The organism is Mucilaginibacter sp. SMC90 (assembly GCF_022811725.1).
Lineage (GTDB): Bacteria > Bacteroidota > Bacteroidia > Sphingobacteriales > Sphingobacteriaceae > Mucilaginibacter.
On sequence record NZ_CP094527.1, the window covers coordinates 1672473 to 1729814 of the forward strand.

The 57342-nt window shown below is 45.9% G+C and carries 62 protein-coding genes (2 of these 62 running past the window's edge); 48 read left to right on the plus strand and 14 right to left on the minus strand.

The features are described from left to right. The 11 genes from MTO98_RS07270 to MTO98_RS07320 all read left to right on the plus strand — a co-directional run. Nucleotides 1-751, plus strand: partial view of an SDR family oxidoreductase gene (locus MTO98_RS07270; RefSeq protein WP_243485941.1) — the 3' portion only. 44 nt of this gene lie to the left of the window's left edge; only the last 751 of its 795 coding nucleotides appear in the window; the start codon falls outside the window, past its left edge; its stop codon occupies nt 749-751. A gap of 17 nt (nt 752-768) precedes the next feature. Next, complete coding sequence (locus tag MTO98_RS07275; protein WP_243485942.1) at nt 769-1092, plus strand: nuclear transport factor 2 family protein; 324 nt, start codon at nt 769-771, stop codon at nt 1090-1092. Between the two features lie 235 nt (nt 1093-1327). After that, a complete protein-coding gene (locus MTO98_RS07280) occupies nt 1328-1471 on the plus strand; it encodes a hypothetical protein (RefSeq protein ID WP_243485943.1) in 144 nt (47 codons plus the stop codon). A gap of 41 nt (nt 1472-1512) precedes the next feature. Further along, complete coding sequence (locus tag MTO98_RS07285) at nt 1513-1947, plus strand: DUF2147 domain-containing protein (RefSeq protein ID WP_243485944.1); 435 nt, start codon at nt 1513-1515, stop codon at nt 1945-1947. Between the two features lie 21 nt (nt 1948-1968). Next, the gene (locus MTO98_RS07290) at nt 1969-2169 is read left to right on the plus strand and encodes a hypothetical protein (RefSeq protein ID WP_243485945.1); all 201 of its coding nucleotides are present in this window, start codon (nt 1969-1971) and stop codon (nt 2167-2169) included. After that, a complete protein-coding gene (locus MTO98_RS07295; protein ID WP_243485946.1) occupies nt 2166-2525 on the plus strand; it encodes a hypothetical protein in 360 nt (119 codons plus the stop codon). Before MTO98_RS07290 ends, MTO98_RS07295 begins: the two co-directional genes overlap by 4 nt. A gap of 12 nt (nt 2526-2537) precedes the next feature. Beyond that, nucleotides 2538-3446 (plus strand): AraC family transcriptional regulator, encoded by a 909-nt coding sequence (locus MTO98_RS07300; RefSeq protein WP_243485947.1) that lies wholly within the window; start codon nt 2538-2540, stop codon nt 3444-3446. 165 nt (nt 3447-3611) lie between these two features. Further along, on the plus strand, nt 3612-4595 hold the full coding sequence (locus tag MTO98_RS07305; protein ID WP_243485948.1) for an SDR family oxidoreductase: 984 nt from the start codon (nt 3612-3614) through the stop codon (nt 4593-4595). A gap of 84 nt (nt 4596-4679) precedes the next feature. Continuing rightward, nucleotides 4680-5042 (plus strand): hypothetical protein, encoded by a 363-nt coding sequence (locus tag MTO98_RS07310; protein WP_243485949.1) that lies wholly within the window; start codon nt 4680-4682, stop codon nt 5040-5042. Between the two features lie 113 nt (nt 5043-5155). Further along, nucleotides 5156-5521 carry a DUF1330 domain-containing protein gene (locus tag MTO98_RS07315; RefSeq protein ID WP_243485950.1) on the plus strand — a complete coding sequence of 122 codons (366 nt, stop codon included), beginning with the start codon at nt 5156-5158 and terminating at the stop codon, nt 5519-5521. A gap of 16 nt (nt 5522-5537) precedes the next feature. Beyond that, the gene (locus MTO98_RS07320; protein ID WP_243485951.1) at nt 5538-6113 is read left to right on the plus strand and encodes a Crp/Fnr family transcriptional regulator; all 576 of its coding nucleotides are present in this window, start codon (nt 5538-5540) and stop codon (nt 6111-6113) included. Nucleotides 6114-6137: 24 nt separating this feature from the next. Here the strand turns inward: MTO98_RS07320 and MTO98_RS07325 are convergent, their stop codons facing one another. Together MTO98_RS07325 and MTO98_RS07330 are read right to left on the minus strand one after the other, a co-directional pair. Then, nucleotides 6138-7052 carry an AraC family transcriptional regulator gene (locus MTO98_RS07325; protein WP_243485952.1) on the minus strand — a complete coding sequence of 305 codons (915 nt, stop codon included), beginning with the start codon at nt 7050-7052 and terminating at the stop codon, nt 6138-6140. 47 nt (nt 7053-7099) lie between these two features. After that, nucleotides 7100-7840 carry an SDR family oxidoreductase gene (locus MTO98_RS07330; RefSeq protein ID WP_243485953.1) on the minus strand — a complete coding sequence of 247 codons (741 nt, stop codon included), beginning with the start codon at nt 7838-7840 and terminating at the stop codon, nt 7100-7102. 847 nt (nt 7841-8687) lie between these two features. Here MTO98_RS07330 and MTO98_RS07335 point away from each other — a divergent pair. From MTO98_RS07335 to MTO98_RS07380, 10 genes are all read left to right on the plus strand, one after another. Further along, nucleotides 8688-9026 (plus strand): hypothetical protein, encoded by a 339-nt coding sequence (locus MTO98_RS07335; protein ID WP_243485954.1) that lies wholly within the window; start codon nt 8688-8690, stop codon nt 9024-9026. 461 nt (nt 9027-9487) lie between these two features. Then, nucleotides 9488-10120, plus strand: coding sequence for a hypothetical protein (locus MTO98_RS07340; protein WP_243485955.1), 633 nt, complete (start codon nt 9488-9490; stop codon nt 10118-10120). Nucleotides 10121-10139: 19 nt separating this feature from the next. Beyond that, nucleotides 10140-10709, plus strand: coding sequence for a hypothetical protein (locus MTO98_RS07345; protein WP_243485956.1), 570 nt, complete (start codon nt 10140-10142; stop codon nt 10707-10709). 12 nt (nt 10710-10721) lie between these two features. Next, nucleotides 10722-10940, plus strand: a complete 219-nt coding sequence (locus MTO98_RS07350; protein ID WP_243485957.1) for a PRTRC system protein C — start codon at nt 10722-10724, stop codon at nt 10938-10940. Nucleotides 10941-10942: 2 nt separating this feature from the next. Continuing rightward, entirely contained in the window at nt 10943-11119 is a 177-nt protein-coding gene (locus MTO98_RS07355) for a hypothetical protein (RefSeq protein ID WP_243485958.1), read from the plus strand. A gap of 32 nt (nt 11120-11151) precedes the next feature. Continuing rightward, a complete protein-coding gene (locus MTO98_RS07360) occupies nt 11152-12093 on the plus strand; it encodes a hypothetical protein (RefSeq protein ID WP_243485959.1) in 942 nt (313 codons plus the stop codon). Continuing rightward, nucleotides 12071-12811: a prokaryotic E2 ligase family D protein gene (locus tag MTO98_RS07365; RefSeq protein WP_243485960.1), complete on the plus strand. Its 741-nt coding sequence runs from the start codon at nt 12071-12073 to the stop codon at nt 12809-12811. Before MTO98_RS07360 ends, MTO98_RS07365 begins: the two co-directional genes overlap by 23 nt. Further along, a complete protein-coding gene (locus MTO98_RS07370; RefSeq protein WP_243485961.1) occupies nt 12808-13629 on the plus strand; it encodes a PRTRC system ThiF family protein in 822 nt (273 codons plus the stop codon). The genes MTO98_RS07365 and MTO98_RS07370 overlap by 4 nt, the downstream gene beginning before the upstream one ends. A 10-nt stretch (nt 13630-13639) precedes the next feature. Beyond that, nucleotides 13640-13855, plus strand: a complete 216-nt coding sequence (locus MTO98_RS07375) for a hypothetical protein (protein ID WP_243485962.1) — start codon at nt 13640-13642, stop codon at nt 13853-13855. Continuing rightward, the gene (locus MTO98_RS07380) at nt 13852-14304 is read left to right on the plus strand and encodes a macro domain-containing protein (RefSeq protein WP_243485963.1); all 453 of its coding nucleotides are present in this window, start codon (nt 13852-13854) and stop codon (nt 14302-14304) included. Before MTO98_RS07375 ends, MTO98_RS07380 begins: the two co-directional genes overlap by 4 nt. Before the next feature lie 614 nt (nt 14305-14918). Here MTO98_RS07380 and MTO98_RS07385 read toward each other — a convergent pair. Further along, nucleotides 14919-15161: a hypothetical protein gene (locus tag MTO98_RS07385; RefSeq protein ID WP_243485964.1), complete on the minus strand. Its 243-nt coding sequence runs from the start codon at nt 15159-15161 to the stop codon at nt 14919-14921. A gap of 123 nt (nt 15162-15284) precedes the next feature. Here MTO98_RS07385 and MTO98_RS07390 point away from each other — a divergent pair, with 123 nt between their 5' ends. From MTO98_RS07390 to MTO98_RS07415, 6 genes are all read left to right on the plus strand, one after another. Beyond that, nucleotides 15285-15797 (plus strand): hypothetical protein, encoded by a 513-nt coding sequence (locus MTO98_RS07390; protein ID WP_243485965.1) that lies wholly within the window; start codon nt 15285-15287, stop codon nt 15795-15797. After that, a complete protein-coding gene (locus MTO98_RS07395; RefSeq protein WP_243485966.1) occupies nt 15794-16477 on the plus strand; it encodes a hypothetical protein in 684 nt (227 codons plus the stop codon). The genes MTO98_RS07390 and MTO98_RS07395 overlap by 4 nt, the downstream gene beginning before the upstream one ends. Before the next feature lie 711 nt (nt 16478-17188). Next, complete coding sequence (locus MTO98_RS07400) at nt 17189-18304, plus strand: FecR family protein (RefSeq protein ID WP_243485967.1); 1116 nt, start codon at nt 17189-17191, stop codon at nt 18302-18304. A 165-nt stretch (nt 18305-18469) separates the two neighbouring features. Next, nucleotides 18470-22033 carry a SusC/RagA family TonB-linked outer membrane protein gene (locus MTO98_RS07405; protein WP_243485968.1) on the plus strand — a complete coding sequence of 1188 codons (3564 nt, stop codon included), beginning with the start codon at nt 18470-18472 and terminating at the stop codon, nt 22031-22033. Nucleotides 22034-22035: 2 nt separating this feature from the next. Continuing rightward, nucleotides 22036-23436: a RagB/SusD family nutrient uptake outer membrane protein gene (locus MTO98_RS07410; RefSeq protein WP_243485969.1), complete on the plus strand. Its 1401-nt coding sequence runs from the start codon at nt 22036-22038 to the stop codon at nt 23434-23436. Nucleotides 23437-23452: 16 nt separating this feature from the next. Further along, nucleotides 23453-24859, plus strand: a complete 1407-nt coding sequence (locus MTO98_RS07415) for a TlpA disulfide reductase family protein (RefSeq protein ID WP_243485970.1) — start codon at nt 23453-23455, stop codon at nt 24857-24859. A 43-nt stretch (nt 24860-24902) separates the two neighbouring features. On the opposite strand, the gene MTO98_RS07420 is transcribed toward MTO98_RS07415, so the two are convergent. The 3 genes from MTO98_RS07420 to MTO98_RS07430 all read right to left on the minus strand — a co-directional run bounded on the left by MTO98_RS07420 (nt 24903) and on the right by MTO98_RS07430 (nt 28372). Beyond that, nucleotides 24903-25178: a hypothetical protein gene (locus tag MTO98_RS07420; RefSeq protein ID WP_243485971.1), complete on the minus strand. Its 276-nt coding sequence runs from the start codon at nt 25176-25178 to the stop codon at nt 24903-24905. A 77-nt stretch (nt 25179-25255) separates the two neighbouring features. Beyond that, nucleotides 25256-25702: a MauE/DoxX family redox-associated membrane protein gene (locus MTO98_RS07425; RefSeq protein ID WP_243485972.1), complete on the minus strand. Its 447-nt coding sequence runs from the start codon at nt 25700-25702 to the stop codon at nt 25256-25258. Nucleotides 25703-25705: 3 nt separating this feature from the next. Next, the gene (locus MTO98_RS07430) at nt 25706-28372 is read right to left on the minus strand and encodes a lanthionine synthetase LanC family protein (RefSeq protein ID WP_243485973.1); all 2667 of its coding nucleotides are present in this window, start codon (nt 28370-28372) and stop codon (nt 25706-25708) included. 918 nt (nt 28373-29290) lie between these two features. On the opposite strand from MTO98_RS07430, the gene MTO98_RS07435 reads away from it, so the two are divergent. The 6 genes from MTO98_RS07435 (at nt 29291) to MTO98_RS07460 (ending at nt 38072) form a co-directional block, all read left to right on the plus strand. Beyond that, nucleotides 29291-30313 (plus strand): sensor histidine kinase, encoded by a 1023-nt coding sequence (locus MTO98_RS07435; protein WP_243485974.1) that lies wholly within the window; start codon nt 29291-29293, stop codon nt 30311-30313. Then, a complete protein-coding gene (locus MTO98_RS07440; protein ID WP_243485975.1) occupies nt 30310-31071 on the plus strand; it encodes a LytTR family DNA-binding domain-containing protein in 762 nt (253 codons plus the stop codon). Before MTO98_RS07435 ends, MTO98_RS07440 begins: the two co-directional genes overlap by 4 nt. A 210-nt stretch (nt 31072-31281) precedes the next feature. Next, the gene (locus MTO98_RS07445; RefSeq protein ID WP_243485976.1) at nt 31282-32610 is read left to right on the plus strand and encodes a TolC family protein; all 1329 of its coding nucleotides are present in this window, start codon (nt 31282-31284) and stop codon (nt 32608-32610) included. A 5-nt stretch (nt 32611-32615) separates the two neighbouring features. Beyond that, nucleotides 32616-33674, plus strand: coding sequence for an efflux RND transporter periplasmic adaptor subunit (locus MTO98_RS07450; protein ID WP_243485977.1), 1059 nt, complete (start codon nt 32616-32618; stop codon nt 33672-33674). Nucleotides 33675-33816: 142 nt separating this feature from the next. Next, nucleotides 33817-36942 carry an efflux RND transporter permease subunit gene (locus MTO98_RS07455; protein ID WP_243485978.1) on the plus strand — a complete coding sequence of 1042 codons (3126 nt, stop codon included), beginning with the start codon at nt 33817-33819 and terminating at the stop codon, nt 36940-36942. Between the two features lie 107 nt (nt 36943-37049). Then, a complete protein-coding gene (locus MTO98_RS07460) occupies nt 37050-38072 on the plus strand; it encodes a hypothetical protein (RefSeq protein WP_243485979.1) in 1023 nt (340 codons plus the stop codon). Nucleotides 38073-38247: 175 nt separating this feature from the next. Here the strand turns inward: MTO98_RS07460 and MTO98_RS07465 are convergent, their stop codons facing one another. After that, nucleotides 38248-38460, minus strand: a complete 213-nt coding sequence (locus tag MTO98_RS07465; RefSeq protein ID WP_243485980.1) for a restriction endonuclease — start codon at nt 38458-38460, stop codon at nt 38248-38250. 140 nt (nt 38461-38600) lie between these two features. On the opposite strand from MTO98_RS07465, the gene MTO98_RS34415 reads away from it, so the two are divergent. Then, complete coding sequence (locus tag MTO98_RS34415; RefSeq protein ID WP_371825410.1) at nt 38601-38720, plus strand: SDR family NAD(P)-dependent oxidoreductase; 120 nt, start codon at nt 38601-38603, stop codon at nt 38718-38720. Nucleotides 38721-38995: 275 nt separating this feature from the next. On the opposite strand, the gene MTO98_RS07475 is transcribed toward MTO98_RS34415, so the two are convergent. From MTO98_RS07475 to MTO98_RS07490, 4 genes are read right to left on the minus strand one after another with little or no spacing between them, the layout of a single operon-like run. Next, on the minus strand, nt 38996-40399 hold the full coding sequence (locus MTO98_RS07475) for a S41 family peptidase (RefSeq protein ID WP_243485981.1): 1404 nt from the start codon (nt 40397-40399) through the stop codon (nt 38996-38998). Next, entirely contained in the window at nt 40396-41730 is a 1335-nt protein-coding gene (locus MTO98_RS07480) for an HlyD family secretion protein (protein WP_243485982.1), read from the minus strand. The genes MTO98_RS07475 and MTO98_RS07480 overlap by 4 nt, the downstream gene beginning before the upstream one ends. Next, nucleotides 41727-43979, minus strand: coding sequence for a peptidase domain-containing ABC transporter (locus MTO98_RS07485; RefSeq protein WP_243485983.1), 2253 nt, complete (start codon nt 43977-43979; stop codon nt 41727-41729). The genes MTO98_RS07480 and MTO98_RS07485 overlap by 4 nt, the downstream gene beginning before the upstream one ends. 11 nt (nt 43980-43990) lie before the next feature. Beyond that, nucleotides 43991-44218, minus strand: a complete 228-nt coding sequence (locus MTO98_RS07490) for a hypothetical protein (protein WP_243485984.1) — start codon at nt 44216-44218, stop codon at nt 43991-43993. Between the two features lie 289 nt (nt 44219-44507). On the opposite strand from MTO98_RS07490, the gene istA reads away from it, so the two are divergent. The 10 genes from istA to MTO98_RS07540 all read left to right on the plus strand — a co-directional run bounded on the left by istA (nt 44508) and on the right by MTO98_RS07540 (nt 53669). Then, nucleotides 44508-46037 carry an IS21 family transposase gene (istA, locus tag MTO98_RS07495; RefSeq protein WP_243481480.1) on the plus strand — a complete coding sequence of 510 codons (1530 nt, stop codon included), beginning with the start codon at nt 44508-44510 and terminating at the stop codon, nt 46035-46037. 20 nt (nt 46038-46057) lie between these two features. Further along, the gene (istB, locus tag MTO98_RS07500) at nt 46058-46819 is read left to right on the plus strand and encodes an IS21-like element helper ATPase IstB (RefSeq protein ID WP_119407387.1); all 762 of its coding nucleotides are present in this window, start codon (nt 46058-46060) and stop codon (nt 46817-46819) included. Between the two features lie 10 nt (nt 46820-46829). Further along, a complete protein-coding gene (locus MTO98_RS07505; protein WP_243485985.1) occupies nt 46830-48572 on the plus strand; it encodes a type IV secretory system conjugative DNA transfer family protein in 1743 nt (580 codons plus the stop codon). Beyond that, nucleotides 48569-48979: a hypothetical protein gene (locus MTO98_RS07510; RefSeq protein ID WP_243485986.1), complete on the plus strand. Its 411-nt coding sequence runs from the start codon at nt 48569-48571 to the stop codon at nt 48977-48979. The genes MTO98_RS07505 and MTO98_RS07510 overlap by 4 nt, the downstream gene beginning before the upstream one ends. 47 nt (nt 48980-49026) lie before the next feature. Next, nucleotides 49027-49437 carry a hypothetical protein gene (locus MTO98_RS07515; RefSeq protein WP_243485987.1) on the plus strand — a complete coding sequence of 137 codons (411 nt, stop codon included), beginning with the start codon at nt 49027-49029 and terminating at the stop codon, nt 49435-49437. Beyond that, on the plus strand, nt 49368-51023 hold the full coding sequence (locus tag MTO98_RS07520; protein WP_243485988.1) for a zincin-like metallopeptidase domain-containing protein: 1656 nt from the start codon (nt 49368-49370) through the stop codon (nt 51021-51023). Before MTO98_RS07515 ends, MTO98_RS07520 begins: the two co-directional genes overlap by 70 nt. Before the next feature lie 37 nt (nt 51024-51060). Then, nucleotides 51061-51801, plus strand: a complete 741-nt coding sequence (locus MTO98_RS07525) for a DUF4099 domain-containing protein (RefSeq protein WP_243485989.1) — start codon at nt 51061-51063, stop codon at nt 51799-51801. After that, nucleotides 51801-52388, plus strand: coding sequence for a hypothetical protein (locus MTO98_RS07530; RefSeq protein ID WP_243485990.1), 588 nt, complete (start codon nt 51801-51803; stop codon nt 52386-52388). Before MTO98_RS07525 ends, MTO98_RS07530 begins: the two co-directional genes overlap by 1 nt. Before the next feature lie 117 nt (nt 52389-52505). Continuing rightward, complete coding sequence (locus MTO98_RS07535; protein ID WP_243485991.1) at nt 52506-52739, plus strand: hypothetical protein; 234 nt, start codon at nt 52506-52508, stop codon at nt 52737-52739. 153 nt (nt 52740-52892) lie between these two features. Further along, nucleotides 52893-53669, plus strand: a complete 777-nt coding sequence (locus MTO98_RS07540) for a hypothetical protein (protein ID WP_243485992.1) — start codon at nt 52893-52895, stop codon at nt 53667-53669. A 188-nt stretch (nt 53670-53857) separates the two neighbouring features. Here MTO98_RS07540 and MTO98_RS07545 read toward each other — a convergent pair whose 3' ends face one another. The 3 genes from MTO98_RS07545 to MTO98_RS07555 are packed head-to-tail and all read right to left on the minus strand — an operon-like array spanning nt 53858 to nt 55131. Beyond that, a complete protein-coding gene (locus tag MTO98_RS07545; RefSeq protein ID WP_243485993.1) occupies nt 53858-54082 on the minus strand; it encodes a hypothetical protein in 225 nt (74 codons plus the stop codon). A gap of 9 nt (nt 54083-54091) precedes the next feature. Continuing rightward, a complete protein-coding gene (locus tag MTO98_RS07550; protein ID WP_243485994.1) occupies nt 54092-54847 on the minus strand; it encodes a hypothetical protein in 756 nt (251 codons plus the stop codon). Between the two features lie 14 nt (nt 54848-54861). Next, nucleotides 54862-55131: a hypothetical protein gene (locus tag MTO98_RS07555; RefSeq protein ID WP_243485995.1), complete on the minus strand. Its 270-nt coding sequence runs from the start codon at nt 55129-55131 to the stop codon at nt 54862-54864. A gap of 90 nt (nt 55132-55221) precedes the next feature. Between MTO98_RS07555 and MTO98_RS07560 the strand changes: the two genes are divergently transcribed. The 4 genes in view from MTO98_RS07560 to MTO98_RS07575 are tightly spaced (at most 18 nt apart) and all read left to right on the plus strand, a layout consistent with a single transcriptional unit that may run on beyond the window. After that, nucleotides 55222-55473 (plus strand): hypothetical protein, encoded by a 252-nt coding sequence (locus tag MTO98_RS07560; protein WP_243485996.1) that lies wholly within the window; start codon nt 55222-55224, stop codon nt 55471-55473. Between the two features lie 18 nt (nt 55474-55491). Next, entirely contained in the window at nt 55492-55926 is a 435-nt protein-coding gene (locus MTO98_RS07565; protein WP_243485997.1) for a LexA family transcriptional regulator, read from the plus strand. After that, on the plus strand, nt 55910-57163 hold the full coding sequence (locus MTO98_RS07570; protein ID WP_243485998.1) for a Y-family DNA polymerase: 1254 nt from the start codon (nt 55910-55912) through the stop codon (nt 57161-57163). Before MTO98_RS07565 ends, MTO98_RS07570 begins: the two co-directional genes overlap by 17 nt. After that, on the plus strand, nt 57160-57342 hold the beginning of the coding sequence (locus MTO98_RS07575) for a hypothetical protein (protein ID WP_243485999.1). 246 nt of this gene lie beyond the right edge of the window; only the first 183 of its 429 coding nucleotides appear in the window; its start codon is at nt 57160-57162; the stop codon falls past the right edge of the window. Before MTO98_RS07570 ends, MTO98_RS07575 begins: the two co-directional genes overlap by 4 nt.

Consider the following 57342-nt stretch of genomic DNA (forward strand, 5'->3'; position numbering starts at 1 on the left):
CGCGCTGGTGACCGGCGGTACCAAAGGTGCCGGCAAGGCTATTGCCGAACGGTTAAAAAACGCGGGGGCGACCGTTATCATCACCGCCAGGAACCAACCGGAACAAGCCGATCCCGGCCTGCACTTTGTCGCCGCCGACCTGAGCCAGCAAGACGGAATAGCTAACCTAATCAGTACGATTCAGCTAGACTTCGGCGGCTTGGACATCCTCGTTAATAACCTTGGCGCTTCAGAAACGCCCGGCGGCGGTTTTGCCGCACTGACTAACGAAGACTGGGAAAAAACCATCCGCACAAACCTGTTAGCTCCGGTCAGTCTGGACAGAGGTATTTTACCTCAAATGCTGGAACGCGGCAGCGGTGTAATCATTCACATTGCATCCATTCAGGGAAAACTCCCATTGCATGACGCTACCTTACCCTATGCGGCGGCGAAAGCCGGCCTGATCAACTACAGCAAAGGTCTATCGAATGAAGTTGCAGCCCAAGGCGTTCGTGTATTGACTGTATCACCCGGTTGGATCAAAACCGAAAATGTCAAATATTTTCTGGAAAGGATCGCAAAGAGTTCAAACAGCTCTATAGAGGAGGCTCAGCAAAGCGTTATCGATGCCTTAGGCGGCATCCCTATGGGCCGACCAGCCGAACCCGAAGAAGTAGGCGAACTGGTAGGCTTCCTGGTTTCCCCGAGGGCAGCCTACCTCACCGGAACAGAATTTATCATTGACGGCGGCACTATCCGAACCATTTAATTGTAAACAATAACATTATGAATATACCTCAAGTAATCGCAAACTTAATAACAGCTCAGAATGAGCAGAATGCCGTGGCCTACGCTGAATGTTTTGCTGGGACCGCCATCGTTCATGACGAAGGAAAGGTCCATCGTGGTAAGGTGGAAATACAGCAGTGGATCAAAGACGCGAACGAAGCTTATAATTCAGTGATGAAACCATTGAACTATGAAGAAAACGGAGCCGAAAGTTTGCTGACCGCAGAAGTAAACGGAACCTTTCCAGGCAGCCCGGCGCTACTAAAGTTTCATTTTATCATAGAAGAACAACAAATAACTTCGCTGAAAATAACCAGTTGATTTTATGTAATTAAAGATTCGTATAAAGAAGTCAACATTGTTTTATTAAAAAGGGATAACCACAAACGGGTCGTCCCTTTTTTATTGATTTTTTGTTGTCGGGATCCTATAAACCTAAATATTCAAAGGTATCTAAGCTTTATCAGAGGTAGAAAATGTAACCATTCCGGATGTTTTCCTCACAGATGAGATCAGTGTAAAAAAGGCGGTCGAAACCATCATCGGCAAAGAAGGAATGATCGATGTGCTATCTCTCAGTGACACCCGTAACAGCCTGCTAAATATGCCTTTTCACTACACCCTGGCGACTTTTGGATACATTCTGGAACCGGCAGCAGCCGAACTTTGCTTCAACAAAGACAAAGGAAAATGGATCTAAAGAACAGCACCATACTCAATCATAACAAATAACGATCAGACATGAAAAAAACAATTTTAGCTGCGGCTATGCTGCTCATTTCCGTAGTGGCATTTGCTCAGAAATTATCTCCGGACCAGATCATCGGCACCTGGCAATGTGAAGATTATAAGATAGAGATCTTTAGGACCGGCAGCAGCTACTCGGCCAAACTATTATGGTCAAAAGAGATGTTCGAGGCAGACGGCAGGACATCCAAAAAAGATATCAAAAACCCCGATGAGAAATTACGAAGCAGGCCAGTACAAGGTATCACGCACATTACCGAACTTATTTATAAGGATGGCGAATACCGTGACGGTAAATTATACAGTGTACAGGATGGTAATTCGTATAGCCTGAAAGGCAAACTTAATAGCGTTAACGATCTGGAAACACGCGGCTACAAAGGAGTTCCGATGTTGGGTAAAACATTCAAATGGAAACGCATTCAATAAAAGTGCTTTAAAACTACGTATATGAAAGATACACATAATGACAGCTTGTCGATGTTTTGGTTTGTGGTTTCTAATACTATGCCGCCTGTAGGCTTTTTCCTGTACTTTAAACACAGGAAGCAAAGTCCTAACAAGGCAAAAAGGGCCCTGACAAGTGCCATGATCGGTATACCGCTGGCATCAATAATGGGTTACATCATCAATACATATATCCTGAAATGATCATGATAAAAAATAGCATTTCATTACTCTTGCTGATCGTATCTGTATCCATCAGCTTTAAACACGCGTGGGATACGGCGCATTATCGGACCAACCCGGCATCGCTGACCATGATGACCAGCCTGGGTATAAATAAGTCGGCCGTTCCGGTCTTAGTATTTCTAACGGTGGTGATCGGTATACTTTTGCTGATCCCCAAAACATTCTTTCTGGGGAACATGCTGAATGCCATGTCTATCGTCATGATCATGGGATTGGCGTTACGTGCGGGGAATTACCGGATCGCCCTGATCGAGATCCCGTTCTTAGCGATGCCGCTGATCATGATCTGGCTAAAATATCCCTTTAAAAATTAACTAAATTGCAACATGTCCAAGGCTGCACCTTATAGAATAAGTTCGATAACAGAGATCCACCGTTTAATGGGGCTGCCCAAGCCTCACCATCCGCTGATCAGCATTGTTGACCTGAAAGGGTTTAAAAATGACCATGACATCGATGCCGTTATATTCGACTTGTATGTAATATCCATGAAACGGGGCTGCGACAATCTTTTTTACGGGCAGCAGAAATATGACTTTGATGAAGGCTTGATGGGGTTCATGTCCCCGGGCCAAGTATTGCGCGGTGAGGATAATGGTGTACCGCCGGCTCTGGAAGGCTGGATGCTGTTCATTCACCCAGACTTTCTCTGGAACACGTCGCTTGCAGCCAAGATCAAAAAATACGAATACTTCGGTTACGCGACCAATGAAGCGTTGTTCCTTTCTGACAAAGAAGAAACGGTCATTAACGACATCATCAAGAACATCAGAAATGAGTATCATTCCAACATCGATAAATTCAGTCAGGATATTATTATTTCGAATTTGGAAACATTGCTGAACTATGCTGAGCGTTTTTATCAGCGCCAGTTCATTACCCGGAAGATCACGAACAGTAAGATACTGGACCGGTTGGAGGAATTATTGACCGTTTACATCAATGATGAAGCTTTGCTTTCAAAGGGATTGCCTTCGGTACAATACCTTGCTGATGCATTAAATATCTCATCCAAATACCTGAGCAGTCTGCTGAAACAACTTACTGGTCAGACCACACAACAGATCATTCACGAAAAGCTGATCGAGAAAGCTAAAGAGAAGCTTTCCACTACTGACCTATCAGTAAGCGAGATAGCATACAGTTTAGGCTTTGAACATTCCCAGTCATTCAGTAAATTATTCAAAAGTAAGACCAAACTGTCGCCATTGGAGTTCAGGGCTTCCTTTAATTAGAAACCTTCGTGCTTTATCAGAAAGCTGCTAATCCGAAATCCTGTGCTTCGGCAGATATTAGGTGTTTTGCTTGTTTTGACTTTAAAGCCATTTAAATTTATTGATATCAGTTACAGGCAGATCCGGAAAAACTATAACAGCCTTTCTACTACAACATTGTGACTTTTGGATACATCTGCTTACCAGCGGCGCCTGAACTTTGCAAGTATAAAAACAAGTAAAATGCAAAACAGAAACAAAAATTGGACAATATCTCAGATTCCAAAAAGCAATAGTGGCTTAGCAGTTATTACCGGTAGCACAGAAGGTGTAGGATATGAAGATGCACTGGCTTTATCATCATCGGGGTGGAATGTGATCATGATGGGGCGTAACGCTCAAAAAGGAGCAGAGTCAATTGCTAAGATCCACCGCATCAACCCGAAGGCAAAATTGAGTTTTGAAAAAATAGATCTTGCAGACCTGTCCTCGATCAAAGCCTTTGCTTCAAGAATGATTTCAAAGGGGCAAGCTATCGATCTTCTGATCAATAATGCCGGTGTAATGACACCACCAAAACGAATGGAAACTGCCGATGGCTTTGAGTTGCAGTTCGGCACTAACCATATCGGTCACTTTGCATTAACCGCACAATTGCTGCCATTACTACGCAAATCACCAGGTGCACGTGTGGTGACCGCTTCGAGTGTGGCCAACCGTGAAGGAAGGATCAATTTTGACGACCTTCAATCAAGCTCTGCTTATATTCCGATGAAAGCATACGGTCAGTCAAAACTTGCGAACCTGATGTTCGCGTTAGAGCTCCAGCGGCAAAGTGAAAAACACGGTTGGGGAATAACGAGTATCGCTTCTCATCCGGGTGTATCCCGGACCAATTTACTGATCACGGGTGCGGGACGATGGAGCGTCGCAGGAATTTCGAGGACGCTGCTTCCGTTTTTATTTCAGCCACCTGCACAGGGAGCCTTGCCGACATTATATGCTGCCACTTCGCCGGAGGCTAAAGGAGGAATGTATTACGGACCAAACAAAATGATGGAGACCAGGGGATTTCCAGCAATCGCGAAAATACCTGCACAAGCAGAAGATGTAAATGCTTCTTTAAAACTATGGAAATTATCGGAAGAGCTGGCTAATGTAGAATTTTAATATTTAAAATTTAAGCTGCTCTCTGAAGTATAGTGCTTTTTCAGATCCTCAATTTTTGATATCAGAATTAAAAAACAATGCAAAATGAAATTAAGTAGCGCTTTATTGATCGTTATGGCTATGCTTGCATCCTGCAGCGCCAGGAAAACGGTGTGTATCACTAACAAGACAGGCCACACAATCACTCTCCTGATGGATAGCTCCTACAGCAGCACATATCAAATTGCATTTGCTGACTCTTTGAATGGTTTAAGGATAGAAAAGAAAAAAGTATTTGATTATGGCTTTGGCAAGTGGACGAAGAATGATAAAACTAACCTTGAGGAAGTGCTAAGGCATACCAGGATCATTAAAGACGGCAGCAAAACAGCTATTAGCCTGCCCGGCAAAACTGAAGTGTCGCACATCAGTTTTAACGTAGAAGAACTTTGGGTGAACATTAAATAACATTGAAAACATACGCGATTAAACGATTTGACAAAAAAACAATCGGGTGGTATTTGTTTAAACTCTTCAACTACCTGAACTTTTTTCCAGCATAGGCCAGCGATCTTTGTGGAATGGAACAGGAAACTAAAATAGCGATACCGGATATTGAGCCGGGCCTAGGGCCCGTGCTTATGCTGAACATGATCAGGTTCAGGGACAAAAAGATCTACTTTGAACAGTACATACCGGCCTTTAACCAGGTAGTGCAGCAGCTGGGTATTGAGGGTGTAAGCGTAAAACTCGTGAGCGAGGTGGTTGCAAATATTGTTGCTGAAGAGAACGAGCAATGGGACGAGATCGTAGTGGTGGAATATCCCACTGCCGAAGCGTTCATCACCATCGCGCAAAGCGATATTTATCACCAGATCGCAAACCCACTTCGCGAAGCCGGAACTGCCGAACTGAAACTGATCATGACCCGCAAAATTGACTTTTAACAGTTATCATTGTATAATGTCAGAACTGATCTTGTCCAACTTTGCTTTGCATATCGCACTTGCACCTGAAGAACAGGCGCAGGTGCTTGCCTTGTTACAGGAAAAGACCGTTGCTAAACGCAGTGTACTGGTGCAGGCAGGCGATATCGACCGGCATATCTATTTTGTCAATGAAGGCTGTCTGCGCATGTTCCACACGGATAAGGATGGTCAGGAACATAATCTTTGTTTTTACCCGGAGAATTGGTGGGCCTGCGATATCGTAAGTTTTTTCAAGGCGAAGGCTGCCACCAATACCATCCAGGCGCTGGAAGATTCTCAGCTATATTATTTCACCTTACCTGATCTGGAACGGCTGTTTGACCGGGTACCAAAATTTGAGCGTTTCTTCCGGATACTTACCCAGAACGGATTTGATATGTTCCAAAGACGTGTAACTTCCAACCTGTCAAAAACGGCAGAGCTGCGGTATCGTGAATTCCGCAGACATTACCCCGGTCTGGAACAGCGGATATCCCAAAAGCATATTGCCAGCTACCTGGGTATAACTCCCGCTTTTCTGAGCATGATGCGCAAGGAAAAAGATCTTTGATCTACACCCGGCAAAGAAATATGATCAATTCAGGTTCAACTGATCACGCCGAAACTGTACAGGTGAAACACTGGTGCGCTGCTTGAACAATTTATTGAACGATTGCGGATGCTCAAAACCTAAATGGTAAGCGATCTCTGCCGTGGTCAGGGTCGTCTGGTTCAGTAGTACTTTCGCTTTCTCGATCAGTGCCAGATGAATATGCTGCTGTGTGGTTTTACCGGTGAGTGTTTTAAGCATATCTGAAAGGTAGCGCTGTGATACATTCAAATGGGTTGCGATGTCCTGCGGCGAAGGCAAACCGTTTATAACCATATCAGCACCCTCAAAACGCTCATTCAGCCAAATGTTCATCCGGCTGATCAGGTCATGGTGCATGTGCTTACGGGTCAGGAACTGCCGGTTATAAAAACGGTTACTATGGTTGAGTAATAGCTCCAATTGCGATACCAGCACATTCTCGCTGAACTGGTCGATATGATTATCCAGTTCTATCGCTATGGCCTGGAAAAGTATCTGTATGGTCTGTTTTTCTTTCTCGGACAGGAACAACGCCTCGGATACGGCGTAATCAAAGAAGCCATATTGATGAACGTGTTGTGCCAGCGGATGACCGGCCAATAACGCGGGATGGAAATAGAGGACATAGCCCTGATAGTCCGCGGGATCAGGACTCATTTGAACCACTTGCCCCGGCGTTAAAAAAGCCAGACCTCCTTCTTTAAAGTCATAGGTACCCGGCCCGTATTTAACGCTGCCGTTAAAATTCTTTTTAAAGGAAATCTTGTAAAAGTCCAGCATGAACCAACTGCCGGCATCACGCAGGTCTATCTTTACCTCGTCGTAATTGACGAGCGTCATCATCGGATGCGCAGGTGGATCCAATTTCAGCCTGCGCATCAGATCAGTGATATTATGGAACTTTAACGGCTTGTCCATTGCAATTTTAACTATGCGTATTTCTTTGATTGGTATAAATATAGTGTTTAAGCCTGAACGGACGGGCGGATCACCATATCACCGACATCTACATTATCCGGTTGCTCGATCGCGTAAGCAATGGCTCTGGCAATAGCATCAGCTGGGATGGCCATTTGATCGGCATTCTGCTGAATGGTGTTCCTTATTGCCTCGTTCCTGATGTTGCTTGCAAATTCTGTCGCCACATAGCCCGGTGAGATACCAGTCACCCGCCAGCGGCCCTGCGATTCCTGGCGTAATGCTTCGCCGATGGTACGCACTGCGTTCTTAGTGCCAGCATAAACGCCCATAGTTGGAACGATTGAAATACCTGCTGTAGAGATCACATTGATGAAGTGTCCGGAACCTTGCTCCTTGAAAACAGGCAGCGCTGCGGCGATCCCATACAAGGTGCCTTTCAGATTGACATCGATCATTTGTTCCCAGCCTTCCACATCCAGTTCTTCCATCTTGTATAACTGGCTGATACCGGCATTATTGATCAAGACATCAAGCTTGCCAAATCGCTCGACGGCTAATGCTGTCAATTTAGCGACATCTTCCCGGCGGGTCACATCGATTTCCAAATATGCAGCCTCGCCGCCATTCTGCTCAATAGTTTTAACGACCGTTCTCAGACGTTCCGCTCTCCGAGCACCCAGAACCACCTTCGCGCCTTGAGCGGCTAACAATTCTGCTGCCGCTTTACCAATACCGCTGCTGGCACCGGTTATTACGATCACTTTATCTTTAATTCCACTTTTCATAGTTTTTCATTTGAAGCAAAGTTCAACGAACGGGCTGGTAGTTTTGTAGCCGAAAGTGCCGGATGTGTAGTCGATTTGGCAAAATAATAATAGCTTACCAGGTTTAAAAGTTATTACCGGTTATCAGGTTCTTATAAAGTAAATTCATTATAGCTGTCGCCATAACTGCGGGTAACTGATCAGTGCTGTGATCCAAATCATGCATTCTATACTAGCTGGGAAGATCATAACTTGCACATGCTGTAAAGTCGATGCTATGGGTGTAGCCACACTGTTAAAATAAGTATTGGACAACATGGGGTAACGAAGTTGATAATGTAATTTTATCGGCACTTAAACGCATAGATTGTTGATAATCAATGATGAAATGATTTTTGGATGTGAATAGCCTGCTTTTTGTTTATGGATTGCTTTCAGGCACTTCGCCTCTCCCTGTAATTTTTGGTAGTGGGTTGAAGGTTTAAATCATGACCAGGCCCTCCGGGTGCTGCGGCCGGTACTAAAACCGGCAGGCAGTCCTGATTTAAACCTTCCTGAGTTGCCTTAAGGTTCTTCGCGATTTGTTTTTTTTGGAAATTCCCCGCCCTCTTCCTCTATTCAATGGCATTTTTTGTTTAATGAGCTTCATTTAGCCTTTGCTGAGGCAAATCTACACCTCTTCGGCGGTCAAGGCCAGGCTCTGTGCCGCTAAAAAAATCTCCACACCTCCGCTGCGCTCCGGGTCGTATTTTTTTGCGGCAGCCTTGGCCCGCCAGCCCTACCCGCAAGTGTATTGCCTCTATCAAAGGCCAAATGAGGTTCCGCCGAATGACCTTTCAAAACAGGGTATTCCATAAATCAAATGCGTATGTCATCTAACAAAAAACACGCTCCGCAACATTCGACAGCAAAACTCCGGGTGGTCGTCGATGCATCCAAACCGAAGGGCGAAAACCAAAGGGTTATTTCATTGGAAAAAGCAAGAAACATTGCCCTTGACTGGCATTCCGGAGTTTGGAGCTGGTTGTACACCTTCGGTTCCAGTGGTATCCTTTTGCCAGAGGCTGTCGGTCGTACGATCAAAGAAATCGACGATAACCTGGAAACTCCGGACCTGCCTCAAAGGCAAATCAAACGGCTGCGACAACTTCAAAGGTATGTCGCCCATCCGTCATCCGCTTTGCAGGTGGGTAATCAGTCTCATTAAACCCGATGAATTATTAAATAAACCGAATCGATATGCTATTTACAGGATGTATAACCGCAGATGCGGCAGTCAGGGAGGTAGGAGGAAAACGAAAAGTTACCGGCTTGTTACCATCAATGAACGTTTTAAGGACAGTGAAGGCGCTTAAAAGATCATTACCACTTTCGCGGGGTGCTCTTATTGGGTGGGCCAAGATCTCACTGCCTGTCTTGCTAAAGGCTCGGTCGTCGGAATATTCGGGCGGGTAGAGGCCAAGGCCGGCTTGACAGTGAAAACAAACCCAAACCCTACTTCACCTGCACGGTGAAAGATGTGCACCTTTTCGGCACTTCGCAAAAAGCAGAAGCGAAGAAGGAGGGAAAAGCTTAAACAGAAAAATTCACAAAGGCAAAAACAAAAGCTGCCGGGACAGGAAATGAAGGGAGCGTTGATAAGAATTTACCATTTTAAAATTAAGAACCATGGGAGAATATGTAAAATACAATGGACATACGATCAAAATCGGAACATGCGAAGATATGTATTATACCGATTACGGCAGGTATATAGAAGCCCTCCGGGAGGGCCAGTTGATGCTGATAGAAGGTAATGCCGATCCGCAGGTTTACGCAATGCCGGGGACAGGCCTGCGCTTTCGATTTCCGTTCCCTGATGAGGATATCAAAACGCTGGGCAAGTTAGGTAAGAACGATTATGAACGAGGGCTATTAATAACCATCGAACGGGGCCTCAACTTCGCGACAGAAGACTTTCCACCGGTTTTGGGTAAATACATAGTCGAATCCCATACGCAGCCGGGATTAATGAGGCAACTTAGGATGCTTAACCCTAATAATGTCTTGAAACTGGTTGATATTGAGATCGTTCAGCAAAAACCGGTGTTGATGGATGGCAATTTCTATCTCCTGTTGATCTACCGTTGCCCCTATAGTGACGAACGATGGCGCATAGAGGACAAGGAAACCGCAGAACACATTGCCAGTCAGATCAGGCAACGTTACCTTTTAACCGCTGAAAACGAGGACAGCAAAGACTTTTGGCAGAAACTCATCGACCGCATCCTGATAGGCTATGAGCCGGGAGCGGATTATTGAAACATCAAATCAACGAAAAATGAAAACTGATTTTTTTAGCCATATCGACGCCATATCCTGCCCCGGCAGATGGCAAATCGTTATCCAAAACGATGACAAGGGGCAATTTACGGTATCCACGCACTTCACGGTCGGCGCATCCGGTGACAATGCCGGGAAACATATCATTCCCTTTGTTTCGACCGGAACTGCTGCCGACTTCGACGAGGGATACTTTGCGGAGATCGAAAAACCGGTTCGGGAAACTTACGGCCTGCTCAGCAACATGAAGGAATACCTGAAAGCCCTGTCAAAAACCAAAGAGCAAAGCCGGATGGTGCAAGATGCCAAATCAAAAAACAAGGTTAAGCCGGACGGAGCGAAAGATGGCGTAGAACTTCCCAATCCCGCAGCAACCGAAGAAAAACGCAAAGCTTATACAGCGGCTTTGCGCAGGGTCATCGAACTCGACAGCCTTTGTAAATATGAAGAAGCATTGGCCGAATTGCCTGCCGTTGATGAATACCCGGACAAAGAAACGGAGATCAATAAGCGCAAGGCTGAACTTGAACGCAAACAGCAGCAAAAAGCCAATCTATTATTTCCATAAAAAATACGAATCATGTTAACGACAAATATTTTACCAAGGATATTCATTCACAAGGAAAATGGTCAGGAAATACCCCTGACCGATCCGAACCCGGCGTTCAGCCCCGAAGGAGTAATGGACTTTTATGCCGGAACTTACCCCATCCTGACTAACGCGAGGTTGACAGGACCGGAAATCAAACAGGACAAAATTCAGTACCGCTTTGAAAGCACATTAGGAACAAAAGGCTAACCATGGAAGAAAACAGGATCAAACGCAAAATCAGTATTAACAAAAAGGGCAAACAATGGAAACTTTACCAGTCATTCGAAAATTTTATCAGCAAACTCGACAGGGTTCCAGATGCCGCAGCGGTTCAGGCCAACACGCCGGGATGTGCACCGCAGGCGCTGTCGGACATGGCTTTTTGAAACATATCTTTGCACCATTTACCGGTTATAATTTGAAGAACTTTCGGGAAGCTGAGGCGGAATTTTTCAGGTCGGTTCATAATATCTGCGAAATGTACGGTATCCCTAATCCTGATGTTACCGGATTACCTTTCCCCGAAAACTTGCATAAAGCCCATGCCGTAATTTCTAAGGCTTTGGAGTTATTAAATGCTCCCCCCTGCTACATCATGCAGGACGACCGGCACGTAGCAACTTTGGCAACCGCAAAACGTTATGACACCGGCCATGCCCTTTATTATATCCCTGTCCATGCTTTAGCAAGGATAGGGGATTGCCCCGGCCTTAAACCGCTTTATGAATTATTGGTGTTTATCTGTCATTACCTGTACCGGGTATCCGGCGCGGAATTTTACCGGGATAAGTATTCTTACATAGGCTCCGTATATGACACCCTGGAAGATTGGATGCTGAACGATAATGACGGGGAATGTTATGATGAACTTATTGCTGAAATCGCCGGGATGAAAACATTCGGGGACAGTTTACTGCAGAAGCTGAAACTGCCGTTCAGCAAAAGGGCATTTGATGAGTCTGCTGATCGGTTCCGGGAAAGTGAATGTTATGCTGCACCTGCGTATGAACTGGCCATGGAATTTGAAAAATTAATGGCTGATTATCCCAAACGTTCCATTTACAGCAGTATACCCAAAGAATTTTACGAATGGCAGGAAGAGGGAGCGATTGAAATAGGGCATTATCTCGGCTTTTACTGGAGCGGATCGGAAAGCCTGAACGATCAGTTTTTTGACTACGTCAACAACGAATTGCAGGAGTGCAGCGAACAGGTTGAACCCATAGCACTCCAATGGTTTGACAGCCCTCAAAAGGAGCAGCAATTCGACTTTGATTATGAAGGCCGCCTGTTCCCCCTACTCATTGAATTCAATAACTTTTTATACCAATACGATTATGTTAACGAACATCACCAATAATATCAGCGATACCTTTGTGCCGGTTAAAGCATTGCTTATCTACCTTCGCAGTAAATCAGGCGAAACGTACACCAACGGCAACGAAGAGATTTACGTCGAAAGCTACGACATCGGCAGGAACGGGAAACCTATCAATGCGCATCCTTTGTCCGCAAAGGAAAGTGGGAAATTTGGCGAAATCCTGCGCTCCCAGGAAGCGGGACAGAACAGTTTTTTGAAATGCAGGGGGATCTTGCCGGTAAACCTGCTTTACCTCAACACGGCAAAACACGGCTTTGCAGTATGGCATACACCGCCCGTGGAAAGGCAGCTGTTTTTTAAGGATGACCTCGGAATACCCTCTGGTGCTGCCAAAGTACCCGCAATGCTCTGGAAAGGCAGCCGGGACACGCTCAGCGTTTTTGCGTTGAAGGGCAACAGAAAGCCCTCGCTGAATAGCCCGCTGTTCCATGCGCCTTACTTCAACATGTATGCGGATGGCAAAGTTTGTATGGGGACCGTTAAACTTGCAATCGACGCTGATACCTGCCTGGACGATTTCATCGCCCTTTGGGAAAGCTATTTCTTTAACAGCTACTTCAGCCATACGATCGAAGGGGGCAGCAACTGCGGGAAGAACATCGTTCAGCTTTGGCAGGAACAGGTCAGCAACAAAAGCCCTTTCCCCGAAGCGCAATTAATCAAATCCGGTAAAATTTTAGCAGACATCATCGCATGAAAAAGAAGGTCAATACCTTGAAAACAGTAGCTCACTTTGTCGATAATGAATTGCTGCAACCTGCCAACCCGGTTTCAGTCAACCTGATCGGGGCAGGGGGAACCGGGAGCCACGTATTGAGTGCCTTGATGAGGCTGAACTTTATGCTGAACCAATTAGGCCATCCCGGCCTCAACGTCCGGTTGTTTGATGATGATATCATCGAGCAGAAAAACAGGCTGCGAATGCTGTTCACCGATGCGGAGGTGGGGCTTCACAAAGCGGTCGTGCTGATCAACCGCATTAATCGTGCATTCGGCCTGAACTGGAAAGCAATCCCGGAAAAATATAACTTTGAAACCCTGAAAGCAATGCCAGCAATGTCCATGGCGACCATCACCGTGACCACGGTTGATGCTGTAGATGCCAGATTTGACGTTGCAGGGATACTTACCCTAACCCGGAAATCTTCGGCCTATCAAAGGGATTGCCCGAAATACTGGCTTGATTTCGGGAACAGCCGGGATTCGGGACAGGTCATTCTTTCAACTGTAGGAGAAATCAAACAGCCTAAATCAAAAAAGTTTGATACCCGCGCTACGCTCAGGATGATAACAGATGAGTTTCCCGACCTGCTGAAAGCAGGGGAGGCCAAAGACAGGGGACATAATTGTTCAACCGCATCGGCACTGGAGGAACAGGATTTGTACATCAACGCCTCACTCGCCTATCAGGGAACCGAAATCCTGAAAAAAATGTTCCGTGACGGCATCCTCTTCAACAGAGGGTTCTTTCATAACCTCAAAGACTACCGGACACAGCCACTCCGGATAAACTAAAATTTTTGTCATGAAAATTACAGACTTAAACGGGATAGAGATCGAGGTCACCGACCTTAGCCTCGCCATTATGCAGGCTGATGATTACCGACATTATCAGTTGAGCGGGTCAGCGAACACGGATTATAACCATCCGCAACAGGTGTATTGGGAAGATATTTACCTGAAATTAATAATAATAGCGGAGCAATCTGAACGGGGAGCAGATGAACAAAGCAAAATATGATCAATTATACAAGGGGAGACCTTTTGGCCGACAATGCCGAAGTTTTGGTCAACACAGTGAATTGCGTCGGCGTTATGGGCAAGGGGCTCGCCCTTGCCTTCCGACAGGCCTTCCCGGTCAATTACAAATTGTACCGGGCTGCCTGCGCTGCGGGAGAGGTACGACCGGGAAAACTTTTTATCGTCAGCGATTTCAATCTCTTTTATGGCCCGAAACTCATTATTAACTTTCCGACGAAGACGGATTGGCGTAAGCCATCCCGGTATGATTATGTGGAATCCGGGCTGGAAACACTTGTCGGTCACCTGAATGCAAACCCGGTTGCTACACTTGCTTTGCCTGCACTTGGCTGCGGGAACGGTGGTTTGGATTGGGGGCGGGTAAAAGGAATGATTGAACATCATCTAAAAGATTTACCGGTTGCTATGTCGGTATATGAGCCGGTTTAAAAAAATCGCGCCGGGGCAGCCCCGTTGTCCTTCCTCCAACAAGGCTGCCCCGGCAAGAGCGGATGCCTGATTTGCTGCCGCTCCCTACGTTGCTCTCCGTTCGCTTTGCAACACAGGCGGCCGTTGTTTACTTCGTTTTTTGCTGAAATTGTTTCTTTGTTTTTAAGCGGTTACGCTGTTTGTAATGTATTTTGTTATTGCTTTGGTTAGTTTCTGTGACCAATTTTCGGATTCGTCAAAGTGAAAAGGAGGCTTAAAGCAAAAAAATAGCCACGCCCTATTCAAAGCGTGGCCTTAATGTTAGTTATTTAATACCCCTATTAAAATAACTTTGAGGTAAATATATATTTTTTATCGATAATGTTTCAATTATAATTGAAAAAATACAAAAGCCCATCGGGGGACGGGCTAAGGTAGACATAGGGCCTATAGGGGTATTAAATATGCTTGTGGAGTATATACAAATATAGATTATTAAACCGTTATCGAATGGATAAAATTAATGAATTAATTGTAAAATATCTATTTGGTTTTTAATTATTTCCTAAAAATCACGAAATCTGAGCAGGGAATGTCAACTCAAATATTTATTCCTGGAATTCCTGTGATATAGATTAGAATATTTGCTCTTTTAAAGCCTCTTTGCAGATCAAACGATTCCGAGGGCCAGCATGACCGCCCCAACCAGGCTTGCTCTCATTTCCATAGCATTGACTGTTGTTCATCCACCTGTCGGCCGATTTCAGGAAGGTATAAAGCGTTCCGTACATACTGATCTTAACTTCATTTTCCTTTTGTGATTCTAGCATGAAATAATAGGTGCGGTTTTCGAAATGTGCTGCTAATCGTTCTGACATGATGCGAAATTATAAAATATTGATTGGATTGCCACGTTTAGAGTTCGCCTGCAGGCTGACTAACTGACTCCTGTTCTTTGTTCGCGATTTGCAAACAAAGAACAGTTTCATTATATTTGCCATATGAGAACTCATAATGGTATGCGCCCGCTGGATATTGAGGTGTTGCTGAAAGTCATCGCCATGGGTGACCTGCCCTGGCAATACCGCGACCTTTCAAATCTGCTCTATATCAGCATCTCGGAAATCTCTGAATCGCTTAACCGTAGCGTTGTCGCAGGATTGATTGATGCCGGGAAACGCAAAGTAAAGCGGTTGGCGTTAATGGAGTTTATCCAATATGGGATGCATTATGTTTTTCCGCAGGTTCCCGGTGCCATTGTAAACGGTATTGCAACCGCGCATGCTCATCCCTTTTATAAGCAACATTTTTCGAGTGAATTACCATATGTTTGGCCTTCACCAGACGGTAATGTTCGCGGGCAAGCCATTGAACCATTGCATAAAGGTGTAGTAAAGGCCATACAGCATGATGAACAATTATATAAACTATTAGCAAGCATAGATATACTACGGGTTGGAAAAGTAAGAGAAATCAGATTGGCATTGGAAGAACTTAAAAAAGCTATATTATGAGCCATCACGATAACCTGGTACGGATTAAAGTAGTTTATGACGCCTTGGAGGAAATCGCAACCCAAGTAGCATTTGTTGGTGGTGCAACTGTTTCACTATACGCTGACCGCGCAACGCAAGAAGTGCGCCCTACTGACGATATTGACATTCTTATCGAACTGGCGAGTTATAACGGCTATTCCGGGGTGGAAGAAAAGTTGAGAGGAAAAGGATTTGTTAATGATTGGGAATCCGGTGTAATCTGCCGCTATAAAGTAAAAGGTATCGTGGTCGATGTAATGCCCACTTCGGATAATGTCCTTGGTTTCGCGAACCGATGGTATCCGGACGGCTTTGCTAACGCGACTATTTATGAATTTGACGGATATGCCATCAGAATATTTAGCGCGGCTTATTTTCTGGCTACTAAATTGGAAGCCTTTAAAGACCGTGGTAACGATGACGGCCGCATGAGTACCGATTTTGAAGACATTGTTTATTTATTAAACAACCGATCTGCTATTTGGGATGAACTGCGACAGTTAACCGGTCCGATAAAAGATTATATCGTTCAAACTTTTAAGGAACTATTGGATAACAAATACATCGACGAATGGGTCAGTGCCCATTTAGACTATGCAGAACAGGAGCGGCAATATTTTATAATCGGCGCTATGGAGGAGATCATAACAAAAAAATAGCAATCTCATCTATTTCTCCAATACTATTTGCCAGCGTCATAAGCCAATCTGGTTTAACTCGCATCTTTTAATAAACCCTTTGGCGGGAACCTGGGTAGTTTGCCCGGTTCTGTGCAATGCCGCGCGCCTGCTGGTTTTATTTAAATGTTATATTTGTCATCGGTTACAAATTCATCCGCTAATGTCAGCAACGCCGAATAACGGATCTAGGATGGGCAGGATATATAATCCATATCCAACTATGCGAAAAGTTGCCTCGGCCGCCAGGCGGGGCGAGCTTTGCTGATGGCAACTTCACCGCCTTTTCCGCAAAAATCCTAAAGCACGATAAGATCACCTCATTTATAAAGTTTCGTGAAGCCTTCAATCCTTCTATGCTTAGCCCCCATGATTTTTCGCATATTCAAAGTTGACCAATATTCATTTGTCACATAATTTCTAATAAAAATGACAAAAATGATTGTTTGTTTGCCGCAAATTTTGATCAAATATAACTTTATTGTTTCTTGTAATACATGTAATTATTGGGTTTATAGTTGTTTGGGCTGTATTGTTGTATGTGTGATTTTTAAAGCATGCACGTGTTTTAATGGTAATTAATGCTGTAAGTCAACGGGTAAATTATGAACCCCTAAAAAATGAAAATAAATCTTCCTGTTCAGGGCTTCTCAACTGTCTTGTCTTTAAAACCGGATAATTCCGGGTAAGGACATGGAAAAAGAAGAAATCAAAAGGCGCTCTGAGCAATACCTGAAAGGTAAGGCCACTGAAAAAGAGAAGGCGATGCTGGAAGCCTGGTACCTGGAGCTGGGGGAAGGCGGGGGCAAAATACCGGAGGAAAGGATCCGCGCGATCCAGGAGGAAATATTCCGAAAGTTACCGGGAAATGGCGGCAACAAATTTCCGACGGGCATCCTGCTTGCTGCCGCGGAAATCGCCATCATTATGGTTTCGCTGATCCTCGAGGTGGTTTTTCATAAACCTGACCTGGTGGTTCAGCATGTAACGCATGATATCCCGCCGGGAGGAAACCGGGCCGTGCTGACCCTCTCGAACGGACAGAAGATCGATCTTACCCATACCGCAAACGGCCGCGTAGCCGTCCAGCAGGGGACGCGTGTGCTGAAAAGCCGGGCCGGGCAGCTCGTTTATGATGATGGTGCCGTGCCGGAAGCGAAAGGGCCGGCGGGTGAGAACACCATTACTACCCCTGTAGGCGGTATATGGCAACTTAGCCTGCCGGATGGAACCCGGGTCTGGCTGAATAATTCGTCTTCACTGACCTACCCATCGCATTTTCGGGGACAATCCGACAGGATAGTTACCCTGGCCGGTGAGGCTTATTTCGAAGTGGCCAAGGATAAGCGCCACCCTTTTATTGTTAAGAGCGGGGGACAGGAAGTAAAAGTATTGGGGACTCATTTTGATATCAACGCCTTTCCTGATGAGGACGTTGTCAGGACGACGTTGCTGGAAGGCCTGGTCACCGTAAGTGCCGCGGATAAAAGGCTAACACAAAAACTCTTTCCGGGTAATCAATCAATATTGCGTGGTGGAGGCCTTAAACTTACCAGCGTCAACATTGAACAGGTCGTGGCATGGAAGAACGGATATTTCAGGTTTGACAATACCCCTATTGAACAGGTGATGCGGGAGCTCGCGCGCTGGTATGACATCGACGTTCGTTTCGATGGCTCCATACCCACCGAGAAATTAAACGGTAGGATCTCCCGCTCCAAAAATATCAGCAAAGTGCTGAATGCCCTCGAGGCTACGAAAACCGTGCATTTCAAAGTAGAAGGAAGGAGGGTGACCGTAATGAAGTAATTCCTAATAAATAAGAATCAGTTAGTTAAAAGCCAGGGAACCGGTCCCACCCGGTAACCTGGCTTAAGCTGGGCTCCTTAAAAAGTTTTAACTATTAACGAACAGCGGTGCTGCCGGGCCATCTCGAAAATGAACGGCCGCAACGCTCTCCAACTCCAACAACGAATGTACAGTTTTTATAAAGAAAAACTGGTACGGTCAAACCGCCGTACCTCCCTGGTCCTGAAAGCCTTCCGGCTTGCGGCCATTTTAATGGTGATCCTGAACATGCAGGTCAGTGCAAGGCCGCTGTTGCAGAGAGTCACTCTGTCAGAAAAGAACAGTACGCTGCTTTCTGTAATCGAAAAGATAAGCAAACAGACCGGCTATGACTTCGTGCTGCCGGAAGGTGTGATCAGCTATGCCAGGCCGGTTACCATCACTGTTCAGCAGGAAGAACTGAGCCTGGTCCTCAAAAAAATATTTGATGAACAGCCGCTTGCTTATGAACTGCAGGAAAAAATGGTTATCGTCAGCAGGAAGAACCCTGCTCCCCCTGTGAAGCCTGTCACAGCACCGAAGGCGCCGGTCAATGTTACCGGGGAGGTTGCTGATACCTCCGGCAAACCGCTCAACTCGGCAACGATCCGCATCGCTGGTCGGGAGGATTATTATTACACCGATGAAGCCGGAAGGTTCTCGGTTACCGCAGAGGCCGGGGACCAGGTGACCATCTCCTTCATCGGGTTCAATCCCTATTCCTTCACCGTTGTCACCGGAATTCCATATCAAAAAATCATACTCCACCCCGCGACAGCAGCGATTACAGAGGTCAGTGTAGTATCGACAGGCTACCAGAATATTCCAAAAGAGCGGGCGACAGGCTCGTTCGCACAGCTGAATAATGAGCTGCTCAACCGCCGTACCGGCAGCGATATCGTCAGCAGGCTGGAAGGCGTTGTCCCGGGTTTATTGTTTAACCGGAACACGACCGCATCGTCAAGGGGCATCAGTGATATCAGCATCAGGGGGACCAATACCCTTTTTTCCAACAGCCAGCCTTTGATCGTACTGGACGGGTTCCCTTTTGACGGCGATATGAGTAATATCAATCCAAACGATATCGAAAACATCACGATACTGAAAGATGCGGCAGCCGCAAGTATCTGGGGCGTAAAATCCGGGAACGGCGTGATCGTGCTGACCACCAAAAAAGGAAAGCGCAATGAAAAACTCGCGGTCGAGTTTAATGCTAACGTTACAGCCACTGCGAAACCTGACCTCTATTACAGTCCTTCCTTCCTGAACTCATCCGACTACATCGATATCGAGCAGCGCTTATTTAAAACCGGATTTTATGACGGTCAGATCGGCGACCCGCTCCAGGTCACTTCACCTGTCGTTAATATCCTGGCTTCTCAAAGGGACGGAAGTTTATCGGCTTCAGAGGCTGAAGCGCAGATCGATGCCCTGAGGAAACAGGATACCCGCAGTCAGCTGGAAAAATATTTCTACAGGCGCGGTTTTTTACAGCAATACAGCCTGAACTTTCGCGGGGGCAGCGATAAAAGCGATTATTATTTTTCTGCAGGCGAGGATCATAACACCGCAACGCTTACGGGCAATAATAACAACCGGATTACGCTGAACGCGAACTATAATTTCTACCCGGTAAAGAACCTGCAGCTTTCTGCAACAGTCAATTATATCCAGACGAATTCAGCCAGCAACAGTACTGCCTCCAATACTACCGCGGGGGGCCGGTATGTTAATTTTACCTTTCCTTATGAATCTTTTGCCGACGGAAACGACAATCCCTTACCTATTGTTCGCGGTTTAAACTATGAGTTTGCCAAAGATGCGCAGCAGCAAGGCTACCTCGACTGGCTTTACCGTCCGCTGGACGAGCTCAGGAACGCGGATAATACTGGTTCATCCACAGAGAACCGCATTAACGTGGGCGCGCAATACCGCTTGATCCCCGGCCTGGATATTTCTGTCAAATACCAGTTCGAAAAACAGACCAGCAATGCGGATAATTATTATAGTCCGGCAACTTTTTATACGCGCGACCTGATCAACGGGTATGCGCAACCGAACGGGGATGGTACGTTTACGTATCCCGTACCCAAAGGAGGCATTCTCCAGCAATCGGATGGCATTTTGACTTCTCATCGCGTGCGGGGGCAGATCAGTTTTGATCGTGAGGTAGCCAGCGGGCACCGTGTGAGCGCCATTGTCGGCAGCGAGGTAAGCTCTGCGATCACGGAAAGTAGCAGCGGGACAGTATACGGTTATGACAAAGATACACGGACGAGCTTTGCGCAGATCGATTACGCCAGCTACTTCAACAGGAACCCGGAAAGCGGTGCTTTGCAGATCCCGACGACCCTCGGCTTTGAAAAGTTTACCGATCATTATGTATCCTATTTCGGCAATGCCGCTTATACCTACCTTGATCGTTATACTTTTTCTATCAGCGGGAGGATCGACCGCTCGAACCTGTTTGGCGTAGCGACGAACCACAAATCAGTACCATTATATTCAACCGGCCTTGCATGGGATATCAGCAAGGAGGATTTTTATCACCTTCCCTGGTTACCCTACCTGAAAATACGGGCGACTTATGGGTATAATGCCAACGTCAATAAAAGCGCTTCCGCGATCACGACCCTGGAACAGCAAAGCAACGCTTATTATTCGGGTGTTCCCTATAATATCATCAACAGCCCCGGTAACCCGGAGCTTCGCTGGGAAAAAGTACGGATCGCCAATTTCGGGATCGACTACAGCCTGAAAAATAACGTGCTTTCGGGTAGTTTTGAGTACTATACCAAGCACGGCATCGACCTTTTCGGTAGTTCGCCGCTGTCGCCATCGGCAGGTTTTACCACATTTTTTGGAAATACCGCCAATACGTCCGGGCACGGTTTTGATCTTGTGGTCAACTCGCGAAATATTTACCATGAGGATTTTAAGTGGATAAGTAACCTCCTGATCAGCTATGTGATCGATAAAGTGACGGTTTATGACGATCCCGCATCGACGCTGACCTACCTTGCTTCAGGCAGCGGGAATGGGGGAACGATCACACCTTTTGTCGGTCAGCCGATTTATGGCATCTACAGTTTCAAATCAGGCCCGCTGACCCATGATACCGGTGACCCGCAGGGGTATCTTGACGGGCAGTTGAGTACGGATTACAAAAGCATACTTTCCAGGACCGGTATAGCGGACCTTTATTATAACGGGCCATCGAGGCCGACCACCTTCGGCTCCTTCCGGAACACTTTTACTTATAGAAACTGGACTTTTTCCGCCAATATAATTTTTAAGCTTAACTATTATTTCCGCAGGTCGTCCACTGGCTTATCTTATGACCAGATCACCTACGGTATTGTAAACAAGGATTATGAAAATCGCTGGCAGAACCCGGGAGATGAAGCGCATACTACCGTTCCGTCCATATTAATGCCACCGGCGAATACGGACCGCTCGACCTTTTACCAATATTCGCAGGCCCTCGTTGACAAGGGCGACCATATCCGGCTGCAGGACATCCGCCTTACTTATGCCTTCAAACCGTTCAGCGGCAATAATCCCGTTTTCAAAAGGCTGGAGGTGTTTAGCTACCTGAACAATGTGGGTATTCTTTGGCGCGCCAATAAGGACCACCTTGATCCTGACCTGGCTTCCGGCACCTATCCGCTTCCGCGAACTTTATCCATTGGCATTAACTCCAGATTTTAACCATGAGAAAAAAAATCACCGGCCCCTTGTTCGGGTGCATCGTATGCATCATGGGCCTGACACTCAACAGTTGTAAGAAACAGGACGATTTCTTAAACACCAAACCCAATCAGGCACTCAAAACGCCGGCTACCCTGGCGGACCTCAAAGGTCTGTTACAGAACGAGGATATTTTTAACAGCCAGCCCGACCCCGGGCTCGGTGAGATCGCTTCGGACGATTTCCTGATCCAGGACGCTATATTCCCAACTTTGTCGGCAACTGACCGTAATTCCTTTATCTGGGCAAAAGACGTGTTTGATGCCACAACCACCCAGTCCTCAGACTGGAATTCACCCTATCAGATGGTGTATTACGCAAATGTGGTGCTCGATGCCCTGCCGGGTATCACGACATCGGTGAGTGAAAAAGCATCCTACGATCAGGTCAGGGCCAGCGCTTTATTTTACCGGGCATGGGCTTTTTACGGCCTTTTGCAAACTTTCGCGCCACCTTATGACAAAGCTCAGGCTGGCAGTCAAACGGGCATACCACTGCGGCTGAGCTCCGATCTCAATACCCATCCGGGAAGATCGAGTATCGCGGACTGTTACACAAAAGTGATAGCTGACCTGAAAGAGTCCCTTCCTGCTTTACCCATTACCCCGGTTTATAAGACGGCTCCCTCACAGCCGGCCGTAAACGCCCTGCTCGCCCGGATCTATCTTGGCATGGGCGATTATAATGCCGCGCTGACTTACGCGAACGCCTGCCTGTCGCAGTTTTCTACGCTGACCGATTATAACACGCTGAATAAACCGACGACAACGGCCATTGATAATAACTACCTTACCGAGGATATTTACCATTCCAATATGGTAGGGCACATTGTTTACAGTGTTCGCAGGGACAGCTATATCGGCCCGGACCTGTATAACAGTTATGCTGTAAATGATCTTCGCAAAACCAAATTTTTTACCATACTCGATGGACTACCACAATACCCGCGCTTTGTAGGTTCTTATGATTTTAAAGGCCTGAAATATGATGGGCTTGCTGTGGATGAAATATACCTTATTAAAGCCGAATGCCAGGCGAGGGCCGGGGATGGAGCAGGGGCAATGGCTTCGTTAAATACGCTCCTTACAACGAGGTGGAAAACAGGGACTTTTGTTCCATATACTGCGTCCGGGGCTGATGACGCGCTGAAACAAGTGCTGAAGGAGCGGCAAAAGGAATTATTGCTGCGCGGGCTTCGCTGGACTGACCTGCGCCGTCTGAACCAGGAAAGCCGGTTCGCCGTCACGCTGCAGCGGACGGTCAGTGGCGCAAATTATTCGCTGCCACCAAATGATCCGAAATATGCGTTTCCAATTCCGGATATCGAAATCCAATTGGGCGGCCTGACCCAAAACCCAAGATGAATAGCTAATTAAGAATATGATGAAAAAAATATTTTGTTTAATGTTGTGCGCACTTACCTGCGTTCAACTACATGCAGCAGAACGCCTCGTTAAGATCCGTGGCAAAGCGGAATTTTTGAATAGTGGCGACTCGGTTAGTGTTACTATTTATCCTTATGCCGAAAGGTTAAATGAAATCAAAACTACCTTTACCGTCCTTGCCCGAAATCAGGCATTTAGTCTGGAAATTCCCGACTCAGATAAACCCCGGTTCATAGAGGTTCGGTTTTACAAGGCCTGGCAATTTAATTTAAATTCGCTCCTGGTTTTTCCGGGGGATGACCTGAACTTCCTGATTCTTAAGGGTAAAACTGTATTCAGCGGCTTGTCATCAGCAAGGTTTGAAGTACAGCTCCATATGCAAAACTTGTCGACGGCATACCTGCAGCAATTCCCGGTAGTTTATTCACCGGACGCACTACCTGCTTCTTTCAACCGGATCGATTCCTGTGCGGCCATCTGCCTTGATTACCTGGAAAGCAGGAAAGAGAAGGTCGGCAATGCTGCTTATGCCCTGCTAAAAAATAATATCGAAGCGAAGTCCACTTTGTCTAAATTAGGTTATATGACTTTCGCACGCCTGAATAAATCTTCAGACATTCAGGAGCACTATATATCCGCATTAAAGAATTATGGCAGGCCTTTCAATAATTACCCCTCGCTTGTTCCTATGGATGAACTGGGTGAACCTACCACCAGTTTTTCAGCAGAACTTATCTATCAACGATACCTGGTCGATTCCTGCATACTCGCCCGCAAAAAGTTCAACCTGCATGACTGTTATTTGTATGAATCCCGGAATTTCAAAGGCAAAATAAGGGAACAACTGGTTACTGAGCTTTTTATCATGAATAGGAACAGCCGGCGTATTTCCGTGACAGATATTGATGATTCACTTTTATATATAAACGACCCGGAGTTCCGGGCGGTGCTCGGGAAAATAAGGGCTATGAATACAATTGGCGCAAAAGCGCCGGATTTTGTGTTGATGGACGAAAATAATAAGCCGGTAAAATTAAGCGACTTCCGGGGTAAACTGGTCATCCTGGATTTCTGGTTTACGGGATGCGGTGCCTGTGAGGGGCTGGCACCCAGACTTTACGCGCTTGAGAAAAAATATGAGAACCAGCCCGTCGTGTTTATATCGATTTCGCTTGACCGTTTACGGGAGAAATGGCTGGCAACATTAAAAACTAACAAATATACTTCGCCGCTGGCTGTAAAACTCTATACGGAGGGCAGGGGCGATCAGCACCAGGTCATCAAAGAATATGATGTTCATGGTTGTCCGACCATCATCATGATCGATAAGGAGGGGAGGCTTTGTCCGAGGCCTGAATTGGATGAACGCGCCTTGTCAGGTATAATAGAACGGTATCTTTAAGATAAAAGGCCATCTGCCGGGTGCCGGCAGGTGGCCTTGTTTGTTAAAGTGTAATATACACTTGGTTTGTAGGCGTGTGACCCGCAGGGATCTGGTTGTCGGTCGGTGCCACATTGGTGGAGATCACACAAACACGATCTGTCGCGGTTAAACATTGAGCAGTGCTCGGGTTGGGTACTGTCTTGGTCCAGTGGAAACCGTTGCCCGCAGTTTGCCTGGCATAATAAGTTGTAGCCAGTGGTTTAGGGCTGAAAGCAAATGCACTGCCTACGCCCGAAAGGGCTGCGATGGCCATAAGGCCCATTCTGATCTTTTTCATGGTTTGTTATTTTTAGAAATGTTCGCGGGTTTTACCACAGGACCCGCATTAACCTGATTTCGCGCGCGAGAAATATCTTAGGCCCCGTAAGGTTTTTGTTTTATTGTTAATTTTCTTTTAGTGCGGTAATATCGGATTGAGATAACCGCAAAGACGATAAACAGCAGGTTAAGAATGAAATGCTGTCCCCAGCCTAATGATTTGAGCATTCCGCCGCAAGCGCAGGGCGCTCTTGGGAAAAGGTGCAGCAAAGCCGCACCGACATATAGCGTGAAGGCAGTCATCATGATAAGGAAAGCGTAAATGCCCGTCAGTCTACTTTTATCCGGGATCATCAAGGCTGCTACTGCGATCTCCAATAATGGTAATGCATAAGTCATTGGTATTGTTAGCCATGCCGGTAAATGCTGAAACAACATGGAAATCTCGAAATTCTTAAAATCCAGCAGCTTACTAAGGCCGGTATAAAGGAACAGCAGGACCAGTAAACCGGTGATCAATTCGTAAATCAGTTCTTTTTTCATGGGTTATGGGATAAGGTGTGCAGGGAAATGAATTTGATCAGGGTATTCAAAACGGTGCAAGAAGTGTAATATGCCGGCATTGCCCGTCCAAAAATCAGGAGTAGGATTTAACTGAGTTCCATCAAGCCAGTAACAAACATTGTCGTCCCGGAAACAACTATTGAGCAAAGTGTCGCGAATTATAGATGCGCGAAACTGCCATTCCTCGTTCCCGAATACCCGTTTAGCCTCCAGGTATATTTCTCCTAATCCGCTCAATCCATTGCCGAAAGCGCAATAATTACTCGTAATATGCAAGGGGTGATAGGCTAATACTTCTTCCGCGATTTCCCTGTAAATGGAATGGCCCAATACTTCATAAGCCTTAATAAATGTTAAAGCTACGCCGGAGAATCCATGCTCCAGCCAGGGATCGACGGTTTGATTCTCGGCACTAACCGGCCAGGTCATTTTGCCTTTGTCAGACCGGCGCTGCTTGATGAGCCACTTTAACGATGCTTCTGTTCTCACACGTAAATTGTCAGATTTAAACCTCGCGTAGTAATTCAACAGGAAATAGATAATGCCTGCTACGCCATGGGAGAACCCAATCACTTTAAATGTTTTTTTGCCGGAGGACTCAGAAGTAATTGTCCAGGATCCGTCTATATTTTGTATTTCCGTTAGGTGCCTGACCAAATCGGTTAATTGTTGCAGGTCGGGCCCTGGACATTGCTGATCGGTAAGGTATAACAACTTCAGACCGCGACCGGCGATCCCTCCGGATATGCCGGGTAGCGTTACGGTGTCATTATTTTCAGGGGCTGGAATTACCTTGCCCATAAGATCGAGGAGCAGTTCTGTGCCGGGTTTTATTTGCGAGAGTGCTGTCGCGAGGATTTGCAGTTCAAGGTCCGGTAGCTCAATAGTGATGATTTGAGCCAGCCATGATTGGATATGCGAGATAAACTTAGCGTTGAAAGTGGCTGATGCGCGATGATGGTATATTGCGAGCACCGCCAACTCTGCAAACCCAGGCGTTTTTATCAGGGTAAAACCATTATGGTCAGGCTTGCCGTTTAGATCGGTATTAACGACCAGCGCCTTTTCCGAAATCTTGGTTCTGTTGCCAAAAATAACATTGGAAAGCGATTGGAAGGCATCGTTAACAATGATTACTGAACTTTTATGTGCTAAAGGTGGCGTTGAAACGGGTATTGGATCTGTTGTTGTCAGTAACACGGTATCGCAAAGGTCCAGGACGTCCCTGATTTCGGCTAAAGTTGGCCGATGTGTTGGATCTTCTACCAGGCAGCCAATGATAACGTGTACCAATGCCGGGGAGTCAATGAAATAGTAAAGCGTAGTTTTAAGTTGTGTTAGATCTTTTGCGTTCAGTTTGTTTGGAAGGACGCTTGTCAGTACGGAAATCAGCAATGCGCCAACGCTGAAAATATCGTCTTTTAAACTGGGGGCATGCCCGTTTTCCTGCGCCGGTGACATGAAGCCAGGCGTACCTAAAGTGAACGGCGGGTTCGGGCTTTGTGTCCGGAGATTATAACACAATTCGATATCTATAGCAAAGACCTGTCCCGTCTCGGAGACAATGAAGTTGGCAGGTGTTACATCCCGGTGCGCAAAGCCTTCGTCATGAAATTGACCAAGGATATTGATTACTTGTAATAAGTAACTGAGCATTTCTCTTTTTCTTTCAGCAGGCATAGCGCGCCAGGTGTTGCCCTCGCTTAATTGAACTGCTTTTTCGGTCAGGGAAATGGATTCTTTGTAATCCATGACGAAGAACGCATCGCCATATAATTCGAAATAGGCTATGGCCTTTGGAAGGATATTTTTGGACTCAAATTGTTTGTGGATCCCAAACTGCCAGGACAGGCGGTCTTTTGCGTCCCTCCCGGAATTATCAAAACTCTGGTACTTTCTGCCCTGTTTGACCACACACCATTGCATATCAAAAATCCTGTTTATTTTCAGGGCTTTGAAAACATTACCCTTCGGATCTTTTTTAAAAGTTTCTACGGGTATATATTGCTTGTTCAGTAAACGTGGTTGTTTAAATGATACTAACGGCCTTATGCCCTGGAATGGCCATGCTATATTATTTGTGTCGATTATCTGCTTTAACTCATCGGCGATCGCGGATCCATAAAATGTCGAGCCTATAGTAGTTCTGTCATCGTTTTGCGTAAATAAAGCGCCGTAGCTTATCCCGATAGTGTCAGTCAGGTGATAGGCACAGGGCATCGATGGTCCTATGATTGATTTGGTCATGGTGCATAAATGCCGAACTATTAATATCGTTTGCTCTAACGTTGTTGCATAGATGGTGATGACTTTGCCGGTAAGTGAGAAACCGCTTCGCCCGTCGAGGATAGTGCTGTGATGGTCCGCGTTAGCAGGTATTGCGAACGAAACTGCAATGGGTTTTAAAAATGCAAGCAATGGTCGGATCAGCTGGTCGAATTGCTGGCGCACAACCGTAATATGGATCAGCCAGGTCTCAATTTCGTTGAATGCCCCAGCAATCAAATAGGGATCAGCATAGGCGACGCTAAAATCCTGTTCTCTCAGATAATATGAATAATAGAAATTCGCGTTTGAAGTACGGTGGTTACCTTCAACGTTCGATTGCCGGATTGTGCAATTTTGTTGGCTTATCTGAGTTTGTTTCATTTTCGCTATCGTTAAAGACTGATTTCTTTATAAGCAAAGGAACAGGGTTTAATAATGCAAAAACAGTGGGAAAAGGGTGGGAGTGCTAAGCGCGCATAATGGTGGATATTCTTATAAAATAATTGACTTTTAAAGAGTCGACGAACTTTTCGACAGGCGATATATTAATTATGTCGGAAAAACCCCCAATCACCAACCACCCATAAAATGAGTTCGAAAATTTACAGGTTTAAAAAAAAGAATCTTGAGCTTTTGAAAACTATATGGTTTTAAATTATTACCAGGTTGAATAGGTATATTTCAAATATCCTTATTGATGGCTCAATTTGCGAATCCCGATAGCCAGCGACATTGGCCTTTTATTTTTAGGCTTGCTTTTTACTGTCAACTACTATTAAGTATACTTGATTAATCAATAGTAACTAAGCATGGGGGATAAGATTGAATTACTTATTTGAGGCAGGCATAAATGGTTTACCATTATACTTTTGTTTGGCGGAATTATATAGATGCCCTTAATATCGAGCGGCAAAAGAGTTTTTATCACAAAATCTACCTCAGTATACTCGTGAGGCAATAATAATGTCGGGGTTTCAAGCTGATTTTAACCATCCAAAGCCTGAAAATTGACTAACATAGCCAATGATAATACATAAACCAGGAATGATGTATTATCAGATACTTCGTGTGGTATATTTAGGCGAATAAATTACCTCAACTCCCTTTATATCTTCAGCATTATTTGTCTCGAGATAAGTAAAATATTCCCAAATCATTAACAACTATCTTTCCTGACACAGTAAATATTAGATAAGCCAGTCAAACTGCATTTAAAAAATTGTCCATTTCATCCACATAATTGTCCCGCTCATTTGGCTAATTGCTTATCAAGCGCAATTTTAGGATACATTTGTGTATATGTTCAAAAATTACTATCTCAAATGGTACCTGATTGTTACCGGTGTGCTCAGTAGTGCAACAACGCTTAGTCTGCTGTTACGCCATGATAGTTTTAAGGGCGTAAGATGGTGGGAGTATCCCGAATATGCGTTTCAGCTGGCCGTAATATTGTTTGTATGCTGGTCGGTGCATGGTTTCTTTTTGCTTCACAAGATCAGGGGGTTAAACAGCTACTCAAAACATATTGTCAGTAATGCTACCGCAACAGTATTTACATTTTCAATGAGTTTTATACTTTACCACGTGTTACCCAAAAGCACATTAAGGGACAGCGCTGTGCCTTTCGATACCTTGTCCGACTTTGTAGTCCATTTCCTTGGCGCCTTTTTGGCAAGTCTGGTATCCTACGTTGTGTTTTACAGTGTACATACCAACTTGGCTTTGCAGAACTCGAAACTTGAAAATGAGATTTTAGAGCAGGAGCATTTACGCGCTCAGCTGATATCACTGCAACAGCAAATCAGCCCGCATTTTTTGTTCAACTCGTTAAGTACCCTTAAAACACTAACAAGTGAACAACCTACAAAAAATTATATTGTACAGTTAGCCTCGGTGTATCGTTATGTGTTGAACTTCAACCAGCATTATCTTACGCCTTTAAAAGATGAGCTTACTTTTATCCGGTCGTACCTGTTCATCATGACAACCCGTTTTGAAGAATCACTTCAGGTAAGCATTAATGTGCCGGAAGAGCATCTTGGCTATATGATCCCGCCGCTTTCTGTACAGCTGCTGATAGAAAATGCCATTAAGCACAACATGATCTCGGCCGAGCATCCTTTGCATATCAGCATCAAAACTGATAATACGCCGGCACTTATCGTATCCAACAACCTGCAACTTAAAAAAATAGCAGAAGAAAGCACCAAAACAGGGCTGAATAATATTACTGAGCGTTACAAACTGCTTGTTCATAAGCCAATTCATATTATAAACGACGGAACAAACTTTAAAGTAATTTTGCCGCTTTTAAATACATGAGAGTAGTAATTATTGAAGACGAGAGCAAAACAGCCAAGGAACTACAGCGTATGCTGGAGCACCTGGATAATTCCATACAGATTGAAGCAATCCTTACATCGGTTTCGGCGGGTATCAAATGGTTGCGTTCAAACCCTGCTCCAGAGCTTATTTTTTCGGATATCCAGTTAGGTGATGGTTTGAGTTTTGAAATTTTCCGTGAGATAAAAACAGAAACCCCGGTTATTTTCTGCACGGCTTTTGATCAATACGCCATCAAATCCTTCGAATCAAACAGTATCGATTATCTTTTAAAACCGATAGAAGAAGATGCCCTCACCAAAAGCCTTGAAAAATACTCGCGCTTAAAAGAACATCTGGTTGCCAGCACCGCCTATCCGCGTAACCTGAACAATGTGCTCACCCAGATGGACCCCAATTATAAACAAAGCATATTGGTACACTATCGCGATAAGATCATTCCCGTAAAAGTGATCGATATCCAATTTATATACGCATCTGGCGGCGCGGTTTACATCTATTTCCCCAATGATAAAAATTATCCGGTACAGTACACCATCGAACAACTGGAAACGATGCTGAACCCGCAGCAGTTTTACAGGGCAAACAGGCAATTCATTATCAATAGGGATGCGATCAGTAATATTGAGCATTATTTTAACCGCAAGCTGTACGTTGCAACTACCTGTTCTACTCCTGAAAAAATTGTAATAGGAAAACTTAAGGCGCAACCGTTTTTGAAATGGATTGAGCAATAAAACAGCAGGTTTATTGCAATATTGTTATAAAACTGCACTCTGGCTTTTCATAGTCATATATAAATCTTCAAACGCTGTCCACTTCATTGACAGATTTGTCCATTTCATTCGCGGTTAAGGCTATTGCGTTATTAAGGCCTATAGTTTTGCATCATTAATTATTTAGTAATCAATACCCAGGGGTATTGAAACTACAGTTTGATGCAGATTATGAAAAAAAATACATTATTGGCTTTGATCTGCCTCCTGCCGCTCCGGTTGCTGGCCCAACAACAATGGAGTTTGAAGGATTGCATTGATTACGGTCTGAAAAATAACCGCAGCAACGCGGTTTACGAAAACGAAAAACGCGCGGCCGACGCAAAGGCCAAAGAAGCGCTGGCCGATTACCTCCCCAAGGTAAGTTTAACCGGAACTTTTGATGATAACTTAAAAGTGCAGCAATCCATCATTCCTGCTGGGATTTTCGGGCCGGACCCTGTTAAGGTGGCTTTTACGCAGAAGTACAACACCAACGGTGTCGCACAGCTAGATCAAACCATTTATGATCAGGCTTTACTAACCGGTCTTCAGGCTAATAAATACAATAAGCAACAAGCCGACCTCAACGTAAAGAAAAACGAAGAAACCATCATTTACGATATCAGCAACGCTTATTACCAGATTTATGTTTACCGCGAACAATTGAGGTTGATGAAAGAAAACCTCGAAACCTATCGTAAACAAATGGAAATCTCGCAGCTCCAGGTTAAAAAAGGCGTCACCCTTCAAAAAGACCTCGATAAGGTAACCGTTAATTATAATAACACCATATCGCAAATCCGCGTTGCCGAAAGCAACCTCGCCCTTTCGCAAAATCAGCTGAAATATAATATGGGCTATCCCATCAATACAAACTTGCCGGTTGACAGCACATCGAACGAAAAGATCAGTGCACCGGTCGTGCCCGTTAACGATGGCTTTGCTGTAGGTAACCGTACAGATTATCAACTTTCGCAGGTGAACACGCACTTGTTGGAGATAGATGAAAAACGGATCAAAGCCGGCGCGCTTCCGCGTTTAACCGGGTATGCAAAGTATGGTTCGGTAGGTTTTGGTAATACTTTAGGCCCTGCATTCAGCGATCAGAACGATTACTCGGCCATTGGGTTAAAGTTAACCATACCATTATTTGATTTTTTTAAGCGAAACGCGCAGTACAGCCAGGCTAAATATAAACGGTTAAACGCTGTGGAGAATTTAAAGCTTGATGAAGGCAAATACCAGATGGAGTACGAAAATGCCAATACCAAACTGATAAAAGCGCAGGCTAACCTTGATAACGATAAGCGCAATATCGAACTGGCGCAATCGGTTTTCAGAACTACCGACCTGCAATTTAAAAAAGGTGTAACCGACCTTACAGACTGGCTAAATGCGCAGTACTCTATCAAAGATTCGCAAAATAATTACCTCAACTCTTTATACAGCTTTTACCAGGCCAGGCTTGATCTGGAAAAAGCAGCAGGTACCCTCAAAACTTTTTACAGCACACTTTAAAACATATGAAACGTAAATATATCATCGGCCTCATCATTGTGGTTTTATTGGCACTGATAGTTTTTAAGCTCGCATCCAATAAAAAAACACTCGACAAAAAGAACCAGCCTTCGCCGGATCCGGTAGTGCAGATCCCGGTAAAAGTTGCTGTAGCTAAAGAACAGCTTCAGGCGCTCAACCTCATCAAAACCGGAACGCTGGCACCTTTTAAAGAAGCAAAAGTGCTTTCAACAACTGGCGGCACCGTACAGCAGTTGCGGTTTGAATTGGGCGATCATGTAAATGAAGGCCAGATACTTGCGCTAATGGATACGCGTTTGGCCCAACTCGACCTGCAAAAAGCACAAACTAACGCCGCGAAACTTCACCGCGATTTAGATACCTATACAGAGCTGCTGCAAGGACAAGCCGCAACACAAGAAAAGGTTAACGAGATTGAGCAAAACTATCTTGATGCTGTTAACCAGGTAAACCAGGTTAAAAAACAAATTAGCGATGCGGCTATCAAGGCCCCTACCAGCGGCACCGTTGCTGAAAAACTGGTTGAACAGGGTGTTTATGCAAGCGCGGGTACGCAGATAGCAACCATAGTAAACCTGTCGCAGGCCAAAGTGCAGATCAACCTGACCGAGGCCGAGGTTTACCAGGTAAAACAAGGCCAGTCGGTAAAGATCACAACTGATATAAATCCCGATGATGTGTTTAATGGCAAGATCAGCTTTATCAGTCCCCAAGCCGATGAAACCCATAATTATAAAGTAGAGGTAATGGCCGGTAACAAAGAAGGCAATCCGCTACGATCCGGAACTTTTGTTTACGCTGATTTTTCCCGTAAAACAACTCAAAATATCCTGCTTATCCCCCGCGATGCACTTACCCAGGGCATTAAGGATGCCTCGGTTTATGTGGTGGAAAACAATGTAGTCCATCAAAAACAGGTAAAAACCGGGATCGAACTTAACGGCATGATCCAGATCATGAGCGGGCTTAAAACCGGAGAAGTTGTTGTTACGTCGGGGCAGATCAATTTAAAAGATGGGGCACAAGTGTCTATCTCCAAATAAAAAACAATAATAATGCAAAAAATCAACCTACAGGTTTTATGGCGGGCTTTGATTTGCCTCGTTGTACTGTTGCTGGTTATCGTGCAAACCTGCCTTAAATTGAAGATTACGCAATCAGTTCAACTAACTAAAACGCAGACAGATGTCAATTACAGAGATTGCCGTTAAGCGGCCCTTACTCATCATAGTGATCTTTACGGTGCTCTTTATTTTCGGTGCCCGGTCATACTCCAGTTTAAATTATAACTTGTTGCCCAAAATAGAAGTGCCTACGGTATCGGTAAGTACAGTGTACCCCGGTGCGGCCGCCGCTGAGGTCGAAACTTCGGTTACCAAAAAGTTGGAAGACGCCTTTTCGTCGGTAGAAGGTTTGGATAAGATCAATTCAACATCGCAGGAAGGTATTTCAAGTGTTGTTGTACAGTTAAAAACCGGTACGGATGTTGACCAGGCAGAACGTGATATTCAGCGCAAGGCAGATCAGATCCAGAATGATTTGCCGGATAATATCAATAAACCAATCGTTAACAAGATCAACCTGGAGGACGCCCCGGTTGTAAAAGCCGGTGTGACGTCCAAGCAATCGCCAAAAGAACTTTATGATTTTGTTGACAAGCAATTACTGCCCCTGCTGCAAAACGTTGCGGGCGTAGGCCAGGTGAATATTATTGGCGGCGATGAACGCCAGATCCAGGTAAATATCGATCAGGATAAAATGAAAGCTTATGGTCTTAGTATCGCCTCGGTAACCAATGCGATAGCCAAAGCTAATCAGTCGTTCCCTGCGGGAAGTATAGAAACGCGAAATGAGCAGCAATCCATCCGCTTTGATGCCAACGTTACATCTACAGAGCAGATCAGTAACCTCATCATTCAGCAACGGCCTAAAGCTGGGAGTATTTATTTAAAAGATATTGGTGAGGTAGTAGATGCCACAGCTAAAACCACGGCCATCAACCACATCAACGGTATCCCATCCATCGGTGTGCAAATCGTTAAGCAAACCGATGCCAATGCGGTTGACGTGAGTAAGCATGTTAAAGAAAAATTTACAGAGATAGAAGCCCAATACAAAGCATCCGGGTTGAAGTTTACCGTATCGTCTGACCAGAGTGTGTACACCCTGAAATCGGCCGATGGGGTTATGGAAGATCTTGGCCTGGCCGTACTGATCGTAGGTGTAGTGATGCTGGCTTTTCTGCATAGTTTCCGCAGCTCCATGTTCGTGCTGGTGGCTTTGCCTTCTTCCATCATCCCTACGTTTATCGCTATGTATTTCCTGGGATTTTCGCTCAACCTCATGACGTTGATGGCGATGTCGCTGGTGGTAGGTATTTTGGTGGATGACTCTATCGTAGTGCTCGAAAATATTTACCGGCACCTGGAAATGGGCCGCGATAAAGAAACCGCCGCGCTGGAAGGCCGGAGCGAAATTGGCTTTACTGCATTGGCTATCACGCTGGTTGATGTGGTTGTGTTCCTGCCTATCTCGTTTGCCGGGGGTATCATTGGCTCGCTGTTGCAAGAGTTTTCGTTAGTGGTAGTGTTTTCTACACTGATGAGTTTATTTGTATCCTTCACGGTAACGCCAATGCTTGCTGCCAAATTCGGCAAAATAGAAACCTTGAGTAAAAGTACTTTATGGGGTAAACTGAATCTTGGCTTTGAGCACTTTATTGATGTTTTAAAAGAAGATTATGGAAAATTGCTGGCCATAGTGCTTCACAAAAAACGCTGGCTGCTCTCGGGCGTTATTGTGCTCATTATCGGCGCTATAGCGTTAGTACCGGCTGGTTTTGTAGGCGCAGCGTTTATTCCGAGCGCAGATCAGGGCGAGTTGCTCATAAACCTGGAGCTTGCGCCATCGGCATCTATTTATCAAACCAATATGGTAACGCAACAGGTTGAAAAATTGATAATGAAACAGCCCGAAGTTGTCAGGGTGTTTTCGAGTGTTGGATTTGTATCCGGCAGTGTTGCCGGGACAACCAATAACAGTAATCTTGCAGAGATTACTATAAGCATGGTTGACAAAAAAGACCGCGATATCACTGCGGAAGAGTTTGGCGGTAAACTGCAGAAAATGCTGAGTGCGAAAATACCGGGCGTGAAAGTTACAGCTGCACCTACCTCAATTACCGGCGGCCCTAACCAGGCTCCTATCCAGATAGCGGTTAAAGGAGTTGATCTGAAAGCGGTACGTAATGTGGCCGAAGCCTATAAAAAGATAGTGGCCAAAGTACCGGGAACCCGCTTTGTTGAACTTTCTGTAAAAGATCAGAAACCACAGGTTGAAGTAAATCTTAACCGCGAAAAAATGACCTTGTTAGGTATTGATGCCAGCCAGGTTGGCGCGGCGCTTCAAAATGCCTTCAGCGGCAATGATGACAGCAAGTTTAAGCAGGACGGTAATGAATACGATATCCTGATAAGCCTGGATAGCTATGACCGCTCGGATATTGACAACGTGAGGAACCTTTCATTCACCAATACCGACGGGCAGACATTTGTGCTAAGCCAGTTTGCCGAAGTAAAAGAAGGACTTGGCGAAAGCGTTTTACAACGAATTGACAGGCTGGGATCTATCACGGTGAATTCATACGTTGTTGGTCGCCCGTCGGGTTCGGTTACCGCCGATATTAAAAAGAAGTTACCAGGAGTAAAGCTGCCGGAGGGTGTTTCGGTTGAGTTTTTAGGCGATGCTAAAAACCAGGCCGATGCGTTTGGAAGTTTATTCTTCGCCCTCGGCGTGGCCATTGTTTTGGTTTACCTGATCATGGTTGCACTTTATGAAAACGCAATCTATCCATTTGTGGTACTTTTTTCCATCCCGGTTGCCCTGGTTGGTGCTTTGCTGGCCCTGGCTTTAACCATGCAAACGTTAAACATATTTTCCCTTATTGGCGTGATCATGCTGCTTGGGTTAGTAGCAAAAAACGCTATCCTGATAGTTGACTTTACTAATCATCTCAAGGCACAGGGGCACGCTGTTAAAGATGCTTTGGTTGAAGCCGGAAAAGAAAGGTTAAGGCCTATCCTTATGACCACCCTTGCCATGATATTAGGTATGTTGCCTATTGCAATAGCCAGCGGTGCCGGTGCCGAGATCAAAAATGGTATGGCCTGGGTAATCATAGGCGGTTTAACAAGCTCCATGATCCTTACCCTTTTTGTTGTGCCGTCCATGTACCTCATCATCGAAAACCTGCTCCTGAAATTCAAGAGCAAGAAAACAAGTAAGGAAACACCGCTTTTAGAAGCCCAATAATTAACATCTACATATGGCTCATTGTTGCCGGGGCAAGTGGCGTAAAAGTGCTGCCTGCTCCGGAATAATGGCTTTGCTTTGTCCCATTTTTTAAATTCCGAACCCCTATGAAAATCAAATTTTATCTTGGCACTATTGTGCTGAGCACTTTGTTCACTGCTTCGCACGCGCAAAATACTAATCCGCTAACCCGGCAACGTATGATCGACTCGCTGAAAATGTCGGCCCTGTCTGATTATGCAACCCGCTATCCTATTTTAAGGCAAGGATCTATAGCTACCGATATTTTGGGCGCGCGCACCATAAAAGGCGAGCTTAATGGTCATGATCTTTACGAAGGCAAAACAAACATCAGTCGCATCAGAGCGGCCTTTAAAATACCGTTGGCAGAGTGGGGGAAAAACACCATAACAGGTGTAGTAAGCTACCAGCAAATCCATTTTGATACCAAAGATATCACCAGTTACAATCCGGCGTTTTCTAATGCAAACCAAAGCCTGACCAAATCAACCGTTGGTTTTACGGCTACATTCAGCCGGTCTGATAGTATTTTTAATCACCCGGTGACTTATTCGGCAAGTGTTTCCGGACTTACGGATGAGCTTAGCTCGATAAAAAGGGTGAATTACAGCGGTACCTTGAATGTTCCGCTTAGTCGCACAGCCAATTCATCATGGTCGGTTGGTGTCGCGGTTATTATCGATCCGTCGTCAGTAGCACCGGTTGTACCTTTTGTAAGCTACTGGCATAAATTTAAGGATGCCGATCTTGATCTGTTTGTTGATATCCCTTATCGGTTGGCTGTAAGAAAACAGCTATCTAAAAAAAGCTGGGTATTTGCAGGCAGCGAACTGGGTGGTAGTCTTTTCTTCTTCGATCTGAAACAGCCTTCGTTGCCGCAGAATAATATTTACACATCCTTAGATATCAAAACCGGCGCGACCTTTGAATACATGCTGACCAAAAAACTTGTATTCGGTGTTAGCGGGGGCATTTTCACAACCGCCCAGGCGCGCATGTTCGATCACAATGCCAAACCGAATGACTATTTTTTCAGGACATCTAACGGATCAATACCCTATGTTAGCTTTTCACTTTCATTTTTGCCATTCCTTAAAAGCTTGCGATAACAAAGGCCAGATCTCTTTATAGAAATTTAGGTAATGGGGGCTTTTTTTAAATTTCGAAGTGTTCCCTGGATAATCGCGCATGCTTGACCATGAACATTTGACCAATAATTTGTGCTGATGAAATCAATATTTATATCCCTGGGTCAGGTAGATAGTATGGTCAAAGTGAAGGGGTTTATCCACCATCTCGGGTACGTTTGGTGAGTGCCACATTGAAATTTTTATGTCGCATTATTTCAGCGATCATTTCCTCAAAATCGCGCGATTGTAGTCGGTAAATAGCTTCATTTTCCAGGTAGATATCATTAATTGCAGTCTTAATGCGACTCACTTCATCCAGCAAAATGATCTTCGTCTCTGGTACCTCAAGTTTCGGTTCGGTGATCAAATCATACTCAAATGGCTTATTACTAATAATGAATTTTACTCATAAAAACATTTCTTCATTTCGGTTATAACACTCTCCGTTTTGGTTACAATCCCGCTTTTGTGAAGGCTCTCCTTTGTATCACACAAAAGGAAAGCAACATGAAAACTATTCTGATCACCGGCGCGTCGACTGGGTTAGGCAAAGCAACCGCTAAATTATTTCAGGCTAAAGGCTGGAATGTAATCGCTACCATGCGATCACCCGAAAAGGAAACATAACTTCATCATTTAGAGAATATTACATTACTGCCACTGGATATTACGGATAACCAGCAAGTAGACGATACGGTGAAAGCGGCATTAACGACCAGTGCCTTATCCGAAATCTTGTAGTTCTTCTTTTAACTTTCTTTCTGTTGGGGAAAACGCATTGAAAATGCCTATGAATACTAAGCCTCCGTTCAGTGCCTTCGCAACTTTCGGACTAAGCAATTCATCGGCTTCCACGTAGCTACTTCAGACTAAAAACGAGGGCATCCCTGAACTGGCAATGATCAGGGAACAGCGTCGACCAGTGCTTTATACGGTAACGCGGCCGCGGAAACCGGAAGAAAGATTTCCGGCATGATGCCGTGCCCGTCATCCGGCGCGGTACTGGCGGAATATGTCCACAGAAGGGGCAGGAAGAGCCTGAGTTTGCTTCCCGGGAGTATCACCTCGGCGATGTGCCCGCCATCACAGCCGGCCAGGTTGCCGCCGCTTTCCTGTCCTATGAGCGTACAATTTGTTTGTAATTTCAGAGCTGCGGCAAATAAGGCTGCGGAAGAATATGTTCCGCCGTCGATAATCACATAGATCCTGCCTTTGAACCGCTCAGCATAAGGATGTAAGGTTTCATTGATAGGATATCTCAGCGAATGAAAACCGTTTTGGACATGTAAGAGGTCGTGGTTCTGGTTTTTCTCTTCAAAATCACTTACCTCGACCCTGCTCTCTTCCAGCCGAGTGAATATAAAGGGTTTACCGATCATATATCTGAGAAGGTCTGCGCAGATAAAATCCCGGCCGCCCAGGTTACCCCTCAGGTCGATAAAAAGTTTCGTTGCAGCATGAGCTTTGATCTGCGCAAAAAGGGATTTATGGAAATCGAGGTAATTGGCATAGGAAAAATCAGGAAGTTTTACGATCACGGCGCCCGAGTTCTGGTCAAAAAGAAGCCTTTTTTCAGTAGTGTCCGCCGGAAACATACCTTTAAGCCTGAACTCGCCCGGTACACCACCTGTCGCGATTGAAGGTGGTCCCGCCGGAACATAGCGATCTGCGGCCAGGACCATCACGGTAGTATCTTTGCCGACCGTGGTCCGCAGCGCGAGCTTGAATTGAGTTTTTCCGGGATGGGCCAGCTCATACAAAAAATTGAATCGCCCGTTTTCCAGCAGGTAATTTTTCAGGCTCATGTTATACCCGTCCCCAGAAACGAGCGTTCGGTAATGATTCAATAATTCACGGGCGCTTTCCCCGTCAATGGCCGTGATCTCCGAATTAGGCAGGATTGTCGTATTTCCTGACCTGATAAAACCTTTAACAAAAATCCGGTTCCCGCTGATATAGATGTGAAAAGGAAGTATCTCATGCGGGGCCAGCCTATATCGGTTCATGAACTCATCATCCGGTTCCAGCCGGGTATGCCCGGACCTGACAGCTGCGACAAAATGCTGGACAATGAACCAAAACTGGATTTCAGTCATCGGACGATTAAACCTGGCACGGGTAACGCGGGCGTATTTATCCAGCGTATCCCTGGGCGTATACCGGTAAAGGCTGGGGTGTGCGATTTGCAGCACGGCGGTCAGGAAATCAAAGTCTGAGGTCATCTGGGCTATGGTTAGCCTTTTTTTTTCCTGCCCGCTGCAGAACATGGAACAGCACAGTAAAACGGTAAGCCAGAACCATTTCATGATTTATCCTTGTCAGAAATATAAGTGAGATTGTCAAAAAAACGTTCAATCAGCCGCTTTTCACTACTGATCACGTCGGCTGATCCCTTAAGTTGTGTTTTAAATCCTAGTTTCGAACCGAAATGACTGACCAGGCCATCGGGAAGATCAACCTCGAGCAGGTACATGTCGACCGGGGTTTGATTGCTAGTTTTAACGGTGTTGGTCATCAGCGAAATGGATCTAACTTTACCCTTTACCGACCCATATTCCTCAAAGGGATAATTGTCCAGTTTGATAATGACCGTTTGTCCGGGTTTGACCTTTCCCGCCCCATGAGCCGGCAGTTCCATCTGCCCGATGATTCGGTTATCGACCGGGATAACGGAGAACACTTCTTCTCCCGCCTGCACGAACTGGTCATTAGACCAGAATTTTGAAAAATCCAGTCTGCCATCGACAGTCGCTTTGAATACATACTTTTCCTCCCAGGCCTTGATGTTATCTTTCAGGTCGTTGAATGAAGACAAGATATCGAGACGCATTTCCTTCTCTTTGTCGCTTTGTTGAACGTCGAGTTCTTCAAGCTTGCCTTCGTCATTACTGATTTGTTCTTTCGCCGTTATCAGCTCGTTCTTAACGGCCTGAAAGCTCTCTTTACTGTTGAGATATGTAACCTTGCTGTGATCGGCGTCATCCTCGTCAACTGCTTTTTCCGACAGCAGGATAGAGTCCCGGTCAGCCATCTTTTTGGACAGCATCATATTGTGTTGCTTGGTCTGCATAAGGCCCGTATTGTTGACGAGGAGTTCCCTGAGCTGCCTGATCTCATTGTTCAGGCTTTGCTGCTGCTGTTGATAGACGTTTTTGCGCTCGTAATTGTAGTATTGCTGGAGTGCATTCAGAAATGCGGCATATTTGGTGTTGATCTCACCCAGCGAACTCCGCGATGGAAACAAAGGGTAGCAGGCAGCCAGTTTTGGAGAATGGACGTCAAACTTGCTGAGCAAACGGTCGATCTGCCTGATATCATCGACATTCGCGGAATTCTGGATATAGGCAATATAGTCCCCGGTTTTGACCCTTCCGTTGGCCCGATACTTTGTAAGTGTTAGTTTACCGGAAGTGTTCGCGACCAGTTTCACCGGCGAGAACCGTGTATTGATGACGATCTGTCCCTGCACGGTATCCGGGTAACTGATGCAATACCCTGCGCAAAGCAGCAGCAGGAACAAGCCAAGTACAACCGAAGCAACGATCAGCCCGAATTTTGTGGGCATACGTTCCACGATATCCTGTATTTCTTCGCTTCGCTTCCGGTAAACCTCAGCGTTAAGGTCGTTGTTTTTCATAGCAGGTCTGATAAACGTTCCAGGGAGGCCGTTTTAACGGCCGGATTAGTAACAGGCTGGTTCTCCATTCCGTTGTCGAACTGGCTTTGGATTAGATTGAAATAATGCCCCCTATGCCGCATCAGGGTTTCATGGTTGCCGGTTTCCATAACTGAGCCGTCCTTCAACACGACGATCTGGTCAGCCTTCCTGATCGTGCTCAGCCTGTGCGCCACCACAATCACGGTTTTACCTTTAAAAACATTATCCAAGGCTTGGACGATCTTTTGCTCGTTGATCGCGTCCAGTGCGTTGGTCGCTTCATCAAAAAACAGGAAGTCCGGGTTTTTATATAAAGCCCTCGCAATGAGTATGCGTTGTTTTTGGCCCCCGCTCAGCCCTCTGCCCATTTCACCCATAACCGTGTTATATCCTAAGGGGAGCTGCTCGATCTCCGTCGCGATATTGGCCGCTGAAACGGCCTGTTTGAGACGTTCGAAATCAATTTTTTCATCTTCCAGCACAATATTGTTCAGGATGGTATCGCTGAAGATTTTTCCGTCCTGCATCACTGCGCCGCACACATTTCGCCAGTTCCGTAAGCTTAAAGTATTGAGGTTCATGTCGCCGATACATAATTCGCCATAGGAAGGCTTATAAAGACGCAGCAGGATTTTCAGCAGGGTGGATTTTCCGCTGCCACTATCCCCAACGATAGCGGTCACTTTTCCTTCGGGAATGATCAGGTTGATATTCTTTAGGATAAGCGTGCCATGATGGTGATACTGAAAGGACAGGTTTTTCAGCACCAGGCTCTTGTTTAACGGCAACTGGATATCGTTCAGTTTTTCGTCTTCTTCCTCATCCGGGATCTGGTGGACTTCATTTAAACGCAGGAAACTGATTTGCGCGTACTGCGCTGAAATAATGAATGACACAAACTGGTTTATAGGTCCGCTCAGCATTCCGATGATAAACTGTGTCGAGATCATTACGCCGAACGTAATATCCCCGGCAATTACCGCCCTCGCCGCAAAGAAGGTGATCAATAGGTTTTTCAGGCTATCTATGCACTGGGCACCAGAGCTTTGCCAGTTCGATATCGCCTGGGTCTTCTGGTTAAGCTTAAAGATCTGGGCCTGGATTTTTTCCCACCTCCACCTTTTTTTGGTCTCATAGTTATTGAGTTTGATATCGGTTATCGCACTGACTGTCTCTACCCAAAAACTTTGATTTTTTGAAACAAGGCTGAAATACTCCCAGTCGATCTTTTTCCGGATCTTCATGAAGGCAAGCACCCAGAAAATATACAGTACACTGCCGGCAAAAAAGATCGAAAACATTATCCCGTTATAGATCAGCAGGATGATACTGAAAATCAGGAATGTCAGGCCGGAAAAAAGGAGGTTCAGGGAATTGTTGGTGATGAAGCTCCGGATCCTTTCATTATCGTTGGCCCGCTGCAGGATATCGCCCACCATTTTGTTTTCAAAGAAGGTTACCGGAAGCCGCATGATCTTGATCAGGTAATCGGAGATCAGCGCGATGTTGATCCTGGAGGTAACATGCAGGAGGATCCAGTCCCGGACTGCGTTAGAAAGTGTCATGCAGAGAATGATCGTTATATTGGCGATCAGTACGATATTGATAAAATGAAGGTCATTGGTGTGGATACCGATATCAATAACTGCTTTGGAAATAAAAGGCAGGAAAGCTTGTAAAAGCGTTGCCACCAGCATGACCACGAAAACGTTAAGAAAACTGCGCTTATAAGGAATAAAGTAGGCAATGATGTTTTCAATGGTTTTTTTCCGTTCGATGCGGTCGCCGGCCTCGCGCTGCTTGAAATCCGCCTGCGGCTCCAGGATCAGCACGGAGCCCCGCGCTCCGCTTTCATCGTACCAATAGCGCTCCAGGTCTCTGACCGGGTAGGAGACCAACCCTTTCGCCGGGTCGGACAGGTATACTTTTTTCGCCGAAATTTTATATACAACTACGAAGTGGCTGTTGTCCCAATGGATAATGGCCGGCAGGGGAACTTTGTATATAAGGTCATCTATCGAGGAACTCGTTGCCAGGGAGCGAAGGCCGATACTGTCCCCGGCATAGCTTAGGTCAAGAAAAGAGACACCCTCCCGACTGACGCCACATTTATCGCGAAGGTGCTGTAAGGAATAGTACTTGCCGTAGTATTTGGCAATAATTTTAAGACATGACGGACCGCAGTCCATCATGTCCAATTGTCTGTCCGTAGGAAAACTTCTAAGCAACTGTCAGGTAATTAGAATGAAGTCACACCATATTCCTCGTACTCTTCCCATTCATCCGGTGTCATTCCTGATCCGCTGTCGTCATAACCGCTGTCATAATCGTCGTAGTCATTGCTGCTGCTGTCATCATATCCGGGGGCATCATAAAAATCATCATCGCTGCCTGTCGATGAACTGCTGGAATCATCATAATCGTCGAAATCATAAAACTCGTCCTGGTCATTATTCGAATATCCCATATTTTCCAGGGTACTGGTTGTCGCGTTCGCGGCGGCAGTCTGAACGGATTCCGCTGACTGACCTGAATTCTCCGCATTGAAGGCGGCTTCGGCAGCTGCCAGCTGCACAGCTGGAGAATTCGCTGATATTGACCACCTGATTTCGGCGCAAACTGACCACCGATTCCGCGGGAAAGTGACCACCTGATTTCGGAGGAAACTGACCACCCCGAACGAGCCGCTTATGCTGTAGAAGCAGGCCTATTTTTGAGGTTTAACAACTTCACTAATGGCCAACACTACGATAAGCATGAGTAAGATAAGACAGATCCTAAGGATGTACAGCCAGGGCCGCAGCAAGCTATCGATAGCGGCCCAGACCGGCGTGTCACGCAATACCGCAAAGAAGTACCTTATTGCGTTCGATGCCAGCGGCTTTACGTTCGAAGAGATCAATACCCTTAATGATAAAGAGCTGGAGGACTTCTTTGGCAAAAGCAGTGAACGCCCTCCGGACAAGCGGATGGTAGCCCTGCAACGATGTTTCCCGCAAATAGATAAAGAGCTAAAGCGGGTCGGTATGAACCGCCGCATCCTGTGGGAAGCTTATATCAAAGAGTTCCCTGACGGGTTCAAATACACCCAATTCTGCTTTTATTACAACCAGTGGAAAGCCCGCGTGAACCCCACAATGCACCTGGATCATAAAGCCGGTGATAAGCTGTATGTGGACTTTGCCGGTGAAAAGCTAAGCATAACGGACAAGGATACCGGTGAGGTCATTGAGGCCGAGGTGTTCGTTGCTATCCTTGGCGCCAGTCAATTGACCTATGTTGAAGCTGTGCTGAGCCAGCAGAAAGAAGACTTTATAGCAGCCTGCGAGAATGCCCTGCACTTTTATGGCGGCGTACCTGCCGCCATCGTTCCCGACAACCTGAAGGCTGCCGTTACCAAAAGCAACCGCTATGAGCCAACACTGAACGAGACCTTTGCCGACTTTGCCGACCATTACGGAACGACCATCTTACCAGCGAGGGCGTACCGCCCTCGCGACAAAGCACTGGTAGAAGGAGCTGTTAAGATCGTTTACAGCCGTATCTACGCACCTATTCGCAAAGAGGCCTATCATACCCTTGCAGAACTGAACACAGCGGTCAAGGTCGCTTTAGAAGCACATAACAGCCAGCCGCTGAAAGGCCGCAATTACAGCAGAAAGCTCCAGTTCGAGGAGATAGAACGCCAGGCTCTCTCGCCATTACCGGCATTACGTTATGAGTTCAAACGGCAGCACCAGGCCACCGTAATGAAGAACGGGCATGTTTGTCTTGGTATCGACAAACACTACTACAGCGTACCGTACCGCTTCATCGGCAGGAAGGTCAAACTGCTGTATTCCCGCACCAACGTAGAGGTCTATTACCACTACGAACGCATTGCCATGCACAGGCGTATCAAAAGCCCTTACAGCTATACTACGGATAAAGACCACCTGGCTTCGACACACCGCTTTATGACCGAATGGACACCCGATAAGTTCCTGGAATGGGCGGCATCCATTCATGAGGATGTGAGGCTTTACATCCTGAAGATACTGGACCGGAAGCAACACCCGGAACAAGCTTACCGCTCCTGTATCGGTATCCTCAGCCTGGCGCGTAAGGCAGGTAACGAAAGGCTGGCCAGTGCCTGCAGGCGTGCACTCGGTTATGGCGTTTATAACTACAAGACTATACAGCAGATACTGGAGAACAAGATGGACAGCTACGAGGATAGCTTATTTGCTGACGAACTGCCTATGCCCAGCCATGACAATATCCGTGGAGAGAACTACTATAAATAACCATTAATAAATAGATCGATATGAACACGAACACCTTGGACAAACTTCGCAAGCTGAAGTTCTTTGGCATGTACCATGCCTTTAAAAGCTGCCTGGAAACGGGCCAGACCGCTGAATACACTACTGATGAACTGCTGGCTCACCTGGTAGAGGCCGAATGGGACGACCGGCAGAACAGGCGCATAGAGCGTACCATCATGTACGCCAAGTTCCGCTATAAAGCATCGGTAGAGAACATTCATTATCATGCAGATCGCAGCATCGACCGCAACCAGGTGATGCGTTTGGCAGACTGTCACTTTATTGACCGTAATGAGAACCTGCTGATCACAGGCAGCACCGGTATCGGCAAAAGCTACATTGCTTCTGCTATCGGACACCAGGCCTGCATACTGGGTTACCGCGTGTTCTATGCCAGTACACCCAAGCTCTTCGCTAAGCTGAAGATGGCCAAGGCAGATGGTTCCTACATGAAGGATGTCGCCAAACTGGAACGCCAGCAACTACTGATCCTGGATGACTTCGGTATACAGCCTTTTGATGCGCAGAGCAGGGCTGCACTGATGGAGATCATTGAGGACAGGCACGGTAAGACATCGCTGATCATCACCTCTCAGCTGCCGGTCAGTAAATGGTATGAGGTCATTGGTGAAAAGACGATCGCTGATGCTATCCTTGACCGTATCGTGCATGATGCGCACCGGATGGAACTGAAAGGAGAGTCGATGAGAAAAAGAAGGCCGGCAGAGCCCGAAAAAAGCTATCTGCAAAACACACTTTAAATAACTACTTTTGACAACGCTTCTACAGCGTTCGCTGCGCTCGTTCGCCAGCACTTTAGGTGGTCAATTTGCCACGGAATCACCTGGTCAACTTCTCCGTATTATACAGTTTTGTTCCCTCGCCGGGGCGCTGATGGTCAGCCTCTCCATGGATAATATTTCCAAACTGATCAGCACAGGCCTCGGTAAGGATAAGTGGAACGTGGAGGCTGAAAGCTTTATGCAGCCGGTTAAATTGGTGGAAACTCCTTACTCGGTCAATATTCCCATGTTGTTTTATTACAACAAGCGGGTAAGGAAAGGATGGATGAACCTGTGCAACATCTTCAGGGGGACGATCCTTATTGGTACGCCTGGGAGCGGAAAGTCCTTTAGTATTGTTAACCCCTTTATCAGGCAATTGATTGCCAAAGGCTTTGCCGTTTGTGTCTACGATTTCAAGTTTCCGGACCTTGGCCGCATCGCCTATTACCATTACCTGCTTGCCAGGCAGGGCGGCAAAATGAAAGGCTTTCAATTTCATGTGATCAATCTCGATGATGTGGAAAAAAGCCGCCGTATCAATCCCTGGCGTTCCGGGTATATCAGGACGCTTGCAGATGCCGCAGAAACAGCGGAAGGATTAGTAGAGGCGCTGAAAAAAGGGGACAGCTCGGGAGGCAGCGACCAGTTCTTTACGCAATCCGCTATCAATTTTCTTGCATCATGCGTGTATTTTTTGAGTAAATATGAAGGCGGTAAATATTCCAGCCCTCCGCATGTCCTGGCCTTCCTGAACCGCTCTTACGAGGAGATCTTTAACGCACTGGTTTCCGAGCCGGAACTTAAATCCCTGATGTCGCCCTTCATGACGGCATACAACGCCAAGGCGTTTGATCAACTGGAAGGGCAGATCGGAACACTTAAAGTATTTATAAGCCGATTGGCAACGAAGGAAGTTTTTTGGGTATTCTCCGGTGACGACTTTGATCTGAAGATCTCGTCCAAAGAGCATCCGGGCATCCTGGTGTTGGCCAACGATCCCAATACGCAGAATATCAATTCGGCCTGTTACTCCATTATTATCAACCGGCTCACTAAGCTGATCAACACCAAGGGCAACCTGCCATCCGCTTTGGTCGTGGATGAAGTGCCTACGCTATTCGTTCATAAGATCGAAAACCTGATCGCAACTGCGAGAAGTAATAAGGTAGCGGTGCTGCTCGGCCTGCAGGAGCTGCCGCAGTTCAATCAACAGTACGGGAAAGATACTGCTGCGACAATCACTTCCGTAGTCGGCAATGTGCTGTCAGGCTCGGTCAGGAACAAGGAAACCCTGGAATGGCTTGAACGGCTGTTTGGTAAATCCAAACAGATCGGGGAGGGCCTTTCTATTGACCGCAACAAAACTTCAACCTCCCTGAACGAAAAGCTGGAGGACCTGATCCCCGCGGGGAAAATTGCTTCGCTCAATGCGGGTGAACTGGTCGGCCTCATAGCTGCCGATGCACAGGAGAAATTCACCGGACAATTTAATACCTCAGCAGTCCACTGCAGGGTAAACCTGGATATGAAGCAAATTGCCCGTGAGGAAAAAGGCTATAAACCTTTGCCGGTGTATTATGACTTCGGGGATAGTAAAGAGGCTACACTCACTCAAAACTTCTTCAGGATAACCCAGGAAATACATGATGTCGTCCTGAAGTTCAAGACCTTTTCTACGGTATCACCGGCCAACATCGCCAAAGGGACATTTAAATCTCAAGCATCATGAACAATGAAGAATTGATAGGCCAAAACGTTCTGGTACATCCCGTGCTTTGGGGTGATCCAGCAGAAAAGAATGGCGAGATAGGGGAAATTACAGAGGCCAACATAGAGGATGACTTGATTCGCGTAAAATTCGATGATGGAAAATATGGTTTTTATGGAAGCAATGCATTGCTGGTATTCCGTACACCAGATGAAATCTATGATCACCTCAAGCAAAATGTCGATAATCTTTACTCTTGGGAATTTAAAGACCTCACTAGTATTGCGCTTCTCTTAGATTATGGTAAAGAGCCTCAGTCATTAACAGCCATGAAAATGGTACGGGAACACCCCGAATCTTTACAGGTCAGCATGATTTCGATCGAAGATAAACTGAAAAACGCGCAAGCGCGACAGTTAGGCCGCTGATGATCCGCTTCCGGATCCAATCACGCTCAGACAGTAATAACAATAACATGAAAAATAATGAACTATTGGGCACACTGGCCCTAGTAAACCCGGAGCTGGAACACGACCCCGGCGGGAGGAAAGGAAATATCGGTATTATAACCTATGTAGACAGCCTGGAGAATCAGGTTTACCTGAGCTTCGAGGCTGGGGGTGAGGGCCGTTACCCGGCTGCTGAGCTCATGCGGCTGAAAGACAGGGACAGGTTTTTTCCGGACCTGATGAAAAACGCGTCGAATCTTGACCTGAACGATTTTAAAGCGCTCTTTAAGATCAGTAACCTTCAGGATATGGGCCGCGGACAGGATCAATGGCAGGCTTTGGAAATCGCACGAGATAATCCTGGTGTTTGGGAAGGCAGCCTGGAATCATTGAGCGAAAGTATTTCCTATATCAAAGCCAGCATGATCGGCAGGTGAAAGGTTTATGGTTCCTTGCATTAATTTGTCTTCCTCTTAAAAGCCTGAAAGTCACCTCGGGATTTGGGTATCGCATCCATCCGCTGACCGGTAAATTCTGGCTGCATGCCGGAACCGACCTTCGCGCGCATCATGATACGGTATTCGCCATCGCGGATGGTCGGGTCAAGCAGGCCTGTACCAATAAGGCCTCCGGCAATTACATTTCAATCGAGCATGGTGGCTTCAGGTCTGGTTATGCGCATTTGAGCAAATTCCTGGTTGCGCGCAACGAACACGTATTTGCAGGGCAACCGATCGGGATCACCGGGGCAACCGGCTGCGTAACAGCAGAACACCTGCATTTTTCTATTCGGTACCAGGGACGCAGTACCGATCCGCTTCAATTTCTTTATCAAATCTTAATCTGTAAAACTATGGCTAACAACTTTAAGCCGCTGCATGAAATTGTGGCGAACAAACTGATCTCAGAATTAAAAAATGGCACATCTTTATTACAAAAGCCGGTAAAAGATAATGGTTCGCCTGCTTTTGTAACGCCTGTCAACGCCAACACCGGAAAAGGCTACAGCGCCCTGAACGCCATTAACCTCGCTAACCGGGGGTACGATGATCCGCGCTGGCTATCCGCTAAAGAGGCAAGCTTCAGCGGTTATTTCGTAAAAGAAGGCGCTAAAGGTACGCTGATCAGCTTTCCGAAAACGAGCGATATCCAGGCAATGCGTGACCATAACGGCGGCAAGATCCTCGATGAAGAGGGTAAAACACAGGTCAGGGTGGTGGATTATGACAAGCCGCAGAACGCCACGGCCTTCCTGTTCAACGCTTCCCAGATCAACAGGATCACGTCGCTGGAAGAATATCTGAAAGAAACAACACCGGCGAACGACCTTTCGCCAATTGAGAAAGCCGCAAAGCTGATCGCCAATAGTAATGCGGTCATCGTACACGGCGGAAAGGAAGCGTTTTACGATAAGGTAAAGGATGAGATCCATATGCCTGAAAAGGACCGGTTTGAAAACGAAACCGCTTACTATCAATCCGCTGTACATCAGTTGGTCCACTGGAGTGGTCATGAAAGCCGTCTTAACCGCCCGATGGATGGGATGTTCGGTTCCCTGGAATATGGCAGGGAAGAATTCCGCGCGGCGCTGGGTGCCATGATCATCGGCGGCGAACTGAAACTCGGTCATCATTTCCCGCACCATGCGGCGTACGCAGGAACATGGGCAAAGATGCTTAAGGATGACCCTTTCCAGATGTCAAGGGCCTCTAATGATGCGCAAAGAGCTGCAAACCTCTTGCTCGGGGTCAGCCGCAAACAGGAGCAGGACCTCGCACCCGAGGAGCAGCGCGGGTTTGAAAAAGGAGAGGAGATCGTTTATAATGATACGACCTATAAGGTGCTCGAATTAAGAAACAACAAAAGCATCAAAGTAGAAAATGAGCTTGGTGCAAAGAATGTATTTAAACCGACGGACGGGATCTATAATTCATTGCTGGAGGCGAAATACAACGCACCCAAAATTGAAACAGCGATAACGGAACAACAGGAACAAGAACAAACTACCAAAATAGGGAGGTAAAATGCACCTGGTCAAATTTAAACAATCGGAATTGCCCATGGATGATCTCGAGACCATCGGCCTGGCGGCCGAAGGCCGCCTGTTGATCAAAGACGATGATCTGAACGCACTCCTTTCGGGTCGCCGCTCCTCCCTGCTCCGGCTTGAGAACCTTAAAGACGACAGGATCCGCATTGCCGCCATGGAAGCTAAAGTATCGTTGCGGGTTAATGAGCAGGGGAAACCCGGCCTGCTGATCCATCCGGTCTATCATAAACCGTCAACACCCGATTTCCTGGAAGACGATGAAGCTGAATTATTGGAGAAAGGCGAAGTAGCCAATCTGCAGAAAGTAGTCAGCGACGGCATGGGCGGAAAAAAAGAGCTACTGGTGGAGTACGATCCGGAAACAAGAGAGTTTATTGTTTCTGATACCGATCTGGTCCAGGCTCCGGACATGGTCAACAACGAACGCTTAACACCCGCTCAAAAAGAACGGTACCGGAAAGGGAAAGAGGTTGAAATTGAAGACCATACCAAATTTAGTTATTCCGCGGTCGATAAGCATGGCATGCGAGCCAATAAAATGGCGCTGATCGCCTCTATACTCATGGATGCCGGCATGTCTTATGTGCTTTACAAAGGATTGAATGCGCTTTTCAACAGGAAAAGGGACCCGGAAGACTCCGCAAAATTAAGCCCGGGCTATCACCAGGCCTTCGAATATTTCCAGGCTGACAATCCGGTTAAAGACAACCGGCATATCCAGGTTGATGCTAAACGAAGAAGTTTCAGGTAATGGTACCGCTTCTGAATAAACTGGGAGTACCCCTTGAGGTCCAGCAGTTTTTCGGCTGCCGTGTCAGGTTCGACTTTGGTAGTGACGCCGAGTTGTTTGACGAAGGCTTTCATTATGTCCCGGCTACTTCCGGCATTTGCCGGTTTGGCCTCCCCACAGCAAGGTTAGTTATATTATGCTGCTCGGTTATGGAAGCCATAGCCTACTTAACCTTGAAACGCCACCGCTATCCCGATCTGGGTGCGGTGGCTTGTGTTGCCGTTGGCAGCCTGCCTTCTGTGCTTCAGATCGATGAGGTTAGATCGAAATATGGGAAATGTAAATTTATATTGCTGTTCGGCGATGACCTGACAGGGAAAGCGATGGATATCTTTGTCGCCTGCGCAATCATCGGACTTGCCGTCGGGCTCAAGTTGAAACCTGAACACATCCTGATAACCTGTAACGGCCGGAGCATGGTTTTGCTGCACGAAAAGTTATCACTTCACGCTTTTCAGCAAATGTTTGGCATCAGAACACTTTGCCGGACCGATAAAGCCCGAGGGAACAATACCTTTCTGCTCCAGTTGCTCGGTACAGCCAGTTGAAGGATTTTCTTTAATGTTATCCACAATTGATCTCCGTAAATGTGGATTTTTTTAAGTCATAATTAAAGTGTTATGCTTGTTTCCCGTTTCTTAAAGCGGTATTTTTAAATATTGAATATGATTAAGAATATCTTTTATTTTATTATTACAGCTTGCATCTCCACTTTCGCATTTTGGGGATCTCTCGGTGCTAAAAACCCTTTTCCCTTATATGGAGTGATGCTGGGTATTTGGGCACTCTTTTTTTGGGGGCTCAACAACAGGATGAAAAAAGATGCCGCGAGGAGGTTCAATGAACGGATGTTTGCGGAATACATGCGCTCAAAAGCCCGTGGCCCCCGTCGTTACTGAATTGATAATAAGTTACAGCTGAATTTCTTTAATTTGCAGGATTATTCGTGCAGACACTCGCTGCACTTGTGATAAGGTTTAAGTTGAAATCCCCGGCGGCGAGCGTTCGGGGATTTTTATTTGATCTCCTGCGCCACTCTTAAATCGTACTCCATGGATTATAAAGAAGACGTCCTTTTTCAAAGCTCCGGCACGATCAGTGTTCCTGAACTGGAAGAAAAATACGGTAAATTATCACCCGGTGATATTTTTTTTAAAATGGCCGAACATAAGAATTTCGAGGCCGCCAAAGCCGAGTTTGATACCTGGGAGGACGGTGACGTTTTCGACATGCAATATTTTCTGTACATAGCCTACCCGTTCGAAGAATGGTTGGATGACCCTATTGAGTGTTTTATCGCACGGGCCTTTGCGATGAAGCTTATAAGGGAATATAACAACTGGTCCCCGCCTGAACCTGAAATTGCAATGTCGCAGGATGATTTAACCTTGAGACGCCTCTCAGGTGTACTTCCACACATAGATATAGCCGGAACAGATTTTATAGTCGACTGGAAAAACCGGGAGCTACGGGAAAGCGCCAATCCCGGAAATAAACTGGATATCAACGCGATGGACTTATCCCCATCGGAGGATGGCTACCTGTCCTATTATCACTTACCGGACCATAAACGCTATGTACCCGAAGAGACGTTGACCGAATTGCCGCAAAACGTCATGTTACTCGAAATTCCTCATGAACTGGTATTGGATCCAATTGCTGTTATACAGGAACAGGGGCTGGTTACCCTGACTTTACTAAAAACATATCCTGTGCAGGATGTACTAAAGGCTAAACTCATTCCCCTTAATGAAACCTTGCTTCCGCAGGTCATCTCAGAAAACCTTTTGAAAAAAGAACAACAGTCCGAGCGTGGGATAGCCCGATAATAGCGTGGACGCCGTTATTTTTTTCGGCTTCCCATCCTGAAAGGAAATTCCCGAAGAAATGTTTTTTTAGACAGCGGACGATACATTTCCGGCATCTATAGAGGATAAGAATGATCCGGGACACCGTAGTCAAAAGGAAGATCGGAAATCATAAAATTGGTCGCTGAAACCCGTAGTATCACCGGCGTTCAGCCGGTATGCCCTATCTTCGCCCAGAGTTCAGGGGTGCAGTCACCAACAGTCAGTTCCGGGCCGATAGCCGAATCCAGTTTAAAAGTCCCGGCCTGGTCCTTTAGTTTTGCCGGCATGTTGCCGAAATAGTCATACAATGCCCTGTCGCCCGGCGCGAGATTTTCGCGGTAAGCCTTGTCCTGATCCGATAAGGAATCTAAATAATCCATCTCGTTCTTCATAATAATTTATTACCCGTCTTTAAATAAATAGGAATGATAAGGTAAAGCAGGCAGGTAATTATTTGTTCTCAACACCTGCCTGAAATAGAAATCAAGCGCATCAAAATAAATAGCTTTTGGCTTCATAAAGCCATCGATTTCCTGTTCGCAGACCAATATCGTAAACACATACCGTGACTTGATCTCCCAATCGTCATATTTAAAACGCAAAGGCTGCGCATCAACAAAGGGCTGTAAAAGCGCGGCCGAAAGGATAGGCCCGTCTTCCGCATCTCTCAGTTCACGTTCTTCGATCCCCATCTTAAAACTGCCGTCCGGCAGGTAGATCAGCTTCTTATCTCCCCCTTCAAAATACTTAAAATCATATATAACCTTTTCAGCAAATTCGTTGATGTTACCTGCGATAACTTCGTCCAGGCCGTTCAGGTCCATGATCTGGATTTGTCGGATACCGGCTTTCAGCATTGAGGTGCAATAGTATGCTATTGACGCCCGGATGTCCGCGATGGCCGATTTTGCTTTTATGGTTTCACTGTTTACGATCAGGAAGTCGTATACCTGGGTAACCGGAAACAAAGTGTCAGGCAGGTCAAGGTCATTAATGAGCACGCTGATGCAGTTTCCGCTAAACTCAAATGCATCGCTTGCGCAGCTTGCCCGTGCCGCCTTTTGTGCAGGCGTAATCACGCTTAAAATGGTCCCGGTTGTTGTCAGAAAAATCAGGTCATCGCCGTCCTGCCTTATGATTTCAAATTTCTTTTCCATGGTCTCTTTGGTGATTACCCCCGCTTAATAGTTTTCAGCAACTCGTCCATCTCACGCTGGCACCCGCTGATCACTGAAGCGACATCTTCCTGCTCGTTTACGTCTAATAAATCCCCGTCGTAAATCCAATTATCCTCCTGATCAAACAATAATCTTCCCAATGGCAACTCCGGCAGAGGCTCATAGAGGCAGTAGCTGCCGGTAGTATCCGGAACAAGCTGGATCCAGCGTCCCGACCCTGTTTTCACGCTTACTACCTTATTATCCGATAACTTGCTTCTCATTTAAAACAAAGGTGAAAAAAAAATTGTAAAAGAGTGTAGTGTTTTGCTAAAAATATTAGCATAGTTTTGTAATCCCCAAATTGAAATGTTATGGCAGGCGAGAAACAGGAAATCATCGACAAGCTCAGGCAGGATATCCTGACCTTGGAAGGCTTCAGGCCAGCAACAACCGGCGAGGTCAATCATATCCGCCTCGGTCCGCTCAAAGCAGCATTCCCCGATATGCGGTTGAACATGAGCTCGTTTGATCGTGCAAGATTTTGGCACTTGAAGCAGCACTTTGATCAAAACAAAGCTATTAACAAAGACCTTCGGAAGGCTTTAAACATTATTGTACCATAAGAGAGGATAAGGAAGAGTATGCTGCGGATAAAGAAACAAGCAACTAAAAGAGATGTGTTAGGCTTTCGTTTGCCGATGCTGACCCATGAAGAACCGGCACTGGACATTACCGATATTACTGTCATCGATCCGGACAACACGTATTATATGCGTATGGGTAGCGAAGCGATGACAGGTTACCATATTCTGGAAGATCATATCTTGGTAATTGATAGGTCACTGGCACCGGTGCCTGGTTGCATAGTTGTATTTAATCATGAAGGAGACTTTTATGTTCGGGAATATGCGCCGGAACCAAATCAACTGCTTTTAAAAGCAAATACAGCTAGAGATACGATAATTATCAGGGACGTGGATAAATGGGAATGCTGGGGAGTAGTTATGCTGACACTTAACCCTTTACTTCAGCCGCAACAACGAACAGGGAGGTACAGCCGTGTTTGCGCATGTTGATATCAATAATTGCTATGTAAGCTGTGAAACGCTTTTTAACCCGGTTCTAAAAGGCCGTGTGGTAGTGGTATTGTCAAACAATGATGGCTGTGTGATTGCCCGGAGCAATGAAGCTAAAGCCGTGGGTATAAAAATGGCAGATGCTGAGTTTCTTGTGCGCAAAACACTACAGGAACACAATGCTGTAATCTTCAGCAGTAATTATGCACTCTACGCAGATATGAGCGCCAGAATGATGAATAACCTTGCGCGATATACCTATATGCTGATGGTATATAGTATTGATGAAGCTTTCCTGGCCTTAGGGAATATAAGTGGTATCGATTTAGATCAGCATGTTGCAAAGATAAGCCGTCAGGTAATGCGGGATACCGGCTTATCAATCACCGTAGGTGTAGGGCCGACTATGGCGCTGGCTAAACTGGCTAATAAGGCAGCCAAAAAGCTAAAAAGGAACTACCTGATACTCGATACTGATTCTAAGGTTGACAAGGTTGTTAAAGACTTTCCTATCGAAGATGTTTGGGGTATAGGACGTGCTTATTACGATAAATTACAGGAGTTTAATATCAGGACGGCAGAGGACTTCCGTTTGCTTAAGCCGGATTTCGTGCGTCAGCACATGACGGTACAGGGCTGGCGGCTCCACCAGGAATTATGGGGAAAGCCCTGCAATGTCATTAAAGATGTGGCTGAACGCTCCAAGGGTATCGAATCAAGTCAAAGCTTTAATACTTATCAAACCGAGCTGGAAAAGATTGAAGAAGCAGCCGCCATGCATGCAGCAACCGTGGCGGTCAAATTGCGTCAGCAAAAAAGCATGGCGCTCACATTGACCATTTACCTGCGAACGAATAAGCATAATATTATGCATGACCAGCATTATCCAAGTATCACGGTGAAAGTACCTTTTGCGACAAACAGTACCCAGGAGCTTACTGGGATTTGTGTACAGGCACTAAGGGCTATTTGGCAACCGGGATATAATTACCTGAAGACAGGTGTAAGGGCAACAGGGATCATACCGGCAGGTGAAGTGCAGTGCAACATGTTTAATAATTACGATAACACCAAACAACAGGCATTGAGTAATCTTATCGACGATGTTAATGCCCGTTATGGTCGTGGTGCTTTGCGGGTGGCAGCAGAAGGGTATGACAAAACCTGGAAAATGAAGCAGGAGTATCTAAGTAAGCAGTACACGACGAACTGGAAAGACATAGTTGTTGCCAAATGAATTACGGCACCGAAAAATTTTATGGCTTGCTAAAGCAAAAGCTGATGGATTGGGTATGGAACAATCCGAAATTACTACACAAAATCAAAAAACGGGAGCTGGAGTTTCTGTTCGAGTTTGACCCGCAGCGAGGGCTCTCCATTGACCTGCGGCGTTTTGAACAGGATTTTTATAAGGCC

Bases quoted from the DNA above. Each gene is read 5' to 3' on its own strand.
- MTO98_RS07275 (WP_243485942.1), top strand. From the start codon at position 769: ATGAATATACCTCAAGTAATCGCAAACTTAATAACAGCTCAGAATGAG.
- MTO98_RS07280 (WP_243485943.1), top strand. From the start codon at position 1,328: ATGATCGATGTGCTATCTCTCAGTGACACCCGTAACAGCCTGCTAAAT.
- MTO98_RS07285 (WP_243485944.1), top strand. From the start codon at position 1,513: ATGAAAAAAACAATTTTAGCTGCGGCTATGCTGCTCATTTCCGTAGTG.
- MTO98_RS07290 (WP_243485945.1), top strand. From the start codon at position 1,969: ATGAAAGATACACATAATGACAGCTTGTCGATGTTTTGGTTTGTGGTT.
- MTO98_RS07295 (WP_243485946.1), top strand. From the start codon at position 2,166: ATGATCATGATAAAAAATAGCATTTCATTACTCTTGCTGATCGTATCT.
- MTO98_RS07300 (WP_243485947.1), top strand. From the start codon at position 2,538: ATGTCCAAGGCTGCACCTTATAGAATAAGTTCGATAACAGAGATCCAC.
- MTO98_RS07310 (WP_243485949.1), top strand. From the start codon at position 4,680: ATGAAATTAAGTAGCGCTTTATTGATCGTTATGGCTATGCTTGCATCC.
- MTO98_RS07315 (WP_243485950.1), top strand. From the start codon at position 5,156: ATGGAACAGGAAACTAAAATAGCGATACCGGATATTGAGCCGGGCCTA.
- MTO98_RS07320 (WP_243485951.1), top strand. From the start codon at position 5,538: ATGTCAGAACTGATCTTGTCCAACTTTGCTTTGCATATCGCACTTGCA.
- MTO98_RS07325 (WP_243485952.1), bottom strand. From the start codon at position 7,052: ATGGACAAGCCGTTAAAGTTCCATAATATCACTGATCTGATGCGCAGG.
- MTO98_RS07330 (WP_243485953.1), bottom strand. From the start codon at position 7,840: ATGAAAAGTGGAATTAAAGATAAAGTGATCGTAATAACCGGTGCCAGC.
- MTO98_RS07335 (WP_243485954.1), top strand. From the start codon at position 8,688: ATGTCATCTAACAAAAAACACGCTCCGCAACATTCGACAGCAAAACTC.
- MTO98_RS07340 (WP_243485955.1), top strand. From the start codon at position 9,488: ATGGGAGAATATGTAAAATACAATGGACATACGATCAAAATCGGAACA.
- MTO98_RS07345 (WP_243485956.1), top strand. From the start codon at position 10,140: ATGAAAACTGATTTTTTTAGCCATATCGACGCCATATCCTGCCCCGGC.
- MTO98_RS07350 (WP_243485957.1), top strand. From the start codon at position 10,722: ATGTTAACGACAAATATTTTACCAAGGATATTCATTCACAAGGAAAAT.
- MTO98_RS07355 (WP_243485958.1), top strand. From the start codon at position 10,943: ATGGAAGAAAACAGGATCAAACGCAAAATCAGTATTAACAAAAAGGGC.
- MTO98_RS07365 (WP_243485960.1), top strand. From the start codon at position 12,071: ATGTTAACGAACATCACCAATAATATCAGCGATACCTTTGTGCCGGTT.
- MTO98_RS07370 (WP_243485961.1), top strand. From the start codon at position 12,808: ATGAAAAAGAAGGTCAATACCTTGAAAACAGTAGCTCACTTTGTCGAT.
- MTO98_RS07375 (WP_243485962.1), top strand. From the start codon at position 13,640: ATGAAAATTACAGACTTAAACGGGATAGAGATCGAGGTCACCGACCTT.
- MTO98_RS07380 (WP_243485963.1), top strand. From the start codon at position 13,852: ATGATCAATTATACAAGGGGAGACCTTTTGGCCGACAATGCCGAAGTT.
- MTO98_RS07385 (WP_243485964.1), bottom strand. From the start codon at position 15,161: ATGTCAGAACGATTAGCAGCACATTTCGAAAACCGCACCTATTATTTC.
- MTO98_RS07390 (WP_243485965.1), top strand. From the start codon at position 15,285: ATGAGAACTCATAATGGTATGCGCCCGCTGGATATTGAGGTGTTGCTG.
- MTO98_RS07395 (WP_243485966.1), top strand. From the start codon at position 15,794: ATGAGCCATCACGATAACCTGGTACGGATTAAAGTAGTTTATGACGCC.
- MTO98_RS07400 (WP_243485967.1), top strand. From the start codon at position 17,189: ATGGAAAAAGAAGAAATCAAAAGGCGCTCTGAGCAATACCTGAAAGGT.
- MTO98_RS07405 (WP_243485968.1), top strand. From the start codon at position 18,470: ATGTACAGTTTTTATAAAGAAAAACTGGTACGGTCAAACCGCCGTACC.
- MTO98_RS07410 (WP_243485969.1), top strand. From the start codon at position 22,036: ATGAGAAAAAAAATCACCGGCCCCTTGTTCGGGTGCATCGTATGCATC.
- MTO98_RS07415 (WP_243485970.1), top strand. From the start codon at position 23,453: ATGATGAAAAAAATATTTTGTTTAATGTTGTGCGCACTTACCTGCGTT.
- MTO98_RS07420 (WP_243485971.1), bottom strand. From the start codon at position 25,178: ATGAAAAAGATCAGAATGGGCCTTATGGCCATCGCAGCCCTTTCGGGC.
- MTO98_RS07425 (WP_243485972.1), bottom strand. From the start codon at position 25,702: ATGAAAAAAGAACTGATTTACGAATTGATCACCGGTTTACTGGTCCTG.
- MTO98_RS07430 (WP_243485973.1), bottom strand. From the start codon at position 28,372: ATGAAACAAACTCAGATAAGCCAACAAAATTGCACAATCCGGCAATCG.
- MTO98_RS07435 (WP_243485974.1), top strand. From the start codon at position 29,291: ATGTTCAAAAATTACTATCTCAAATGGTACCTGATTGTTACCGGTGTG.
- MTO98_RS07440 (WP_243485975.1), top strand. From the start codon at position 30,310: ATGAGAGTAGTAATTATTGAAGACGAGAGCAAAACAGCCAAGGAACTA.
- MTO98_RS07445 (WP_243485976.1), top strand. From the start codon at position 31,282: ATGAAAAAAAATACATTATTGGCTTTGATCTGCCTCCTGCCGCTCCGG.
- MTO98_RS07450 (WP_243485977.1), top strand. From the start codon at position 32,616: ATGAAACGTAAATATATCATCGGCCTCATCATTGTGGTTTTATTGGCA.
- MTO98_RS07455 (WP_243485978.1), top strand. From the start codon at position 33,817: ATGTCAATTACAGAGATTGCCGTTAAGCGGCCCTTACTCATCATAGTG.
- MTO98_RS07460 (WP_243485979.1), top strand. From the start codon at position 37,050: ATGAAAATCAAATTTTATCTTGGCACTATTGTGCTGAGCACTTTGTTC.
- MTO98_RS34415 (WP_371825410.1), top strand. From the start codon at position 38,601: ATGAAAACTATTCTGATCACCGGCGCGTCGACTGGGTTAGGCAAAGCA.
- MTO98_RS07475 (WP_243485981.1), bottom strand. From the start codon at position 40,399: ATGAAATGGTTCTGGCTTACCGTTTTACTGTGCTGTTCCATGTTCTGC.
- MTO98_RS07480 (WP_243485982.1), bottom strand. From the start codon at position 41,730: ATGAAAAACAACGACCTTAACGCTGAGGTTTACCGGAAGCGAAGCGAA.
- MTO98_RS07490 (WP_243485984.1), bottom strand. From the start codon at position 44,218: ATGGGATATTCGAATAATGACCAGGACGAGTTTTATGATTTCGACGAT.
- istA (WP_243481480.1), top strand. From the start codon at position 44,508: ATGAGTAAGATAAGACAGATCCTAAGGATGTACAGCCAGGGCCGCAGC.
- istB (WP_119407387.1), top strand. From the start codon at position 46,058: ATGAACACGAACACCTTGGACAAACTTCGCAAGCTGAAGTTCTTTGGC.
- MTO98_RS07510 (WP_243485986.1), top strand. From the start codon at position 48,569: ATGAACAATGAAGAATTGATAGGCCAAAACGTTCTGGTACATCCCGTG.
- MTO98_RS07515 (WP_243485987.1), top strand. From the start codon at position 49,027: ATGAAAAATAATGAACTATTGGGCACACTGGCCCTAGTAAACCCGGAG.
- MTO98_RS07525 (WP_243485989.1), top strand. From the start codon at position 51,061: ATGGATGATCTCGAGACCATCGGCCTGGCGGCCGAAGGCCGCCTGTTG.
- MTO98_RS07530 (WP_243485990.1), top strand. From the start codon at position 51,801: ATGGTACCGCTTCTGAATAAACTGGGAGTACCCCTTGAGGTCCAGCAG.
- MTO98_RS07535 (WP_243485991.1), top strand. From the start codon at position 52,506: ATGATTAAGAATATCTTTTATTTTATTATTACAGCTTGCATCTCCACT.
- MTO98_RS07540 (WP_243485992.1), top strand. From the start codon at position 52,893: ATGGATTATAAAGAAGACGTCCTTTTTCAAAGCTCCGGCACGATCAGT.
- MTO98_RS07545 (WP_243485993.1), bottom strand. From the start codon at position 54,082: ATGAAGAACGAGATGGATTATTTAGATTCCTTATCGGATCAGGACAAG.
- MTO98_RS07550 (WP_243485994.1), bottom strand. From the start codon at position 54,847: ATGGAAAAGAAATTTGAAATCATAAGGCAGGACGGCGATGACCTGATT.
- MTO98_RS07555 (WP_243485995.1), bottom strand. From the start codon at position 55,131: ATGAGAAGCAAGTTATCGGATAATAAGGTAGTAAGCGTGAAAACAGGG.
- MTO98_RS07560 (WP_243485996.1), top strand. From the start codon at position 55,222: ATGGCAGGCGAGAAACAGGAAATCATCGACAAGCTCAGGCAGGATATC.
- MTO98_RS07565 (WP_243485997.1), top strand. From the start codon at position 55,492: ATGCTGCGGATAAAGAAACAAGCAACTAAAAGAGATGTGTTAGGCTTT.